We start from the raw sequence: 57671 nt of genomic DNA, 5'->3' as shown, positions 1-57671 counted from the left end.
GCAGGCCGGCGAATTCGGCTTCGTGCTGCTCAACCTCATTCTGGACAAGCATCTCGTCGATCCCACGCTGCTCCAGGCGATTCTCGCGGCGATGCTGCTCTCGATGCTCGCTGCGCCGTTCCTGATCCAGAACGCAGATCGCATCGTGCTGCGGCTGTCGTCGACGGAATGGATGCAGCAGTCGCTGATGATGACGCGCATCGCCACGCAAAGTCTCAAGCAGAGCGGCCACGTGATCATCTGCGGCTATGGCCGCGCCGGGCAGAATCTGGCGCGCATGCTGGAAAACGAAGGCCTCTCGTATGTCGCGCTCGACCTCGACCCGGACCGCGTGGCGGCGGCGGCGGCGGCGGGCGAGTCGGTGGTGTTCGGCGACGCGGCGCGGCGCGAGTCGCTGGTCGCGGCGGGCATCCATCGTGCGGCGGCCGTGGCCGTCACCTACGCGAACACGCAGTCGGCGTTTCGCGTGCTGCATCACATCCACGAACTGGAGCCCACGCTGCCCACGATCGTGCGCACGGTCGACGACGCCGATCTCGAACGCCTGCTCGCGGCGGGCGCGACCGAGGTGATCCCGGAGATCGTCGAAGGCAGTCTGATGCTGGCTTCGCACATGCTGGTGCTGATGGGCGTGCCGATGCGCCGCGTCGTGCGCCGCGTGGAAGAACTGCGCGACGAGCGCTACAGCCTGCTGCGCGGCTACTTCCACGGCACCGACGATGTGGGCGAGGACGGTCACGAGCAGGTGCGGCTACAATCCGTACCGGTCGACGCGCGCGCCGACGCCGTGGGCCGCACGCTCGCCGATCTGGGTCTGTTCGACCTCGGCGTGGAGGTGACCGCGATCCGCCGTCACGGCATTCGCGGCGTGGAACCCGATCCCTCGACGAAGCTGCGCGAAGCCGACATCGTCGTGCTGCGCGGCCTGCCCGAGCAACTCGCCCAGGCCGAGGAACGGCTGTCGCGGCATCGCAAGCCGGGCGCCGCCGGCGCGGGCGCGGCGGCGGCCTGAGCTGCGCGCGAGGTCACGCACCTCGCGCCCGGAATTGCGTCCGAAATCGCGCGGCCGCGTGACACGAAAATCCGCGAAACTTCGCTGCCAGCCGGCGAGTCACACCGCGCGGCCCGGCCGGATCGCGGTGAGGTCGCACGGGGTCGCGCCCCGTTTTAATCGCCTGTCTGTATTACCTGTTCTTTATTCTTGCTACTGCCCGGAGAAATCATGTCCAACGCACCTGCGAACTCGAACGCGAGCACTGAAGCCGCGCAGTTCGTCAACAGTCTGATCCGCACGGTGCCCGACTGGCCTCAGCCGGGAGTGCAATTCCGCGATATCACGCCGCTGATCGGCCATCCGAAGGGCCTGCGCGTGCTGATCGACCTGTTCGTGGAGCGTTACGTGGACGCGAAGCTCGACTACGTGGCGGGCCTCGACGCACGCGGCTTCATCATCGGCCCGATCGTCGCGTACGAACTGAACGTGGGCTTCATTCCGGTGCGCAAGATCGGCAAGCTGCCGTACAAGACCGTGTCGGAAACGTACAAGCTCGAATACGGCGAGTCGACCGTCGAGGTGCACGAAGACGCCTGCAAGCCGGGCGACCGCGTGGTGATCGTCGACGACCTGATCGCCACGGGCGGCACCATGCTCGCGGGCAAGCTGCTGCTTGAGCGTCTCGGCGCGAAGGTGGTGGAGGGCGCGGCGATCATCGATCTGCCCGATCTCGGCGGCTCGAAGCTGCTGACCGAATCCGGCCTGCCGCTGTTCACCGTGACGTCCTTCGGCGGCCACTGAGCGCGCAAGCGCGCCCGGCCTCGCACAAGCCCACTTAAACCGCCCGACACGCCCATGCCCAACTTCGCGCTGTTTCTCGCGACCTCGATCGCGATCACTTTCGCGCCCGGTCCCGACAACCTGCAAGTGCTCGCGCGCGGCATCTCGCAGGGCCGCATGGCCGGCTTCGTGTCCGCGCTCGGCTTCGCGGCGGGCGTGACGTTCCACACGACGCTCGCCGCGCTCGGCATCGCCGCGCTGCTGCGCTCGTCGCCGCTCGCGTTCCATATCCTCAAGCTCGCGGGCGCCGCGTACCTGATCTGGATCGGCGTGAAGGCGCTGCGCAGCCAGGGACTCGCGACGGCGGGCGAGCGTCCGCGCCAGCCGCTCGCGACGATCTTCCGCCAGAGCGTGCTCGGCAACATCATGAACCCGAAGGTCACGCTGTTCTTCGTGGTGTTCCTGCCGCAGTTCGTCGACGTGCACGGCGCGCAGAGCGTCACGCTGCAGATGCTCGAACTCGGCCTGCTGTTCATGGCGCAGACCGTGGTCGTGTTCTCGGTGTTCGGCGTGTGCGCGGGCGCGCTCGGCAGCTGGCTCAAGCGCCGTCCGCGCGCGGGCGTGTGGCTCGACCGCCTGGCCGGCCTGACCTTCATCGCGATCGGCATGCGCATCGCGCTGCGCGATTGATGTATTGCTCGATGCCTCGCTTGATGCCTCGCTTCACTGACGCCCGGAGCCTCCCGACATGACCCTGCCCTGCATCACCGACGCGCGCCGCTTCGACGTGAACGCGCATCTGCCGTTTCATTTCGGCGACGAACGCGTGGGCTGGATCCGCGCGGCCGATGTCGCGCTGCTCGCGCGCTGGCCCGACGTCTTCGAGATCGACGGCGACGCCGACACCGCGCGCGTGACGCTCGCCGCCGAATTCGACAGCGTGACGGCGCGCAGCGCGGCGCTCGGCGCGGTGATCGGCGCGCTGGCCGCCGAGGGCCGCATTCCGGGCTGGCGCGACGAAACCTACGCGGTCCGCAACGCCTTCGACGCGCCGCCGCTCGCCTATATCGAGCGCGCGGCCTCGCGCTTCTTCGGCACCATGACCTACGCGGTGCATCTGAACGGCGTCGTAGAATATGCGGGTTCCGCGGCGCCGCAGCTCTGGATCGCGCGCCGCAGCGACACCAAGGCGACCGATCCGGGCATGCTCGACAACGTGGTCGCGGGCGGCATCGGCTGGGGTCTCGGCGTCGAGGCCACGCTCGTGAAGGAGTGCTGGGAAGAGGCGGGCATCGCCGCCGAACTGGCCGCGCGCGCCACGCCGGGCCGCACCGTGCACGTGCTGCAGTCGCTGCCCGAAGGCACCCAGGCCGAGCAGATCTTCGTCTACGATCTGGCGCTGCCCGAGGATTTCGTGCCGCACAATCAGGACGGCGAAGTCGGCGAGCATCGTCTCGCGCGCATCGACGAAACCGCGCGCTGGATCGAGGAAGGCAAGATGACGGTGGACGCGAGTCTCGCGACGCTCGATCTGCTGCTGCGCCGCCAATGGATAGACGAGGACGCGTGCGAGGGCATCGCCGCGATCTTCGAGCCACCGACGCTGTGAAAGGGCGTGGGTTTTTGAGTAACTGAAGCCCTTTTGAAATACCAGGAATCGATGGGAGTCACCAAGGTCATGTCGACCGATCACAGCTTTATTCTCAAACTGTCCTGCGCCGACCGTCCGGGCATCGTGCATGCCGTGTCGGGTTTTCTGTTCGAGCGCGGCAGCAACATTCTCGACTCGGCCCAGTTCGGCGACAGCCACACGGGCGAGTTTTTCATGCGCGTGCATTTCCAGCAGGTGGGCGGCGACCCGGGCCTCGACGGTCTGCGCGACGCGTTCGCGCCGCTGGCGGACGAGTTCGGCATGCGCTGGGAGCTGCATGACGCGAACGTGAAGCCGCGCGTGGTGCTGATGGTGTCGAAGATCGGCCACTGCCTGAACGACCTGCTGTTCCGCTATCGCACCGGTCAGCTGCCCATCGAGATTCCCGCGATCATCTCGAACCACAAGGACTTCTACCAGCTGGCGGCGAGCTACAACATTCCGTTCCATCACTTCCCGCTGCTCGGCGGCACGGCTGAGGACAAGGCCGCGCAGGAAGCGCGCGTGCTCGAAGTGGTGAACCGCGAAGGCGCGGATCTGGTGGTGCTCGCGCGCTACATGCAGATTCTTTCGCCGGAGCTGTGCACGGCGCTCAAGGGCCGCGCGATCAACATCCACCATTCGTTCCTGCCGAGCTTCAAGGGCGCGAAGCCGTACTACCAGGCGTTCGACCGCGGCGTGAAGCTGATCGGCGCGACGGCGCACTATGTGACGTCCGATCTCGACGAAGGCCCGATCATCGAGCAGGAAGTCGAGCGCGTGGACCACAACATGACGCCGGAGCAGCTCACGGCAATTGGCCGCGACGTGGAGTGCGTGACGCTCGCGCGCGCGGTGAAGTGGCACGTCGAGCATCGCATTCTGCTGAACGGGCACAAGACGGTGGTGTTCCGTTAAGCGCGTGTTCAGTACGTGATCAGTACGTGATCAGTACGCAATCGTTTCGGCGATGAGGTGAAAAATGGCCCCGGAAGGGGCCATTGTCTTTTGTCAGGTCATCGCCTAATAATGACTTGTTGCTCTAGTCATTACGGACATAGCATGGCGGATCCCGACAAGCGCGCACGCGGCGCAACAAGCGCAGAGCGTGCAAAGAGGCGGCTCATGGAATCTCAGCAGGTGTCCAAAACCGAGTTCAAGGCGAAAGCGCTCGAATTTTTCCGCCAGGTCGAAGCGTCCGGCGAAAGCGTCGTGGTGACCGATCACGGCCGTCCGATGCTGGAGTTGCGGCCGTATCGCAGCCTGGAGCGCGATCCGCTCGACATGTTGCGCGGCTCGGTCGTGCGTTACGACGGACCGACCGATCCCCTCGAAGTCGACTGGGACGCCGCGCAGTGATCGTGCTCGACACGCATGCGCTCGTCTGGTGGGCCAGCGCGGACAAGGCACTGAGCCGCAAGGCCCACACCGCGATTCAACGCGAGTTGAACGGCGGGCAGATCGTGATTTCGGCCATCTCCGCCTGGGAGATCGCCATGCTGGTGCAGCGCGAGAAACTCGTGCTGACCATGGATGTGGACACGTGGCTCGCGACCGTGTCGCAAATCGAAGCGGTGCGCTTCCTGGCCATCGACGTGGAGATCGGCCTGAAATCGGTCGATTTACCGGGCGATTTTCACAAGGATCCGGCCGATCGCATGATTGTCGCCACGGCGCGCAGGCTGGCCGCGCCGCTCGTTACGCGCGACGAGAAGATCCGCGCCTATCCGCACGTCAAGACGATCTGGTAAGCGTGCGAGCCCGAAACCCGCCGCTCAAACCAGCCGCAGATAAATCAGCTCGCGCTTGATATACGCGTAAAAAATCGGCGCCGCGATCACGCCCTGGATGCCGAACGCGGCTTCCATCACGAGCATCGCCACGAGCAGTTCCCACGTGCGCGCCTCGATCTGGCCGCCCACGATGCGCGCGTTCAGGAAGTATTCGAGCTTGTGGATTACGATCAGGAACACAAGCGCCGTGACCGCCGCGGGCAGGCTCACGGTGAGCGCGATGGCGACGATCAGTGTGTTCGAAATGAGGTTGCCGATCACCGGCAGCAGGCCCACCACGAACGTCACCACCACGAGCATCTTCGCGAGCGGCAGCGGCGCGTGGAAAACCGGCAGCACGAGCAGCAGGAACAGGCCCGTGAACACCGTGTTGATCGCCGAGATCTTCACCTGCGCGAACACGATGCGGCGGAACGCGTCGGCGAAACGCGAGACGCGCGCGACGAACGCCGTCGAAAGCGGCAGCCGCGTGGCGTTCTTCTGCGCACCGATCGCGATGATCGCGCCGATGATCATGCCGATCACGATATGCCCGAAGATGCGCGCCGCGTTCTTGCCGCCCTGGCCGAGCTGCGTGGCGTGCTCGTGCATCAGCGCGAGCGCCTTGAGCTTCATCTGGGCGACGTCCACAGGCAGATAGGCCGCGATGGATTCGGGGATGCGGCTGCGCGCCTGGTCGACGAAAGTCATCATCTGCGCCATGACTTTCTGGACGCTCGGCACATCGTTTTCGAACTGCTCGATCACGCCCACCGTGAGGCCGGTGAGCACGCCCACGATCACGATGGAGACCAGCACGACCGAGAGCCAGCGCGCGCGGCTGCTCGACATGCGCCGCTCGATGAGCGGCGAAATCGTATGGACGAGCTGATACACGAGCATGCCGGCGAGCAGCGCCCCGAGCAGGTTCAGGTGCAGCACCGCGAACATGCCGAGGAGCGCGGCCAGATAGCTGCCGATCTCCACGGCCGAGAGTTTCGGCAGGCTCATGTCGCTCGTGAGCCTGACCGGCCGCGGCCGCAGATCGCGCACCTGCTGCTGCTTCTCACCGGACGAGCCGGTCGCGTCGGTCGCTTCGTTGCGCTTGGCCATATTGTTTCTTTTCCGTCTCCAGACCTCGGGAGCGCACGCGCTCCCAACCCGTTGTTACCGCAGCTATCGTGAGCGCCTGTTCTGGCGCTGCCTTTTTTATCGACCGCTCATTGTCCTGCTGCTTCGTCGAGTGCGACCGCGCTGCTGGCGCCGCGCTTGAGCAGCGGCGCGAGATAGCGGCCCGTGAAGCTCGCCTTCGACTTCGCGATCTGCTCGGGCGTCCCCTGCGCCACGATCATGCCGCCGCCCGCACCGCCTTCCGGTCCCATGTCGACGACCCAGTCGGCGGTTTTGATGACATCGAGATTATGCTCGATGATGACCACCGTATTGCCCTGATCGCGAAGCCGGTGAATCACTTCGAGCAGCAGGGCGATGTCGTGGAAGTGCAGGCCGGTGGTCGGTTCGTCGAGTATATACAGCGTGCGGCCCGTATCCCGCTTGGAAAGTTCCAGCGAAAGCTTCACGCGCTGCGCCTCGCCGCCCGACAGCGTGGTCGCCGACTGGCCCAGACGAATGTAGCCCAGGCCCACGTCCAGCAGCGTCTTGAGCTTGCGCGCCACGACCGGCACCGCCTTGAAGAACTCGTAGGCGGTTTCCACCGTCATGTCGAGCACTTCGCTGATGTTCCGGCCCTTGTATTGAATCTCCAGCGTCTCGCGGTTGTAGCGCTTGCCGTGACAGACGTCGCAGGGCACGTAGACGTCGGGCAGGAAGTGCATTTCCACCTTGAGCACGCCGTCGCCCTGGCAGCTTTCGCAGCGGCCGCCCTTCACGTTGAACGAGAAGCGGCCCGACTCGTAGCCGCGCTCCTTGGCCGCCGGCACGCCGGCGAACAGTTCGCGGATCGGCGTGAAGAGGCCGGTGTAGGTGGCCGGATTCGAACGCGGCGTGCGGCCGATCGGCGACTGATCGACGTTGATGACCTTGTCGAAATGCTCCAGCCCCTCGATCGACTCGAACGGCGCGGGTTCCGCCGACGAGCCGTACAGATGCTGCGCCACCGCGTGATAGAGCGTGTCGTTGATGAGCGTGGACTTGCCCGAACCCGACACGCCCGTCACGCAGGTGAGCAGGCCGACCGGCAGGTCGAGCGTCACGTGCTTGAGGTTGTTGCCGTAGGCCTCGACGATGCGCAGACGCCGCTCGTCGGGGTCCTGGCGCTCGTCGGGATAGTCGATGCGGCGCGCGCCCGACAGATACTGACCCGTCATCGACGCGGGATCGCGCTCCACCTGCTTGGGCGTGCCTTCGGCGATCACCATGCCGCCGTGCACACCCGCGCCCGGTCCCATGTCGACGACGTAATCGGCCATGCGGATCATGTCCTCGTCGTGCTCCACGACGATCACCGAATTGCCGAGATCGCGCAGATGCTTGAGCGTGGAGATGAGGCGGTCGTTGTCGCGCTGATGCAGGCCGATCGACGGTTCGTCGAGCACGTACATCACGCCCGTGAGGCCCGAGCCGATCTGCGAGGCGAGGCGGATGCGCTGCGCTTCGCCGCCCGAGAGCGTTTCGGCGCTGCGTTCGAGCGAGAGGTAATCGAGCCCGACGTTATTCAGGAACATCAGGCGCGCGACGATTTCCTTGACCACCTTGTCGGCGATCTCGCCCTTCGAGCCTTCGAGGCGCAGCGTCTGGAAGTAGCCGAGCGTGTCGCGCAGCGGCCAGCCGCTCACTTCGTAAATGGCGCGCGCGTCCTCGCCCGCGCCGATGCGCACGAAGCGCGCTTCGCGGCGCAGACGCGTGCCTTCGCAATGCGGGCAGGCCTGATTGTTCTGGTACTTGGCGAGTTCCTCGCGCACCGCGGCCGAATCGGTCTCGCGGTAGCGGCGCTCCAGGTTCGGGATGATGCCTTCGAACACGTGCTCGCGCACCGATGTGCGGCCGCGCTCGTTGATGTACGAGAACGGGATTTCCTGCTTGCCCGAGCCGTACAGCAGGATCTTGCGCACTTTCTCGGGCAGGTCCTCGAACGCGATGTCGATGTCGAAGTCGTAGTACGCCGCCAGGCTCTGCAGCATCTGGAAGTAGAACTGGTTGCGCCGGTCCCAGCCCTTCACGGCGCCCGCCGCGAGCGACAGCGACGGATGCGCGACCACGCGCTTCGGGTCGAAGAAGGTGATCTGGCCGAGGCCGTCGCACTCCGGGCACGCGCCCATCGGGTTGTTGAACGAGAAGAGGCGCGGCTCCAGCTCCGGCAGCGAGTACGAGCAGATCGGACAGGCGAACTTCGAGCTGTAGAGATGCTCCTTGTTCGTGTCCATTTCGAGCGCGATGGCGCGGCCTTCGGCGAGACGCAGCGCCGTTTCGAACGACTCCGCGAGCCGCTGCTTCATGTCGGGGCGCACCTTGAGGCGGTCCACCACCACGTCGATGGTGTGCCGCTCGCTCTTCTTGAGCTTGGGCAGCGACTCGACCTCGTAGATCTTCGCCTCGCCTTCGTTGGCCGTGCCGCCGCCCGAACGCACGCGAAAGCGCACGAAACCCTGCGCCTGCATGTCGTCGAAGAGTTCGGCGTGCTCGCCCTTGCGGTCCACGATCACGGGCGCGAGGATCATCAGCTTGGTCTCTTCGGGCAGCGCGAGCGCGGCGTCGACCATCTGCGAGACGCTTTGCGACTCCAGCGGGATCTCGTGGTCGGGGCAGTAGGGCGTGCCGACACGTGCGTAAAGAAGTCGCAGGTAGTCGTGGATTTCGGTGACGGTGCCGACCGTCGAGCGCGGGTTGTGCGACGTGGCCTTCTGCTCGATGGAAATTGCCGGCGACAGACCCTCGATCAGATCGACGTCGGGCTTTTCCATCAACTGAAGAAACTGTCGGGCGTACGCCGACAGGCTTTCCACGTAGCGGCGCTGGCCTTCTGCGTAGAGCGTGTCGAAGGCCAGCGAGGACTTGCCGGAACCGGACAGCCCGGTAATCACCACGAGCTTGTGGCGCGGCAGGTCCAGATTGACGTTCTTCAGGTTGTGGGTTCGGGCCCCACGGATACGGATCTGTTCCATGAACCTGCGGGAGAAAGGGAGGCTAAACCTGCTACTATAACGACTTTTCCAGACCGCCGTTACGGCTTGCCGACGGTCTTTGAAAGGACCTTGAAGCGTCCGCGCGAAGACTCTGCAAGCGAACCGACAGCTCTTGCTGGCGACCCCGGGCACGCGCTCCGCGGTCGCGGTACGTGCCGAATGCGCGCCCACTGAGTTCCCGCCGAGCGCCCACGCGGCGCTCGCATGGCTGGCGGGCAGCGGCGGCCAGTCACGGCGGCCAATCAGGCGGCCAGTCACGGCGGCCAATCACAACACGCTCCGATGTCCTCCAACTCACCCGCTACCTCTTCACGCATGAGCGCGCCCGAGCTGCGCGCGACCGTGTCGCTCGCCGCGATCTTCGCGCTGCGCATGCTGGGCCTCTTCATGATCATGCCGGTGTTTTCGGTTTACGCGAAAACGATTCCCGGCGGCGACAATGTGCTGCTCGTCGGCATCGCGCTGGGCGCGTACGGCGTCACGCAGTCGCTCCTGTACATTTTCTACGGCTGGGTCTCCGACCGCATCGGCCGCAAGCCGGTGATCGCCGCCGGCCTCGTGATCTTCGCGATCGGCAGCTTCGTGGCCGCGGGCGCGCACGACATGACGTGGATTATCGTCGGGCGCGTGATTCAGGGCATGGGCGCGGTGTCGTCGGCCGTGCTGGCCTTCATCGCCGACCTCACGAGCGAGCAGAACCGCACCAAAGCCATGGCGATGGTGGGCGGCTCGATCGGTATTTCGTTCGCGGTGGCGATCGTCGGCGCGCCCATCGTGGTGCACTGGCTCGGCATGAGCGGCCTGTTCACGCTGGTCGGCGTGTTCTCGATCATCGCGGTGGGCGTGGTGCTGTGGATCGTGCCCGACGCGCCCAAGCCCGTGCACGTGCGCGCGCCGTTCTCCGAAGTCCTGCACAACGTCGAGCTGCTGCGCCTGAATTTCGGCGTGCTGGTGCTGCACGCCACGCAGACCGCGCTGTTCCTCGTGGTGCCGCGCCTGCTCGTCGATGCGGGCCTGCCGGTCGCCTCGCACTGGATGATTTATCTGCCCGTGATGGGCCTGTCGTTCGTGCTGATGGTGCCGGCCATCATTGCGGCGGAGAAGAAGGGCAAGATGAAGGCCGTGGTGGTCTCGGCCATTGGGCTTATTCTGATCGGCCAGCTTCTGCTCGGCTCGCTTGCGCATACCATAGCAATCGTGGCCGCCGTGCTGTTCGTGTACTTCCTCGGCTTCAACATTCTGGAGGCCTCGCAGCCTTCGCTGGTGTCGAAACTCGCGCCGGGCACCCGCAAGGGCGCGGCCACGGGCGTCTATAACACCACGCAGTCGATCGGGCTCGCGCTCGGCGGCGTCGTGGGCGGCTGGCTGCTCAAGCACGACGGCGCGAGCACCGTTTTCTATACGTGCTCAGGCCTCGTGTTCTGCTGGCTTATAATCGCGGCCAACATGAAGGCGCCGCCCAAACGCGCTGAGCGCGCGTGAGCGTGCGTTTGAACGCGCTTCGGCGCGCCTGATCGGAATCAACTGGAGAAATACATGGCATCCGTGAACAAGGTGATCCTCGTCGGCAACCTCGGCGCCGAGCCGGAAGTGCGCTATCTGCCGAGCGGTGACGCCGTGGCGAACATCCGCCTCGCGACCACCGACCGCTACAAGGACAAGGCGTCCGGCGAGTTCAAGGAATTGACCGAATGGCACCGCGTGGCGTTCTTCGGCCGTCTGGCCGAGATCGTCTCGGAGTACCTGAAGAAGGGCTCGTCGGTGTATATCGAGGGCCGCATCCGCACCCGCAAGTGGCAGGCGCAGGACGGCACCGACCGTTATTCGACGGAAATCGTCGCCGACCAGATGCAGATGCTGGGCGGCCGCAGCGGCGGCGCGTCGGCAGGCAGCGACATGGGCGACGACGGCGGCTACAGCCGTGACAGCGCACCGCGCGGCGGTGGCCGTGCTTCGGGCGGCGGCGGCGGTGGCGCACCGCGTTCGAGCGGTGGCGGTGCGGGCGGCGGCGGTGGCCGTTCGAACGCGCCGGCTGGCGGCGGTTTCGACGAAATGGACGACGATATTCCGTTCTAAGCCGGTTCGAATCTCGTTCGCTTCCCGCTCGATACTTTCGAGCGCCAGTACGACGAAAAGCCCGCGACCTTTTGGGTCGCGGGCTTTTTTCATGGCGAGAGCGGTGTGGATGGTGCGGGTGCACCAGCACCGCCCGTTTTCGAACTGATCCGATGTCAGCGCGCGAATGCGCGGCCTACTCTGATTCCTGTTTGCAGCACGTCGCTGCGTCCTGTTTCGGAGTCCGCCATGAGCCCTGTTCAACTCGTCGACCTTAGCCGTCTGAGCGCCGTTCCCACGGCGCACGCGCCGGCTCGCAAGCCCGCGATCAGCTTCGCGATCGCGTTCGTGCTGCGCATCCTGCGCAAGTAAAAGACCGCGCTCGCGGCGGCGCGGGTCGTGCCGCCGCGAAGCGTCGCGCCGAACACCACGCCGAACACCACGCCGAACCTCACACCGCTCCCCTGCGGCGATTGCGCCCACGTCGACGCGGCCTGCATTGCCGCGCTCCTTCCTTTGATTTGCATCACGGCAAACCGGCCGCACCCAGGCGACGATAAAAAAGATGCATCAATTTTGCATCTTACAAACCGTCGATGCGGCGCGGCTTGCCGCCATCGGACAACGCCGCGCCCCGACAGGCGATCCACGATCGCCTGCCGAGTGGCGCGAGCCTTCCCCACAAGCAAGGAGAGCAGCGTGTTTTGCTACCAATGTGAACAGACCGACCGCACCCACGGCGCGCCCGGATGCGCCTCGGCGAAGGGCAACTGCGGCAAGGACGCCACGGCCGCCGATCTGCAGGATCTGCTGATCCACGCGGTCAAGGGCATCGCGCAGTACAACGCGCTCGCGCGCGGCCTCGGCAGCCCCGACCGCGAAGCCGACCGCTTCATCCTCTACGCGATGTTCACCACGCTCACCAACGTGAACTTCAACGCGGGCCGCTTCGTCGCGATGCTGCGCGAAGCTGCGCAACATCGCGACTGCGTGAAGACGGCCTACGAAACGATGGCGTTCGCGCAGGGCGTCGCGCTGCAGCAGCCCGACGGCCCCGCGCGCTGGCAGCCGGGCGAGGATCTGACGCAACTGCTCGCGCAGGCCGCGAAAGTGGGCGTCGACGCGGGCCTCGACACCGTCGGCGCCGACATTGTCGGGCTGCGTGCGCTGGTGCTCTACGGCCTCAAGGGCGTGTGCGCCTACGCGCATCACGCGCGCGTGCTCGGCTACGAAAGCGAGGAAGTCTACGCAGGCGTGGCGTCGGCGCTCGCGTTCCTCGCGCGCGATCCCGTGCAGGTCGACGAACTGCTCGAACAGGCGCTCGCGCTCGGCACGTTGAACCTCAAGGTGATGGAGCTGCTCGACGCCGCCAACACGGGCCGCTTCGGCCATCAGCAGCCCACGGCGGTGCGCATGACGCCGGTCGCGGGCAAGGCGATTCTCGTTTCCGGCCACGATCTCGGCGACCTCGAAGCGCTGCTGCAAGCGACCGAAGGCGCGGGCGTGCAGATCTACACGCACGGCGAGATGCTGCCCGCGCACGCCTATCCGAAGCTCAAGGCGTATGCGCATCTCGCGGGCAACTACGGCGGCGCGTGGCAGGACCAGCAGTCCGACTTCGCGAATTTCCCCGGCCCCATCCTGATGACCTCGAACTGCCTGATCGAGCCGCTGCCGCAATATCGTCAGCGTATCTTCACGACCGGACCGGTCGGCTGGGCGGGCGTGCGGCATCTGGAGCATCACACGTTCGCGCCGCTCGTGCAGGCCGCGCTCGCGCTGCCGGGTTTCCGCGAGACCGCGCCCGAGGAAACCGTGACGATCGGCTTCGCGCGCCACACCGTGCTCGGCGTCGCCGACAAGGTGATCGACGCCGTGAAGGCCGGCCAGATCCGCCACTTCTTCCTGATCGGCGGCTGCGACGGCGCTGCGCCCGGCCGCAACTACTACACCGAGTTCGCGCAGGCCGCGCCCGACGACACCGTCGTCATGACGCTCGGCTGCAACAAGTACCGCTTCAATCGCCATGCGTTCGGCGACATCGGCGGCATTCCGCGCCTGCTCGATCTCGGCCAGTGCAACGACAGCTATTCGGCGATCCAGATCGCGGTCGCGCTCGCGGAGGCGTTCGAGTGCGGCGTCAACGACCTGCCGCTGTCGCTGGTGATTTCGTGGTTCGAACAGAAGGCCGCCGCCGTGCTGCTGACGCTGCTCGCGCTCGGCGTCCGCAACATCCGTCTCGGACCGACGCTGCCCGCGTTCCTCACGCCGGGCGTGCTCCAGCTTCTCATCGAGCAGTTCGGCATTCAGCCGATCGGCGATGCGCACGCCGACCTCGCCGCCGCGCTCGCGCGCAAGGCTGCGTGACACGGAGAACGGGCAAGCCGATGAACCATCGAATCGAGATTCTCACGCGTGACGGCGCGGCCTTCGCGTTCGAGTGCGAACCGCAGCAGGACGTGCTGGCGGCCGCCGCGGCGGCGCAGTTGACGCTGCCGTCGCAGTGCAAGCGCGGCAGTTGCGGCGCTTGCCACGCGAGCGTCGCCGAGGGCGATTACACGCTGGGCGAGCACGCCGCCGAGGCGCTGCCCGCCGGCGATCCGCGCGCAGTGCTGCTGTGCCGCACGACGCCGCGCAGCGATCTGCGCATCGTCGCGCCGTACGAAAGCACGAAGGTGCTGCGTCAGCCGGTGGCGGTGAGGCGCGCGCGCATCGCGTCGCTGGAGACGATCGCCGACGACACGCGCCGCCTCGCACTGCAACTCGATCCCGACGATATCAACGGCAGCGCCGCCGAGTTCGAAGCGGGCCAGTTCGTCGAACTCGTGCTGCCAGAAGGCGAGGACGAGGACGGCGGTGAAGTGCGCCGTCCGTTCTCGCTCGCCAACACGAGCAACTGGGATGGCCAACTGGAGTTGCTGATCCGTCTGCGGCCCGGCGGCGCGTTTTCCGGCTGGCTGCGCGAACGCGCGCGCGTGGGCGACGCGCTGACCGTGCACGGCCCGCAAGGCGGTTTCGGCCTGTTCGCCGACAGCCTGCGGCCGCGCTGGTTCGTGGCGGGCGGCACCGGCCTCGCGCCTGTGCTCTCGATGCTGCGCCGCATGGCCGAGTACCAGGAGATGAACGAGGCGCGGCTGTTCTTCGGCGTGAACCGCGTCAGCGAGCTGTTCATGGTCGACGAACTCGCGCGCTTGCGCACGGAGTTGCCGCAGTTGAGCGTCGAATGCTGCGTGCGCGACGCCGACGACGCCTGGCGCGGCTTTCACGGCACGCCGGTCGAGGCGCTGGAAGGCGCGCTGGCGTTGACGAACGCCTCGCCCGATCTCTACGTGTGCGGCCCGCCCGCGATGGTGAGCGCGGCGCAGGCGGTCGCCGTGGCGGCGCGCGTGCCGCCGTCGCAATTCGCCAGCGAGCGCTTCGCTGTCTGAGCCGACGCCTCGCGTTGTTCCTGCGAACTCGCCTTCGGGCGAGTTTTTTTATGCGCGCGCGCACGCCGATGCCGGAATTGACATTTTGTCGTAAATCGTCAAAATGTCATGCATGGCCAAGCTCGACACTCCCACTCCGCGATCCGACCGCAGCGTCAGCGCGCGCGAAAACGCGCTGCTGCTGCGCGAAGGCCGCAAGATCGTCGAGGCGCTCGGCCAGACGCTCGCGCCGCTCGTCGAGGTCGTGCTACACGATCTGACCGCGCCCGAGCAGTCGGTCGTCGCGATCTCGAACAATTTGTCCGGCCGTCAGGTCGGCGACGCGGCCACCGAAATGGGCCTCGCGCGCCTGAGCGATCCCGGTTTCCCCGAAGTCGTCGCCAATTATCCGAACCGATTTCCCGATGGCCGGCCCGTCAAGAGCACGTCGATCGGGCTGAAGAACAGCGCGGGCGAGTACGTCGCGGCCGTCTGCCTGAACATGGACGTCTCGCTGCTCGGCGCGGTCACGGCGGGCCTCGGCCAGCTGATGCAGACGGGCGCCGCTGCGCCGCTGCCCGAATCGCTCGCGCCGCGCGCGGGCGACGGCGTGCGCGCCGCGCTCGAACGCTACGCGGCCGCGCGCAACACCACGCCCATCGGCATGACGCTCGCGCAACGCCGCGACGCCGTGCGCGAACTCGCCGAAAGCGGCCACCTGAACCTGCGCCACGCGTTGGCCGAAGTGGCGCGCACGCTCGGCGTGGCGCGCTCCACCGTCTACACCTACTTGCCCAGCGAGCACCGATCATGAGCACTCTGCCGATCACCTTCGACGACGTCGTCGCCGCCCACGAACGCATTCGCGGCGTCGCGCATCGCACGCCTGTGCTGACTTCGCGCACCGCGAACGAACTCGCGGGCGCGGAACTGTTCTTCAAGTGCGAGAACTTCCAGCGCATGGGCGCGTTCAAGTTTCGCGGCGCGTACAACGCCATCGCGCAGTTCACGCCGGAGCAGAAGAAGGGCGGCGTGATCACGTTCTCGTCGGGCAATCACGCGCAGGCCATCGCGCTCTCGGCGCAACTGCTCGGCGTGAAGGCCGTGATCGTGATGCCGCAGGACGCGCCCGCCGTGAAGGTCGCGGCCACGCGCGGCTACGGCGGCGAAGTGGTGTTCTACGACCGCTACACCGAGGACCGCGAAGCGCTCGGCCAGCGTCTCGCCGCCGAGCGTGGCCTCACGCTGATTCCGCCTTACGATCATCCGCATGTGATGGCCGGGCAGGGCACGGCGGCGAAGGAACTGTTCGAGGACGCGGGCGGTTTCGACGTGCTGCTGACGCCGCTCGGCGGCGGCGGCCTGCTCTCGGGCTGCGCGACGGCGGCGCATGCGCTCGCGCCCGATTGCACGGTGATCGGCGTGGAGCCGGAAGCGGGCAACGACGGTCAGCGCAGCCTGCAAGGCGGCACGATCGTCCATATCGACACGCCCAAGACCATCGCCGACGGCGCGCAGACGCAGCATCTGGGCAACTACACGTTCGCGGTGATCCGCGAGCGCGTGCGCGAGATCGTGACGGTCAGCGACGCGGAACTCGTCGAGACGATGAAGTTCTTCGCGAGCCGCATGAAGATCTACGTCGAGCCGACCGGCTGCCTCGCGGCGGCGGCGGTCCTGCAACGCAAGGTGGACGTGCAGGGCAAGCGCGTGGGCATTGTCATCTCGGGCGGCAACGTCGATCTGCTGCGTTTCGCCGAGCTGGTGAGCGCGCAGCCCTGAGCGGCGCGTAACGCGATCCGTATTTAATCAGGATCACGAATCAATAATGCGGCGCATGCGAGGCGTTAGCCGAACAATCCGGCCAGCGCCTCGCGCGCGTTCGTGATGTGCGCGCTTTCGCCGGGCCTGCCGGGCAGCAGATGGAATTCGGCGGACGGCAACGCGGGCAGGCCGAACGACGCGGGACAGGCCATCAGCCCGTCGCCGATCGCCGACTCGTTCAGGCAGGAAATGCCCAGCCCCGCCTTCAACGCGAGCTGAAGTCCCGCGACGCCCGATGCCGAATGCGAAATCAGATACGGCATGCGCGCGCGGTCGAGCAGCCTCACGACGTAGCGCTGCAACTGGCACGTCGCGGGCAGCAGCACGAGCGGCCAGGGCGGGGCGAGCGCGCCGCGTTCGCGCAGCGTCTCGCGCGCGCTGACCCAGACCAGCTTCTCGCGGCGGATCACCGTGCTTGCGGTCGCCGAGGCCGCCGCGCCGCGCTTTCCCGTTCCCTCCACCATGCGCAGCGACAGGCCGATGTCGAAGGCGTTGTCGTCGGCGCCGGCGTCGATCACGGCGCTCGGCAGCACGGTCACATGCAGACGCAGACGCGGATGCTGGCTCGCGAAACGGCGGAGGATCGCGGCCACGTCGTGCGGCCGGTAGTAATCGGTGATGGCGATGCGCACCTCGCCGTCGAGCGAGCGCCCGAGCATGTCGTCGAACGCGGCATCGCACATCGCGACGATGCGGCGCGCGTGATCGAGCAGCTTCGCGCCCGCGGGCGTCGGCGCGACGCCGTACTTGCCGCGCACGAACAGCGGCTGGCCGATGCGCTCCTCCAGTTTCTTCAACTGCTCGCTCACCGACGACTGCGAGAGGAACACGCGCTCGGCGCCCGCCGAGACGCTGCCCGCCTCCGTGACGGCGATGAAGGTGCGCAACTGCGCGAAATCGAGACCGCGTGCGTTCATGGTGTGCGTGGATCAGCCGGATCGGGCTGCGAAGGTGGGTGTCGAGATTTCGGAAATTCCGATGCAATCGTTTGGATATTCCCGCTTTTCCGATAGATGGTGCGCCTCTAGCATGAGCGCGGTCAACCTCTTTCTGGAGCGCAACATGGAGTACGCAGACGGGCGCGGCGCGCCGCATCGATGGAAGGTCTTGAGCGTGGGCGTGGCGGCCAACGCCAGTTTCGCGGCCGCGTTTTCGGGCATTCCGGCGACGGCGGTGCTGATCCGTTCGGGTTACCACATCGGCACCGGCGAACTCGGCTTTCTGCTCGGCATGCTCGGTCTCGGCATCGTGCTCAGCGAATTGCCGTGGGGCATGCTCACGGACCGCTGGGGCGACCGGCGCGTGCTGCTCACGGGACTCGTCTCGACGGCGGCGGCGCTGCTGGCGATGGCGATGTGGGGCGCGCCGACGGCGGCGCGCGTGCCGGGCCTGCCGCTGCTCGAAGCGGGCTTTCTCGCAATCGGCTTGCTGGGCGGCAGCGTCAACGGTTCGAGCGGACGCGCGGTGATGGCCTGGTTCGGTCCCGCCGAGCGCGGCCTCGCGATGAGCATCCGTCAGACTGCGGTGCCGACGGGCGCGGGCATCGGCGCGCTGATGCTGCCGCCGCTCGCGCAGCACGCGGGCTTCGTCTGGGTGTACGGCGCGCTGGCGGCGATGTGTCTCGCTTCCGCCATGCTGACGCTGCTATGGGTACGCGAGCCCGACACGTCGCCCGTCGCGCCGACAGGAAGCGCCGACGCCGCGTCGGAAGCGGCCATTTCGCCGTTGCGCAGTTCGCCGGTCTGGCGCGTGACGCTCGGCATCGCGGCGCTGTGCATGCCGCAAGTCGCGGTGATCTCGTTCGCGAGCGTCTTCCTGCACGACTTCGGCCACGTGCGCGGCGTGGCGATCGGCGCGGCGCTCGCGGCGGTGCAGGGCGGCGCGGCTGTCATGCGCGTCTGGAGCGGGCGTTGGACCGACCGGCACGGCAACCGCAACGCCTATCTGCGAGCCTGCGCGGCGCTCACTGTAGGATTATTCGTAGTGCTTGCCATATTGACGGCGTTCGTCGCGCGTACGGGGCAGGGCGTGCATTCGATGGCGGCGTTGACGGGACTCTTCACGCTGCTCGTGGCGGGCGGCATCGCGGCGTCGGCCTGGCACGGCGTGGCCTATACCGAACTCGCGACGCAGGCGGGCCACAGCCGCACCGGCACGGCGCTCGCCATGGGCAACAGCGGCGCCTTTCTCGCTTTCTGGCTCGTGCCTTCCGCGATTCCGATGTTGCTGTCGGCGTTCGGATGGCCTGCCGTGTGGCTCGCGGCGGCGGCGTGCGGCGCGCTTGCCTGGCCGGCCTTCGCGCGCGTGCCCTTGGTGCGTCGACAAAGCCATGCATCGCGGGGCGCGAGACAGCGGATTTCCGTTTGACTGCGGGTGCATCAGACTTATACCGACGGGATATTCTGAGTGTTTTTATTTAATTCGCATACCGAAGAAGTTAATTCGTTTAACCGACACATGATCGGCATTTAAAGTAGCTTTAACGTTGTTTCGGAAATCTCTGATACTGGCAATCGTTAATCGATGTTCAGATGGGAGACCCTGCTGCGTACCGCTATACGCAGACAAGGCACAGAGCGAGTCGGCGCGTCCGCCGCGTGCACATCGCCGCCCCTACCTGTCACATCGAGAGAGAGCCAACTTGAAGCTACGCGTCGTTCTCGCCGACGATCACCCATTCGTTCTATTAGGCGTTCGTTCCGCGCTCGAAACCGCTGGCGATGTCCATGTCGTTGGCGAGGCTGCCAGTCCGCGCGAGCTGATCGGCGTGCTCGAACGCGTTCCCTGCGATGTCGCGGTCACCGACCTCACCATGCCCAGCCAGCCGGGCGAGATCGAAGACGGCCTGCCGCTCGTGCGGCGTTTACGGCGCGACTGGCCGCAATGCCGCGTCGTCGTGCTCACGAGCATCACCAACGTGGCCATCCTGCGTACCGTGCTCGACACGGGCGTCACGGCGCTGCTCCGCAAGAGCGAGCCGATGGACGAGCTCACCGCGGCGGTGCGCGGCGCCGGCAATGGCTTGCGCTACGTTAGCCGGTCGATCCTCAGCGATCTCGCCATCGCCGGCGCGGAGGGCGCGGGTTCCCTGCGTGCGCCGCGTCTGTCGCCGCGCGAGTCGGAGGTGGTCCGTCAGTTCGTCTGCGGCCGCACCATCACCGAAATCGCCCGCGAACTCGACCGCGACGTGCGCACGGTGAGCCGTCAGAAGCGCGACGCCATGGCCAAGCTCGGCGTCAGCAACGACGCGGGGCTGTTCGCCTTCGTGCGCGCGCACGGACTGCTATGAGCGGCCACGCCGCACGCTGGAAAATGCCATGCCCGAGACTCCTGAATTGACGCGTCCGGCGCGCATCATCGTCGCGGACGATCATCCGCTGGTGCTGTTCGCGCTCGAGAATCTGCTTGCCTCGCTGTCCAATCTGCGCGTCGTGGCGCGCGCGCAATCGGTGCCGCAACTGTTCGAGGAAGCGCTGCTGCACGACTTCGACCTCGCCATGCTCGATCTCTATATGCCCGGCGAGTGCGGCGAGGACGGCCACGGCGCGGTGCAGCGCTTTCAGCGCACGTTTCCCGACAAGGCCGTCGTGGTGCTCACGATGGAAGACGAGGCCGAGGCGCTGCGCAACGCCATCAACCTGAACGTCGAAGCGGTGCTGAGCAAGCGCGACCGCATCGACCTGATTCCCGTCGCCATCGCGTCGGCCATGGCCCGCGAGCATTACATCGGGCCGGTGGTGCGCGACCTGCTGAAGAAGGCAGAGCGCGAGCAGCGGCGCGAGGAAGTGCTGCGTCTGCTGTCGCGGCGCGAGTTCGAGGTGCTCACGCATTACGCGTCCGGTCTGGGCGTGACCGAGATCGCGGGGCTGCTCGGGCGCAGCGTGAAAACCATTAGCGCGCAGAAGTGCGCGGCCATGAAAAAGCTCGCGCTCACAAGCGATATCGACCTGTACCGCTTCGCGCTGGAGTGCGGCGTCGTGCAGGGCGAGGGCCGCTGAATGACGGCGCTGGCGGAGCGCGTGCGCGTGATCGTCGCCGACGATCACGAGTGCGTGCGCATCGGCGTCATCGGGCTGCTGCGCGCATCGCCGCGCATGCAGGTCGTGGCCGAAGCGAGCGACACGCATTCGCTCGCCTGCCAGCTCGACGCGCACGCGTGCGACGTGGTGGTGTCCGACGTCTGCATGCCGGGCATGGATGGCGAATACGGTTCGCTCTCCATGCTGCGCCGTCTCGTGCGCGCGCCGCACGCGCCCGCCGTGGTGGTCCTGACGATGATCTCCAGCGCGCCCATGCTCAGCGGCCTGCTGCATCACGGCTTGCGAGCGATCGTCGACAAACGCGACATGCCGCACGCGCTGCTACCTGCGATCGACGCGGCGCGCGGCCGCATGCCGTTTCAGTCCGCCTGCACGCGCGCGGCGCTCGACCGCGCGGGTGCGGACTGCGAGCCGTGCATCGGCGTGCCGAGCGCGCGCGAGTGGGAGGTGCTCCGGCTCTACGTGCACGGCATGCCGATCGGCGCCATCGCGCGGCAGCTCGGGCGCAGCGTGAAGACAGTCAGTACGCAGAAGCGCAACGCGATGCGCAAGTTCGGCCTTGCCACCGAGCGCGAACTGATCGACTTCGCCACGCAGATCGGTCTGACCTGACGCGCACACGAACCGCGTGCCCCTCCGACGTTCTGTCAGATTTCGCGAGTGTCTGGGGCTGAATCCGCTTCGCATTTTTCGGAGTTGTCCTATCGGTCGATGGGACTTGCCTCTTCATAATTTAAAGCTCGACGCGCGATTTATCGCGAATGATTTCGTTCGATCGCGAATTGCTGCGATCTGTCGGATATCGCCGGCCGGGCTTTCCTCGTCGGCCATCGGCCCATCGGCATTGCCCCTTCCTGACATCGCTGGCCTGGCGTCCGGCGCCCTTGCTGGCCGTCGGCGTGACTGCGCGCGTTCTTTGCGATTCGTGCATTTCGAGCGTTTCGCGAACCCGCATCGCCCGGCGTCGTCAGGACAAGGAGACACAACCATGAAGCTCGTAGACCGTTTGGCGGTGGAGGGCGCGGGCACCGCCTGGCTCGTGTTCGTCGGCTGCGCGAGCGCCGCACTCAGCGCGGGCGTTCCCGCGCAGGGCTGGAATGTCTTCGAAACCGCGGCCGCATTCGGCCTCGCGCTTGCGGTCGTCGCTTACGCGTCGGCGCGGGTGTCGAGCGCGCACTTCAATCCTGCCGTCACGATCGGCTACGCGGTGTCGGGGCGCTTTCCGGTGCGCGATGTCGGGCCGTATATCGCCGCGCAAACCGTCGGCGCGCTCGCGGGCACGGCCTTGCTCGCGCTGGTCGCGAGCGGGCGTCCGGGCTTTTCCTTCGCGGTGTCCGATTTCGCCAGCAACGGCTACGACGAGCATTCGCCCAGCGAGTACGCGTTCGGCGCGGTGGCCGTCGTCGAGTGCGTGATGACCTTCGCGTTCGTTCTCGTCCATCTCGTGATGTCGCGCTCGCCGCAGCGCCGCAAGGGCGCGCCGGCGGCGCTCGGCGCGTGCTTCGCGGCGATCTATCTGATTGCGATTCCCGTGAGCAACGGCGGCATGAATCCGGCGCGATCGACCGGCCCGGCCTTGTTCGTCGGCGACTGGGCGCTCGATCAGCTCTGGCTGTTCTGGGCCGCGCCGATGCTGGGCGGCATCGCGGCGGGCATCGTGCACCGGCTGGCGCTGCATCTGCGCGCCCGCGCGCGCGCGCCGGTCGAGGCGCCGCGCGACGCCCACCGCGCCGACTGAGCGAGGCGCTGCGCTTGCCGATCTTCACGCTCTCGTCCACCCGCACCGCGCACGGTTGTGCGCGCGGGCGTGGCGCGCGCGTCGCGGCCATCGGCAAAACGATCACGCTCGCGCTCATCCTCTGCCTGGCCGTCTTGCTGACTGCGCTGCTGACTTCGTGGGTCACGCCCGCGCGCGCGCAGCCCGCCGCGACCACGACCGACGCCGTCATCGCGAGCGACGCGGCCACCTTGCCCTCGCGGCTCGTCGTGGGCGTGCTGGCGGGCGGCTGGCCGCCGCTCGAAGTGCTCGATGCGAACGCGCTGAGCGGCTTCAGCGCCGACTATCTGCGCCTGCTCGTGGGGCCGTCGGTGCAGCTCGTGCCGCGTATCTATCCCGATATGAGCGCCTTGCTCGCGGGCGCATGCGCGGGCGAGATCGACGTGGTCATGAGTCTCGCGCGCGTGCCGCAGCGCGAGCGCTGCCTCGCGTTCACGGTGCCGTATCTGGGCGGCGGCAGCGCCTTCGTCACGCGCTCGGGCAACGAGGCGGTTGCCACCACGGCGGCGCGGCTCGCGCACGCGCGCATCGCCGTCGAGAAGGGCTTCGTGTTCGATGCGCTGCTGCGCGAGCGCTTCCCGCGCGCCACCGTCCTGGCTTTCGCGAATACCGACGCCGCGCTGCACGCTGTCGTGCACGGTACGGCGGACGTCTACGCGGGTTTCGCGCCGGTCGTGCGCTATCAGCTTTCGTTCGACGACTACGCGGGCCTGCGCGTCGCGTTCGAGGAGCGCATCAAGGTGCGCGAGCTGCGCTTCGGCGTGCCGGTGTCGAAGGCCGCGCTGCGCGACCGGCTCAACGTGCTGGCGAGCGGCGTGCGCCCCGCGGCGGCGGCGGCCGTGCAGGCGCGCTGGCTCGACAGCCGCGCGGTGGCTGCCGACGGCGGGCCGCCGCTCAACGTGCAGCGCGTGCCGCCGTTCGCGCTCGACGCAAGCGAGCGCGCGTGGCTGCGCGCGCTGCCGCCGCTCAAGGTGGGCCTCGACCCGGACTGGCTGCCGTTCAGTTCCGTGAGTGCGCGCGGCAGCCCCACGGGCATGGCGAACGACTATCTCGATTATCTGAGCCGCACGCTCGGCGTGACGTTCGAACGCGTGCCGGTCACCCACTGGCTCGGTGTCGACGCACCGTTCCGGCGCGGTGATTTCGCACTGCTCGCCGCCGCGATCGACGAGGGCGTGCTGACCGAGGGCACGCGCTACACGCAGGCCTACGAGCGCTATCCGCTCGTGATCGTGGGCCGCCGCGACGAGCCGATGTCGCGCGGCCTCAAGGAGTACGCGCGACGCCGCGTGGTGCTCGCGCCGCACTCGCCGCCGCCGTCGCTGCTGTTCGGCAACGCGATGCCGGTGCAGATCGTGCGAGCGCCCACGCTCGACGCCGGGCTCGCGCTGGTCGAGCACAATCAGGCGGATGTGCTGATCGGCAATGCGGCGGCGCTCGATGGTCCGCTCAGCGCGCGTTATCTCGAAACGCTCAAGGTGCTCGGCGCGACCGGCATCGACGGATCCACGGCCTTTGCAGTGCGTGGCGACCTCGCGCCGCTCGCCACGCTGATCGACCGCGCGCTCGACGCCATGTCGCCGCTCGAACAGCAGCAGATCCGCAATCGCTGGACCGCCGCGGCCGCCGGGCGCGGCGGCGGCTGGAGCGTGAACGCGCTGCGTCTGCTGCCGCTCGTGATCGTGTTCGGCGTGGTGCTGCTGGTCACGCTGCGCGCCCATGCATTGCTGCAGCGCGAGATGCGCCGCCGCCGCCGCGCCGAGCAGGTGCTCGCCAAGCAGGTCGAGCTGCAGGACACGATGATGGAGATGATTCCGTATCCGCTCGGCGCGCGCGATCTCGACAATCGTTATCTCGCTGTCAACCGTGCCTACGAGGAAGTGACCGGGCTGAGGCGCGGCGAGGTGCTCGGCCGCACTGGCGCGGCGGTGGCGGCGTGGGGGCTGGAGAACAGCCAGTGCGTCGACGAGCTGTATCGCAAGACGCTGGAGACGGGGGAGAGCCAGCGCGTCGAACTGGGCTTCGAGGGCGCGGGCGGCACGGCGAACGCGCAGAACGCGACGAGCGCGACGGGCGCAAGCGTCGCGGTGGAACGCGAAAAACGTCACGGCATTTTCTGGACGCGTCTGTGCCGCGATGTGCATGGCGCGCCGTTCTGCGTGCTCGGCACGATGATCGACATCACCGACATCCGCCGCGCCGAACTGCGCGCGCGCGAGTCCGAGCGCCTGCTGTCGGACGTCACCGGCTCGCTGCCCGTGATCGTGTTCCAGCTGCGCCGCCACGCCGACGGACGCTACGCGTTTCCTTATCTCGCGGGCGACACGGAAGGTCCGCTCGGCGACTCCGCCGCCGAACTCATGCGCGCGAACGCGCTCGATCTGTCGCGCGTCGATCCACGCGACCGCGCGCGGCTGGCCGCGAAGCTCGAACGCTCGGCGCTGCGGCTCGCGCCTGTGAATACCGAGTTCCGCTTTCAGGGCGCGACCGGGCTGCTCTGGGTGCGCGCGGAGTTCGTGCCGCGCCGCGTCGAGAACGGCGCGGTGGTCTGGAGCGGCTATGCGGTGGACGCGAGCGTGGAGCACGCGCGCGCCGACGAACTGGCCCGCGCGCGCGACCTCGCCGAGGCGGCGTCGCGCGCCAAGGACGATTTCCTCGCGATGATGAGCCACGAGATCCGCACGCCCATGAACGGCGTGCTCGGCCTCATGGAAGTGCTCGAACGTACGCCGCTCAATCCCGATCAGCATCAGATGGTCGGCATGGTGCACGAATCGGCGGGCGCGCTGCTGCAAATCCTCGACGATCTGCTCGACTATTCGAAGATCCAGGCGGGGCGGCTGGTGATCGACTAGGAGCCGTTCGACGTGCGCGAGCTGGTCGACAACGCCGTCGGGCTGCTCGCCGGTCGCGCGCACGAGAAGGGGCTCAGGATGCGCGTGGACGTCGAGCCCGGCGTGGCGGCGCAGTTGCGCGGCGACAGCGGGCGGCTGCGGCAGATTCTCTTCAACCTGCTCAGCAACGCGATCAAGTTCACGCCGCACGGCGAGGTGAGCGTGGGCGTGGCGGCGTGCAACCTTGCGCCTGCCGCCGATGCGCCCGCGCGCCAGCGCGTGACGCTGTCGGTGACCGACACCGGCATCGGTATCGCGCCGAAGGCCCAGGCGCAACTCTTCGAGCCTTTCGTGCAGGCCGAAACGTCCACGACGCGGCGCTTCGGCGGCACGGGCCTCGGCCTCACGATCTGCCGCAAGCTCGCGGCGCTGATGGACGGCACGCTCGAATTGCAGAGCGAGCTGGGCCGCGGCACGCGCCTCGCGCTGCATATCGATCTGCCGGTCGAAACGCTCGCGGTGCAGGCCAACGGTCTACGTGGCAAGCGCGCGGCGGTGGTCTGCGACGACACCGGCGTGGCGGAGGCGTTGATGCACTTCGGCGCGTCGCTCGGCATGGAGATGACGCGCCTCGAAGCCGGCGACCGGCCGCGGCGGGCGCTGCGCGCGATGGTGAAGCAGGGCGGCGTGGATCTGGTGTTCGCGTCGGAGGCGCTCGCGGGCGAGTTCGACGGGCAGGGCGCGCCGCTCTTGCGGCTGACCGAAAATCCCAAGCCGAGCGGCTATCGCGTGGCGGAGAACGGCGTGCGCGTGAGTATCAATCCGCTTTCCTGGCGCGGCTTGAGCGCGGCATGCGCGATGGCGCTGTCGGGGCTGCCGAACATCGCGGTGCGGCCCGCCGCCGCCGCCGAGGGCGTGCTCGCCGCGCCCGATCGCGAGAAGGAGCGGGCGGCGGGCCGCCTGATCCTCGTGGCCGAAGATCATCCGGTCAACCAGGAATTGATCCGCCATCAGCTTGCCTTGCTCGGCTTCGCGTGCGACGTGGTCGACGACGGCGCGCAGGCGCTCGAGGCGCTTGAGCACGAGCGCTACGGCTGCCTCATCACCGACTGTCATATGCCGAACGTCTCGGGCTACGATCTCGCGCGCCGCGTGCGCGAGATCGAGGCCACGCGCGAGCGTGGCGCAACGGCCGACGCCAGCGACGCCGCGCGCCTGCCGATTCTCGGCATCACCGCGAACACCGCGCCCGAAAACGTGCGCCTGTGCTACGAGGCGGGCATGGACGACTGCCTGATCAAGCCGACGCGCGTCGCGACGCTGCGCGAGCACCTCGCACGCTGGTTCGGCGCGGAGGGCGTGCATCGCGCGGCGCCGGAGAACACGGCGACGTGTGCGAAAAAGGCGGCGCAGCCAGCGCCGCATGCATCGTCGGAAGACGCGGATTGCACGGGCTGCACGGACGCTGCCGCCATCCACTGCAAGACGGCACCCGGCCAGCCGGGCTCAACGGCGTCCGCGACATCGGCAACACGCGCGCTCGAACCGCTCGATCTCGCGCACATGATTCAGGTGTGGGGCAGCGAGGCCACCGTGAAGACGCTGCTCGGTTCGTTCGTGAGCGCCGTGCGCGAGGATCTGGATGCGCTGCCGCCGCTGCTCGTTGACGTGGATATCGCGCGTCTGCGCGACTGGCATCACCGGCTCGCGGGCGCGGTCGGCGTGCTGCAATATCCGGCGCTGCTCGCGGTCCTCGAAACCTATCGCCGTCACATGAACAGTCACACAGCGGAGCAGTTGCGCGAAGAGGGATTCGATTTGATCCGCGCCTGTCATGCGATGCTCGACGGCATCGAGCAACAGGCGGCGTTGTTGGCGTGAGTGAGATTGAGCGAGCTTGATCGGGCTTAATCGGGCTTAATCGAGCTTGAGCGCCCTTATCTGTAAGTGCTTGCTGTCAGTGAAATGACGTGAAACTGACAGGACTGCCAGATTAAAAACGCAGTTCAACGCACGCGCCGACGCAGCAAAAAAAAACGCGGCCGAAGCCGCGTTCAAGCTTGGAGACCCTTCGATGAAGAGTCACTTCTCGCACTCCGAAGCTTAGTCTGCGAGCCGACAAAAATCGAGATAAAAACGGTCAATTAACTATTACATGAATTGTCGATAATCGTCTGACGCGGCGACTCGTGCCGCCGGAACCACTCGACGGTGAAATCCACGAACGAGCGTGTTTTTGCGGGCACGTGACGGCGGCCCGGATAGACGAGCGAGAGCTCCTTGTCGGCGTCGCGGATCTCGTAGCCGTCGAGCACGCGCACGAGCGCGCCTTGCGCGAGATCGGCGGCGACCTGGCTGGCGGGCAGGAACGTGATGCCCATGCCCGCGAGCGCCGCCTGGCGCAGCATCGCCGCATTGTTGACCGCGTACGCGGGTTCGATCAGCACGGCCTCGCGCGCGCCGCCCGACGCCGCGAAGTGCCACTCGTTGCCGTGGATATCAGCCGATGGCGCGAGCAGCGTGTGGCGCGCGAGATCGGCGGGACGCACGGGCGCGCGATGGCCGTCGAGATAGGCCGGCGACGCCACCGCAACGGGCGCGATGGTGACGAGCGGCCGGCGGATCAGCGTGCCGCCGCTGACCTGACGCGGCGCGACGATGCCGGCGTCGAAACCTTCCTCGATCAGATCGACGGGCCGGTGCAGCAGCGTGAGCGCGAGCCGCACTTGCGGAAACGCGGCGAGATACTGCTTGAGCAGCGGCGTGAGGCCATGCAGCGAAAACGACGCGTGCGCGACCACGCGCAAGGTGCCCGACGGCACCGACACGCCGTGCGCGATCTGCGTCTCGACCCGCTCGAGATCTTCGAGCAGATGACGGCACGCCTGCGAATAGGCGCTGCCTGCTTCGGTCAGCGACACGCTGCGCGTGTTGCGGTTGATGAGACGTGTATCGAGATGGGCTTCGAGCAGCGCCACGTAGCGCGTGACGACCGCGTTCGAGAGATTGAGGCTCGCGGCCGCGCGGCCGAACGAGCCGTGTTCGGCAACGCTGACGAATACGCGCATTGCCTGCAATTGATTCATGTTCTTCGGTCGCATCGACGTGGGCGCCGCGTCGGCGCGTAGTGAGCGCGGAGCGGCGCCTGGGAGAGGGGGTGAATTTAAATGAATGCGCGGTAAAAGCTTTAAAACACGTTTTACATTCGATGAATAAAAATCGTGGAATAAAGCGAAATCGAGCGCGGGACTTTACGCCGCCGTTGCCGGATAGTACCGATCGAGTTGCCCCCTTGAAAATGAGACTGATCCGAATCTTCGAGCGTCGCCGTCGATATCGTGTTGTCTCCCGACAACGCTATATCGGGATAGCCGGATGCTTGATGCGCACGCCTGAAAAATAGAGATAAAGCGAGCGCATTGATACTCAAGCGCTTGCAGGGTTAACCAGGGGAATCATTCGACATTTTCAAAAATGCTTTTGCTCGATGACGGGATGGCTGCCGTAAAACTGACGCCCATAAACTTCGGGTTGCATATCAATGCGGCGCCCCACTCGCGGCGCGAGGGATCTGGCGAGGCCGGCACCTTGCCCGGCGGCGACATCCACTTTTGCCGAAAGGCTTTGCATCGAAGGAAGCATATGAAAAAGAATCTGGTTATCGCAGCGGCAGTCGCTGCGACGTTCGCATCGGCGTCGTACGCGCAGAGCAGCGTCACGCTCTACGGTATCGTCGATGCAGGGTTCACGTACACGACGAACATCGGCAACGAACGTGATTTCGCGCTGACGAGCGGCAACGTCCAGGCAAGCCGTTGGGGCCTGCGTGGCGTTGAAGATCTCGGCGGCGGCCTGAAGACGGTCTTCAACCTCGAAAGCGGTTTCGACGTGATGAACGGCACCAACGCCGTCGGCGGCAAGATGTTCAATCGCCAGGCATTTGTCGGCCTGACGCACGCCCAGTTCGGCACGGTCACGCTCGGCCGTCAGTTCGACTCGGTGATCGACTACGTCGGCCCGCTGATGGCGGTCGGCACGTGGGGCGGCACCTACATGGCGCACGTCATGGACAACGACAACGGCAACGGCTCGTTCTCGATCAACAACTCGATCAAGTACCGCAGCGCGAATTACTCGGGCTTCGAGTTCGGCGGCATGTACGGCTTCTCGAATCAGGCCGGCGGCTTCGCGAACAACCGCACGTACAGCGCGGGTGCGAGCTACCAGAACGCCGGTCTGCGCGTGGGCGCGGCTTACCTGCAGGCGCAGGGCATGGACCGCAACGGCAACGGCTCGGTCGACAGCTCGCCGCTGACCGTGTTCGACATGAATCACCGTCAGCGCACGTGGGGCGCCGGTGCCAGCTACACGTTCGGCCCGGTCGTCGCGGGCGCCGTATTTACGCAAACGCGCCTGAATGGCGCTGTCGGCGGGTCGGTGCGCTTCAACAACGCGGAAGGCAACGTGCGCTACAACCTGACGCCGGCGCTCGGCATCGGCGCGATGTACACGTACACCAACGTGAACGGCGATGGCGTTGACAACGGCACCGGCAGCAAGTCGGCGCACTGGCATCAGTTCGGCCTGCAAGCCGACTACGCACTCTCGAAGCGCACCGACGTGTACCTCGAAGGCGTTGGTCTGTGGGGCTCGGGCCAGAACGCCGTGGGCCTGACGCAAGTCGGCGCTTCGTCGGACGGCGGTGTTTCGTCGTCGAAGAACCAAGGTGTCATCACGACGGGTATCCGTCACCGCTTCTAAAAAGGGCGAACCGCGCGATCCGGTTCCCGGCCGGATCGCGCGGCTTGTTGCAAACAAGTTGGGTAGGTAGTCGAGTCGTACTTGGGTTGAAGAGCGTCGTCCGCGGCGCTCTTTTTTTTCGCCTGTCACTTTCAGTGCGCTTTCCACGGACTTTCCGCTTTGCGCGTTGCGGCATGGGCATCCGACGCCGTTGTCGGATTTGCACTAGCATGTGGCTACACGTGCGCAGCCGTTGTCGAACGATCTGGTGCGCCGCGTCAAAACAAACGGAGAACTCCCATGAAAGCGCTTCGTCCGCTGCAGTTTGCTCTCGCACTGTGTGTCCTCGCCTCCAGCGCCGCCTTTGCCGATACCGTCGCGCTCAAGGCCAATCTCGAACCTTCCAGCGAAGTGCCGCCGCGCGTGAGCAAGGGGCATGGCGTGCTCAACGCGACATTCGATACGTCCACGAAATCGCTGAACTGGACCATTACCTACGAAGGGCTGTCGACGCCGGTGACGGCCGCGCATTTCCACGGCCCGGCGCCGGTTGGGCAGAACGCCAACGTGCAGGTGCCGATTGCGAAGGGTGAACTCGCGAGCCCGATCAAGGGTTCGGCGACGCTCAACGACAAGCAGGTCACCGAGCTGATGGCCGGCCAGTGGTACTTCAACGTTCACACGCAGCAGAATCCGTCCGGCGAGATCCGCGGCCAGGTGCTGCCGGCGAACTGAGCGACGCCACCGATGGCGTCGCGCGATTCGATGCGCGATCTGATGTGCGATTTGATGTGCGATTTGATGTGCGACAGCGTCCGCATGATTCAACCAGGCCACCCCACAAGGAGCCGATGACCCCATCGACAAGCCGCACGCGCGGCGCACGGAATCCCGCCTGATGAGCCTGCAAAGCAAGCTGATCTGCTGGGCGCTGCGCTGCCGCTTCTTGCCCGAGACGCGCAAGCCCGTCGACGTGGCGCGCACCCGCGCGCTCACCGAGAAGCGCGTGTGGCTGCCGCCGGTGCCGAAGGGCTGGCAGCTTTACGCGCAGCCCAGTCAACGTGAAGAGGGCGAACAGCGCGCAACCGACGCCCCGACCGTGCGCGGCGAATGGCTCGTGCGTGAGGGCGGGGCGCCGCGCACGATTCTCTATCTGCATGGTGGCGGCTACTACTTCTGCTCGCCGAGGACGCATCGCGCGATCACGTTTGGCCTCGCCACCCGCGCGGACGCCGATGTGTTCTCGCTCGATTACCGCCTCGCGCCCGAACATCCGTTTCCCGCTGCGCTCGACGATGCGCTGGCCGCCTATCGGCGCTTGCTCGACGAGGGCGCGCCGGCTGCGTCGCTCGTGATCGCGGGCGATTCGGCGGGCGGCGGGCTCGCGCTCGCGACGCTGATCGCCTTGCGCGATGCCGGCGATCCGCTGCCGGCCGGCGCGCTGCTCTATTCGCCGTGGACCGATCTCGCCTGCACGGGCGCGTCGATCCGCGAGAACGACGGCCGCGATCCGATGTTCTGCGGCGACGTGTTCGCGCGCATCGCGCCGATGTATCTGGGCGCGGCGAGTACGACGAACACGGCAAACGAGACAAGCGCGACGCATCCCTACGTCTCGCCCCTTTACGCCGATTTCCACGGCTTGCCGCCGCTCTTTCTGCTGGCGGGCAGCACCGAAACCCTGCTCGACGACACTTTGCGCGTGGCCGGGCGCGCCCGCGCGGCGGGCGTGAGCGTCGAGTGCGAGATCGGGCGCGATCTGCCGCATATCTGGCCGATCTATGCGCCGTTCATGCCGGAGGCGCGGCGCGCGCTCGACGCATCGGCGCGTTTCGTGCAGCGCGTGAGTGCCGCCGATGCCACCGCGCGGGCACGCAAGGCCGCCTCGCTGCCGACGCAAACCGTCGCGTGACGCGGCGCGCGCACGCCGCGTTCAACTTACGTCGTCAAACGCGCGCGCTCATTCCAGCGTGAGGTCGATCGCGTCATAGGCCGCGTGGATGGCGGCTTCGCCGTATTTGCGCTCCAGCCGCCGCACGGTGAAGTGCCCGTGCGCGACGTTCTGGAAGTGATCGATGAAGACCGTGTTGACCATCGCGCCGAGCACCGCGCCGATGGCCGGAATCGATTTCGCGGCCACCTGTTCGCTGACCTGCACGGAAAAGCGCGCGGCCACCGTCTGCATGAGCTTGAGGAGCGCCGTCGAGCCGTGCGTGGCGAAGCCCTTCGTCGCCATTTCCGACGACGCTTTCGAGACCGCCTGTGCGAGCGCGCCGCGCACGATGAAGTAGCCGAAGTCGGCTTCGTCGTCGGCGGCGGAGCGTCCGCCCATGCCGAACACGGTGAGGCACTGGAGCTGCGCGTCGGCGCCTGCGAGATCCTCGCCTTCGCTGCGCGCGATATCGCAGATCGAGCGGAACATCAGCGTGGTCGTCACGGGCAACTCGACGGGCAGCGCGAACAGGCCGAACGCGCCGCCCGCCGCGCCCGTGGTGGCGACGGCGAATTTGTGCAGCAGGTTGCTGGGCTTCGACGCGGATGGTTTCTCGGCGACGGCCGGTCCTTTCGATCCATTCGTTCCGCTTTTCAAGCCGACGTTCGCCAGCAAGCCTTCACCCTGCTTGCCGAGCGTTTTGAGCGCGATCTGCAGACACTTGCGGAGCGCGGCCTGGGTGGCGTCGTTGACCTTGTCGTTGGCCATCGCGGGCAGTTTCGCGATCAGCTTTTCGACCGGCGCGCCGACGATGGCGGCCAGCTTCATGCCCAGCGGCGGCGTTTCGAGTTCGTGCTTCGCGCGCTTGAGGGCGGCGAGATCGGCGTCGCTCAGAGCGGAAAAATCAGCGGATAAATCGACATTCGTCCCCATAAATCTCCCGAGGAAAACGAGCCGGAAACGACCCGAAAACGGCGCGGCGGCGGGTGGCCAGCGCGTACTCGTGTGCAAAAGCGGCGTGCAAAAACCGTGCGCCGCGTCGAATCCAGTCGCAGGCAAAACCAGGGCAAACGCCGGTTCGATGCCCAGTGTAGAGGATCGTCCCCATGCTATGATGCGAAATCTTTGACGCGTCAAACGTTGCGGGATCAAAAAATGGCCGTTCATACCGCCGCCCACCATTCCAGCGGGCAGGTACTGCCGTTCCGCGAGTCGCTGCTCGCCATGCTCGGCGTCTCGTTCGTGACCATGCTGGTCGCGCTCGACCAGACCGTGGTCGGCACCGCGTTGCCCACCATCGTCGCCGACCTGCGCGGTTTCGAGCTCTACGCGTGGGTCGCCACGTCCTACCTGCTCACCTCGGTCGTCACCGTCCCCATTTTCGGGCGGCTAGGCGATTACTACGGGCGCAAACCCTTCGTGATCGCGTCGATCGTCGTCTTCACGGCGGCCTCGGTGCTCTGCGGCGCGGCCAACAGCATGTTGTTCCTCGTGATCGCGCGCGGTCTGCAAGGCATCGGCGGCGGCATGCTCGTGGGCACCGCGTTCGCCTGCATCCCCGATCTCTTTCCCGATTCGGTCGTGCGCCTGCGCTGGCAGGTGCTGATGAGTTCGGCGTTCGGCATCGCCAACGCGGTCGGGCCGTCGCTCGGCGGCTTTCTCACGCAGTACTACGGCTGGCGCTCGGTGTTCTACGTGAACCTGCCGGTCGGCCTGCTTTCGCTGTACTTCGTCTGGCGCTTCCTGCCGCATCTGCGCCAGGTCGCACACACCGGACGCATGCGGCTCGACTGGCCCGGCGCACTGCTGATCGCCGTGACGCTCGGCTGTCTGCAACTGTTCGTCGAACGTCTGCCCGAACATGGCGTGACGTTCGGCGCGCTCGGCCTGCTCGCGCTCGCCGTGGCGTCGGCGTGGGCGCTGTGGCAATGGGAGCGGCGCTGCCCGCAGGCGATCCTGCCCGTCGACATGTTCCGCAACGCGAGTCTCAACGCGCTCTTCACGCTCGCCGTGCTCGGCGGCTTCACGATGTTTTCGCTGCTGTTCTACGCGCCGCTGCTGTTTCAGGGCGGTTTCGGCATGTCGCCGAACGAGGCGGGCGTGGTCATCACGCCGCTGGTGGTGTTCATCACGATCGGCAGCATCGCGAACGGGCGCATCGTGTCGCGCATCCGCAATCCGAACCTGATGCTCTACATCGGTTTCGCGATGCTCGCGATCGCCTGCTTCGCGGTCGCAGTCGCGACGCGCTCGATGCCGCGCGGGCTGCTAATGACGTTCATGATCGTCGGCGGCCTCGGGCTCGGTTTCGTGATGCCGAATCTCACGGTGTTCGCGCAGCAGACGGCAGGCCGTGAGCATCTGGGCATCGCCACGGCGCTGCTGCAGTCGCTGCGCATGATCGGCGGGATGATCGGCACGGCGCTGACCGGCACGATGGTCACGCAGCTCTACGCGAGCGGCGTGCAGAAGTCGCTCGCGGCCGACAATGCGACGCACTGGCTGCCCCAGCTCGCCGATCCGCAGATTCTCGTCAATCGCGACGCGCAGACCGCGCTGATTGGCGAACTCGCCAAGGCCGGGCACAATGGCGCGCCGCTGCTTGAAGCCGCGCGCGAGGCGCTGGTGGGCGCGATCCATCTGGGTATCGCGCTGGCGGCGCTGATCGCGCTCGTGTCGCTGTGGCAGACGCGGCGCGTGCCGCTCATCAAGCTTCAGCGCAAGGTCGAGCCCGTGATACACGCGGATTGACGGCGGGTTTTCGCCGCGCACTTCCGACACCGCAAACACCGTCAATACCGCTTTTACCGCCAGGCAGGATTTTTCAGCATGGAAACTCAGGACCGCATCGCCATCGTCCAGCAGTTCGGACGCACCTATCGCGCTTTCATGTCGGCGTTCGAGGCGCAGGTGGGGCATCCGCTGCCGCGCTGGCGCATCCTGCTCGCGCTGCACGACCAGAATGGCGAGTCGTCGCAGAAGCGGCTCGTCGAGCGCCTGCGCGTGGACCCGGGCGCGCTCACGCGCCAGTTGAAGCCGCTCGAAGCGCTCGGCTGGATCGCGCGTAGCGCCGATGAGCGCGATAACCGCATCACCAACGTGAAGCTCACGGCCGCCGGGCGCGAGGTGATCGAAGCGGGTTTGCCGCGCCGCAATGCGTTCCTGAACCAGACGATGTCGCTGCCCGACGACGCGCTCACGGCGCTCTCGGGCGCGTTGCGGATGATGGAGGAGCGTATCGGCGTGGTGGCGCAGGCGGCTGCGCAGGAAGGGGCGTGAATATCGCGTAGCGGCGTGGCGTGGCATGGCGCGGCGTGGCGTGGCGTAAGGCACGCGCAAAAAATTCAGGCGGCGGCGCACCCAGTGCGACCGCCGCCTTTTTCATCGAGACGCGGAAAAAATCAGAAGAACGTTTCGATCACTTCGGTCACGCGATACTGGCCGTCGACCATCAGCAACTGATGCCACTTGTCGAACGTGAGGCAGGGGTGCGAGATGTCGAAGCCGATCATGTCGCCGACCTGAATATCGGCGCCCGCCGGGATCTGCAGATACGCGTGCTGATCCATCATCTGGAACACTGCCCAGCCTTCGCTCGCGGCGATCTCGCGCGGCGCGCCCGTTACCTGGCCGTCGCGTGACGGACGATAGTGGCGCGTGGCTTCGGGGAAGCCTGCGTCGAAGGCCGCGTCGCGCTTGCCGAAGCCGATGATCGCGCGGCCCGGCTCGGGAATCGACTGCACATAGGCCCAGAGTTGCAGCGCGGGCAGCAGCGCCACGCCCATTTCGCGCGCGACCGGATTGCGCGTGAGGATCTGCGACTGCGCCTGCTTGTAGACGCCCACGTCGTGCGTGAGATAGCAGCCGGGGCGCAGCACCACGTCGATCTTGCCCGCCTGGCTGGCCTTCGCGAACTCTTCGGCGACCACGTCGTACCAGGCCGAACCCGCGCCCGAGAGCAGCGCGGGCGAGCGCGCGAAGCGGCCCGCGGCGGTCAGTTCCTCGGTCACGTTGAGCGCGTCGCGCAGGAAGGTGCGCACTTCGCTTTCTTCCTTGAGGATGCCTTCGTAGATCTCCACGCCCGCGAGCTGCAGCGAGTCGGGATAACGCGCGATGGCGTCGAGCACGGCGCGGCGCGTGTCGGCGTCGCGCACGCCGGTGCGCCCGCGCGGCACGCCGAGTTCGAGCAGCAGGTTCAGCGTGCGGTGCGAGGCGCGGAAGAACTCGCCGAGTTGTTCGACGCCCGCCACCGAATCGACGAGACAGAAGAACTCGAATTCGGGGTCGCTGAGCAGTTCGGCGATGATCGCCATGTTGCGGCGGCCCACGAGCTGGTTCGCCATCAGCACGCGGTTGACGCCGCCGCGATAGGCGGCGCGCGTCTGATGCGCGGTCGCGAGCGTGATGCCCCACGCGCCCGTTTCGAGCTGGCGGCGGAACAGCTGCGGCGCCATCGTGGTCTTGCCGTGCGGCGCGAGCTTCACGCCGTAGCGCGTGACGAAATCCTGCATCCACTTCAGATTGTGTTCGACGCGGTCCGCATAGAGAACGGCCGCGGGCAGGCTCACGTCTTCGGCCAGCAGATTCCATTCGAGACGCGCCGCGTCGTGCAGCGGCACGCTCGGGCCGGGCACGTTGCCGAGGCCCTTGCTGCTCGGGTCGATCGTCGCACTCTGATAGTTTGTAACTTTCATCTCGGTTCGCTCCATATTCTCCATTACGCCTGATATTACGGTACAGACAGGTTCGGCGTTGACTCGGTGATAGTACACAAAGTACCATCGCTTCGTGAATTGTTATTTACTAACACGAATTTTGTTACGGCTTACGTCTTGCCTTCCATGAACTCCGCCGCTGAACCGGGCCGTTTCGACATCGTCGCCCGCATCGCGCAATGCGTGCCGGATCTGCGTCCGGCCGAGCGCGATGTCGCCGCCCTGATTCTCGACGATCTCGCCGGCGCCGCGCGCGCGAGCATCGGCGAACTGGCCCGGCGCGCGGGCGTGAGCGTCGCCACGGTCACGCGCTTCGCCAAGGCCGTCGGCTGCCACGACGTGCGCGAACTCAAGCTGCGTCTCGCTCAAGCGGCCGCCGTCGGCGAACGCTTCCTGCGCGGCGCGGCCGGGCAGGGCGAAGCGGCCGAAGCCCAAGGCGGCAGAGGTGGCAAAGGCGGCAAGCGCGGCAACGCCGCGAAGCGCGCCGGACGCCACGCCGCCGATGCCCCCGACGCCGCCGAACCGCTCGCTACCCGGGTTTACGGCGAGATCCACGCCGCGCTCGAGCAGAATCACGAATTACTGCGCCAGGCGCCGTTCGCCGAGGCCGCCGCCGCGCTCGCGCAGGCCCGCATGATCTATGTGTTCGGCATGGGCGGCGGCTCCAGCGCGCTCGCCGACGAGATGCGCTTTCGCCTCGTACGCCTTGGACGCCCCGTCGCTTCATACCAGGATAGCCTGTTGCAACGGATGGTGGCGAGCACGCTCGCGCCCGACTGCGTGGTCGTCGCGCTGTCGCTGACTGGACGCGTGCCCGAACTGCTCGACGCGTGCCGCATCGCCCGCGACTACGGCGCGAAGCTGATCGCCGTGACCGCGCCCGCGTCGCCGCTGGCCGCGCTCGCCGACTGGCTCGTGCCGATCGTCGCGAGCGAGACCGACTTTATCTACAAGCCGTCGTCGTCGCGTTACGCGATGCTGATGGCGCTCGACGTGCTCGTGACCGAACTCGCGCTCGCGCAGCCCGAGGCCAGCCGCGAATTGCTGCGCCGCATGAAGCACACGCTCGACGCGCATCGCGGCACCGCCGGGCGCGGCGGCGAGCGCCAGCCACTGGGAGACTGACATGCATTCGCACCCCGAAGCCGCCGATACGCTGATCGTCGGCGCCATGCTTTACGACGGCACGGGCGCGCCGCCCGTCGAACGCGACGTGGCGCTGCGCGACGGACGCATCGTCGCCATCGGCAATCTGTCGAACTGGCTCGCCGAGGACGTGATCGAGGCGAACGGGCGCGCGCTCGCGCCGGGCTTTATCGATGTGCACACGCACGACGACACGCACGTGATCCGCTCGCCGCAGATGCTGCCCAAGATCAGCCAGGGCGTGACGACGGTGGTGGTCGGCAATTGCGGGATCAGCGCCGCGCCGGTCACGCTCAAGGGCGATCCGCCCGACCCGATGAACCTGCTCGGCGCGCGCGACGCGTTCGCTTATCCGACTTTCGCCGCGTATGTCGAGGCCGTGAACGCCGCGAAGCCCGCCGTGAACGTCGGCGCGCTGATCGGCCATACGGCGCTGCGCAACAATCATCTCGACGATCTCAAGCGCGCGGCCACCCGTGACGAAGTCGCGGCCATGCGCGCGCAACTCGAAGAGGCGCTCGCGAACGGCGCGCTCGGTTTGTCGACGGGACTCGCTTATGGCTCCGCCTACGAGGCCTCGACCGAGGAAGTCGCGACGCTCGCCGAGCCGCTCGCCGCCGCGGGCGCGCTCTACACCACGCATATGCGCACGGAATTCGACGCGATTCTCGACGCGATGGACGAGGCGTATCACATCGGCAAGCACGCGCGCGTGCCCGTGGTGATCTCGCATCTGAAGTGCGCGGGGCCGTCGAACTGGGGGCGCAGCACCGAAGTGCTCGCGTCGCTCGACGGCGCGCGCAAGTATCAGCCGGTGGGCTGCGACTGCTATCCGTACAGCCGCAGTTCGTCGACGCTCGACCTCAAGCAGGTGACGGGCGATATCGACATCACGATCACCTGGTCGACGCCGCATCCCGAGCAGGCGGGCAAGCTGATCAAGGACATCGCCGCCGAGTGGGGCGTCTCGCAGCAGGAGGCGGGCAAGCGGCTGCAACCTGCGGGCGCGGTCTATCACAACATGTCCGAGGACGACGTGCGCCGCATCCTCTCGCATCCGGCGACGATGGTGGGCTCGGACGGCTTGCCGAACGATCCGCTGCCGCATCCGCGTTTGTGGGGCGCGTTTCCGCGCGTGCTCGGCCATTACGCGCGCGACGAGCAATTGCTGCCGCTCGAAGAGGCGGTGCGCAAGATGACGGGTTTGTCGGCGCGGCGCTATGGGCTTGCGCAGCGCGGCGAGGTACATGTGGGCTGGCACGCCGACCTCGTGCTGTTCGACCCGGCGAAGGTGCGCGACGCCGCGACGTTCGACCAGCCGCAGCAGGTGGCCGAGGGCATCGACGCGGTGTGGGTGAACGGCGTGCTGTCGTATCGCGACGGCCAGCCGACCGGCGAGCGCGCCGGGCATTTCGTGGCGCGCGGTCCGCGCGAGGCGAACGCGAACGCTGGCGCGACTGCCCACGCGGACTTTTAAGCGGATTCAATTTCGACACGCGGCGCAGCGCAGGACGGCGCGCGCCGCACGATCTCAAAGGAGCAAACGATGAAACGATATGGAGTGGAAGGCGGCAAGGGCCAGGGCGGTCAACATCTGCCGTTCGCGCGCGCCGTGGAAGCCGACGGCTGGCTTTACGTCTCGGGCCAGACGCCGATGGAAAACGGCGAGGTGATCAACGGCGGCATCGTCGAGCAGTCGCACAAGACGATCCAGAACGTGTTCGCCATCCTCAAGGAAGCGGGTTATGGCCCGGAACACGTGGTGCGCTGCGGTGTATGGCTCGACGACGCGCGCGACTTCCAGTCGTTCAACAAGGTGTTCCGCGAGTACTTCGGCGATCATCCGCCCGCGCGCGCCTGCGTGCAGTCGAGCATGGTGATCGATTGCAAGGTGGAAGTGGATTGCGTGGCGTATAAGGCGCCGGCGGGGAAATAAGGCCGGAGTCTGGTTGATGCCAGGCGAAGGCGAAAAACGGCTGTCCGTTAGCGGGCGGCCGTTTTTTTATTGTCGTGGCCATCGCGCGGCGTGCGCCGCGAGATGCGCAGTTCGACTTTCATGCCCGCGGCCACGGCCATGTTGATGAGCGAATCGAGCGAGAACAGGTCGATCTTGCCGCGCACGAGATCGGACACGCGCGGCTGGGTCACGCCGAAGATCTTCGCGGCTTGCGCCTGGCTCAGTGCGTTCTCCTTGATGTATTCCTCGAGCGCGATCATGAGGTCGCAGCGCAGCGTCATGTTTTGGGCGGCTTCGGGCGTGGCTTCGAGCGCATCCCAGACGCTGTCGAACGTTTCGGTTTTCATGCTTCGGGCTCCGGGTTTGAGGGCGGCGCGGTAACGCTGCCGGGCAAGCGAAAGATCGCTGAAGGACGTCTTTTCCGTTTTCTTCATGAAGCAGTGCAGCACGTGAACGGTGTTGCGGATGTTCGCCACGTAAAGCACGCGAAACGCGCCGCGCAGGTCGCGCAGGCGAATCTCGCGCGCGCCGGGCGCGACCGGATTCATGGGCTTCCAGTCGTGCGGATCGAGGCCGTGCTGCACGCGGCGCAGCTGGCGCCCGGCTTCGGTACGCACTTTTTCAGGGAAGCGCTTCAGGTCGGCTAGCGCGGCGCCGCAGAATTCGAGCGGTTTGACATCGGTAACTTTATACAAGATTTTATATCTCCTCCAGAGGACTGAGGCCCGATTCCAGTCCGATAACCATCGGGCCTGACACACCTCAAGTCTCTGGAGAGCCGGTCGATCGCGCCCCCGATTCCATCAAGCGCGCCGGCAACGTTGGCCGTCCGGCCAGGCGCGTATATCCCAATATTTGAACGCCCCCATCACATATTGGAGATCGCGGAAAAACCGCCCTACAATCCAACCCATCCGACAGGGCGCGCGCAGCAATGGCAACAAGTTCGCGCCCGACGCAGTCGGCACCACTCAAGACAAAGCCCGGCGGCGGCGCACAGCGTCAGTCCAGCCAGGCGAAAACCGGAGACGTTTGCCATGTTCCAGCCAGCGGAAAACGCGGCCACTCGCCGTGCGTCCACGCACCGGGCGCCGCCTCGCGCCCGCGCGCACCTCCCTTCACCGAAACATGGCTCGCGCGCCGTCGTCTGACGCCGCGCGCTCTCCCAACGTCCTTCCGATCGGCCTCGCCATGAACAAAGCGATGTCCCCGACGCTCGCCGAACGCCTCGCCGCCGCCTCAAACGGCCAGGCCGCGCCCGAAGCCGCCGTGCACGCCGCGCGTGCCATGCACGCCGCTCCGCGCGCGCCCGCGTCCGCAGCGTCCACCGCGACGCCCGCCGCAGCGGCCTCCGCGACGTCCTCCAAAGCCCGCCCCGGCGGCGACGAAATCCTCGGTCTGCCGGGCGCGCTGCTCGACGGCTCGACGCAAGCCGGCACGCAGACGCTGTTGCGCGGCCTCGCGATCCTCGAAGCGGCCGCCGCCGGCGTGCGCGATCTGCGTTCGTTCGGCGCGGTGCTCGGCACCACGCGCAGCACCACGCATCGCCTCGTGTCGAGCCTCGTGCAGGCGCGCTATCTGCGTCAGGTGCAGGGCGGCTATCTGCTCGGCCCGAAGCTGATCGAACTCGGCACCATCGCGCTCGAACAGATGCCGCTCACGGCGGTCGCGCGCACGCACCTCGAAGCGCTCGCCGACGCCACGCTCGACACGATCCACATGGGCGTGCGCGACGGCGACGACGTGCTCTACATCGACAAGATTCCCGGCCAGCGTGGCCTCGAAATGCGCTCGCGCGTCGGGCATCGGATGCCGCTCGCGTCGACGGGCATCGGCAAGGCGATGATGCTCGACCTGCCGCCGCAGTCGTGGCGCGATTTGTTCGAAGCGTCGCGCCGCACGCTCGCGGGCGTGAGCTTCCGCCCCGATCACAGCCTCGACCCGGACACCTTCATCAAGCGCATGGCCACCTACGCGGCGGGCGGCTACACGTTCGATCTGGAGGAGAACGAAGTGTCGATCCGCTGCGTGGCCGCGCCTGTGCGCGACGCGTCGGGCGCGATCGTCGCGGCGCTCTCGGTGGCGAGCACGATTCCCTATATGCCGCTCGAACGCATGGACGAGCTGATCCCGGTCGTGCAGCGCGAAGCGCGCGCGATCTCGCAGGAACTCGGCTGGCGCGCGCCGCAACCCGCTACGCGCAGGATCCGCCGATGACAGGCCGCACGACACAAGAACACATGGAACAGGGCAAGGACACCCACGCCACGGCGCAGCCGGGCGCGCGCAAGGCAGCGCTGATCGCGCTCGACTGGGGCACGACTTCGCTGCGCGCGTATCTGTTCGACGCGGCGGGCGAGGTAATCGATACGCGCGTCTCGACGGCGGGCATCATGAATCTGCCGGTGCCGGCCGAAGAGGGCGGCTTCGACGCCGCGTTCGACGAAGCGTGCGGCGTCTGGCTCGCGCAATCGCCGACGCTGCCCGTGCTGGCGGCCGGCATGGTCGGCAGCGCGCAGGGCTGGTTGCAGGCGCCTTATGTGGAAACGCCCGCGGGCGAGGACGCGCTGGTCGGCGGCATCGTCAAGGTGCGCGCGGCGTGTGGCGTCGACGTGGCCGTGGTGCCCGGCGTGCTCGAACCGGGCGCGCTGCCCAACGTGATGCGCGGCGAGGAAACTCAGATCTTCGGCGCATTGAGCGCGATGAATGCAACGAGCGCAACGGGCGATTCAGCCGCGGCGCAAGCCACGCTGATCGGCCTGCCCGGCACGCACGCGAAATGGGCCGTGGTGGAAGGCGCGCGCATCGCGCGTTTCTACACCTTCATGACGGGCGAGGTCTACGCGGCGCTCTCGGCGCACACGATTCTCGGCCGCACGATGAAGCGTCCCGCCGCGCCCGATACGGCCGCGTTCCTGCGCGGCGTGAGCGTGGCGCGCGAACACGGCAGCGCGGGCCTGCTCGCCACGGCGTTCAGCACGCGCACGCTCGGCCTCACCGAACAACTCGCGCCCGACGAGCAGCCCGATTACCTCTCGGGACTCGTGATCGGCCATGAACTCGCCGGGCTCGAAGCGGTGCTGGCGCGCCGCGACGTCGCGCTGGCCGCGTGCGCGCCGCAACTGATCGGCGCCGATGCGCTGTGCGAGCGCTACAAGCTCGCGCTCGCGCAATTCGGCTGCACCGGCGCGCATCTCGTGCGCCATGCCACCGAGCGCGGATTGTGGCGCATCGCGGTGCGCGCGGGACTCGTGGCGGCAAGCTGAACGCCGCGACGCACGACGCCTCCGCGCCATCGAGCGCAAGCACGCACGCACGTACATAGCAGCAAGCAACGTAAAGCAACGTAAAGCACCGAACACACGAACAGGACTCTCGCCATGCAACCCGAACTGAACCTGCCCGCTCCCTACACGCCGCACGCGGGCTTCGTCGCCGCGTTCGCCGCGTGCCGGATGGTCGCGATCGTGCGCGGCATCAAGCCCGCCGAAGCCGCCGAACATGGCCGCGCGATCTACGAAGCGGGTTTTCGGATCATCGAGGTGCCGCTGAATTCGCCGTCGCCGCTGGAGAGCATCGCGGCGCTGCGCGCCACGCTGCCCGCCGACGCGCTGATCGGCGCGGGCACCGTGCTCACGACCGAGCGCGTGCGCGACGTGAAGGCCGCGGGCGGCGAACTGATCGTGATGCCGCACGCCGACACCGACGTGATCCTCGCCGCGAAGCTGCAAGGTCTCGCCTGCGTGCCGGGCGTCGCCACGCCGACCGAGGCGTTCGCCGCGCTCAAGCATGGCGCCGACGGCCTCAAGATGTTCCCCGCCGAACAGCTTGGCCCCGAAGTCACGAAGGCCTGGCGCGCGGTGATTCCGGCCATCGTGCCGCTCTTGCCCGTGGGCGGCGTGAAGCCCGACAACATGGGGCCGCAACTGGCGGCGGGCGCGAGCGGCTTCGGCCTCGGCTCGGCGCTCTACAAGCCGGGTCAGGACGTGGCGGCCACGCGCGCGAACGCGCTCGCGTTCATCGCGGGCTGGCGCGAGACCGCAAGAACGCAGGGTCAAATGCAAGGGGCGAAGGCATGAACCGACTCGCGGGCAAGGTCGCGCTCGTGACCGGCGCCGGACGCGGCATCGGCGCGGCGATCGCGCGCGCGTTCGCGGCGCAGGGCGCATCCGTCGTGCTCGCGGAGCTGGATCTGGAGACGGCGCAGGCCACGGCTCGCGATATCGCCGCAGCGAGCGGCAACGCGAACGTGCTCGCCGTCAAAACCGACGTCACGCAATCGGCCTCGGTTCAATCGGCGGTGAGCGAGGCGGAGCGCGCGTTCGGTCCCGTCGACGTGCTCGTGAACAACGCGGGCATCAACGTGTTCGCCGATCCGCTGACGATGACCGACGACGACTGGCGCCGCTGTTTCGCCGTCGATCTCGACGGCGTCTGGCACGGCTGCCGCGCCGTGCTGCCGGGCATGGTCGAGCGCCGCGCGGGCAGCATCATCAACATCGCCTCGACACACGCGTTTCAGATCATTCCAGGCTGCTTCCCGTATCCGGTCGCCAAGCACGGCGTGATTGGCCTCACGCGCGCGCTCGGCATCGAATACGCGCCGAAGAACGTGCGCGTGAACGCGATCGCGCCCGGTTACATCGAGACGCAACTGACGCACGACTGGTGGAACGCGCAGCCCGATCCCGAAGCGGCGCGCCGCGCGACGCTCGAATTGCCGCCGATGAAGCGCATCGGCAAGCCCGAGGAAGTGGCGATGACCGCCGTATTTCTCGCCTCGGACGAAGCGCCGTTCATCAACGCGAGCTGCATCACGATCGACGGCGGTCGCACGGCGCTGCATCACGAATGAATACGCCGTCACCCCGAACAAAAAAAGCAATAACGAAGAAGAGCAGACAGCAGTAAAAAAACGCAGCACGAAGGCAAAAGAAAAAAGCAGGACATTCGCTCAGCGCTGGCCGCGCGCGCGGGCGGACGGACGAAAACAAGCGGCCGCTACCCTTCCCGTGACTGAAGAAGACAGGAGACTGACACCATGCAACGCAGGATTTTCCTCACGCTGATCGCCGCCGCGACCACGGCCGTGCTCGCTCATATGCCCGTCGCGCAAGCGGCCGATCCGGTCAAGATCGGCTTTCTCGTGAAGCAGCCCGAAGAACCCTGGTTCCAGGACGAATGGAAGTTCGCGGAAGCGGCCGCGAAAGAAAAGGGCTTCACGCTCGTGAAGATCGGCGCGCCTTCGGGCGAGAAGGTGATGAGCGCGATCGACAATCTGGCGGCGCAAAAGGCTCAGGGCTTCATCATCTGCACGCCTGACGTGAAGCTCGGACCGGGCATCGTCGCCAAGGCCAAGGCCGACAAGCTCAAGATGATGACGGTCGACGACCGTCTCGTCGACGGCGCAGGCAAGCCGATCGAGTCGGTGCCGCACATGGGCATTTCGGCCTACAACATCGGCAAGCAGGTCGGTGACGGCCTGGCCGCCGAGATCAAGAAGCGCGGCTGGGACATGAAGGACGTCGGTGCGATCGACGTGACCTACGAGCAGCTGCCGACGGCGCACGACCGCACCAGCGGCGCGACCGACGCGCTCGTGGCCGCGGGCTTCCCGAAGGCGAACATCATCGCCGCGCCGCAAGCCAAGACCGACACGGAAAACGCCTTCAACGCCGCCAACATCGCGCTGACGAAGAACCCGCAGTTCAAGCACTGGATCGCCTACGGCCTGAACGACGAAGCCGTGCTCGGCGCCGTGCGCGCGGCGGAAGGCCGTGGCTTCAAGGCCGACAACATGATCGGCATCGGCATCGGCGGTTCGGACTCGGCGCTCAACGAGTTCAAGAAGCCGCAGCCGACGGGCTTCTACGGCACCGTCATCATCAGCCCGAAGCGCCACGGCGAGGAAACCTCGGAACTGATGTACGCATGGATCACGCAAGGCAAGGAACCGCCGATGCTCACGCTGACGACGGGCATGCTGGCCACGCGCGACAACGTGGAAAGCGTGCGTCAGCAGATGGGTCTCGCGTCGAAGTAAGCGCCTGATCGAAGGGCTTTGAGGTGTTTCCCGCTGCGGGGCGGCGGGGCAATCCGATGAGGGATTCGCCCGCCGTGCCCGCAGCGTATCGAATGAGAGGAAACCGAAGTGTCAGCGACACTGCGTTTTGACAATATCGGCAAGGTATTCCCTGGCGTGCGCGCGCTCGACGGCGTGTCGTTCGAGGTGAACGCCGGCGAAGTGCACGGCCTGATGGGCGAAAACGGAGCGGGCAAGTCCACGCTCCTCAAGATTCTCGGCGGCGAATATCAGCCCGACTCGGGTCGCATTCTCGTGGACGGCAACGAGGTGAAGTTCGCCGACGCGGCGGCCTCGATCGGCTCCGGCATCGCCGTGATTCACCAGGAACTGCAATACGTGCCCGACCTCACGGTCGCGGAGAATCTGCTGCTGGGCTCGCTGCCCAATGCGCTCGGCTGGGTGAAGCGCGGCGAAGCGCGCAAGTTCGTGCGCGAGCGTCTCGCGGCGATGGGCGTCGATCTCGATCCGGCCGCGAAGCTGCGCAAGCTGTCCATCGCGCAGCGCCAGATGGTGGAAATCTGCAAGGCGCTGCTGCGCAACGCGCGCGTGATCGCGCTCGACGAGCCGACGAGTTCGCTCTCGCATCGCGAGACCGAAGTGCTGTTCAAGCTCGTGCGCGAACTGCGTGCGGATAACCGCGCGCTGATCTACATCTCGCACCGCATGGACGAGATCTACGAGCTGTGCAACGCCTGCACGATCTTCCGCGACGGCCGCAAGGTCGCTTCGCACGAGAAGCTCGAAGAGGTGAAGCGCGAAACGCTCGTGGCGGAAATGGTGGGCCGCGAGATCAGCGACATCTACAACTACACGCCGCGCGAGCATGGCGGCGTGCGCCTCGCGGTGCGCGGCATCGAAGGGCATCCGCTCAACGAGGCGGCCAGCTTCGAGGTGAAGTCGGGCGAGATTCTCGGCTTTTTCGGGCTGGTGGGCGCGGGCCGCAGCGAACTGATGCAGCTCGTCTACGGCACGCACAAGCGCCGCGCGGGCGAGATCGAACTCGACGGCAAGCGCATCAGCGTGAAGAGTGCGAGCGACGCGATCCGCAACGGCATCGTGCTGTGCCCGGAGGATCGCAAGGAGCAGGGCATCGTCGCGATGGCCACGGTCTCGGAGAACATCAACATCAGTTGCCGCCGCCATTTTCTGCGCGCGGGCATGTTCCTCGACCGCAAGAAAGAGGCCGAAACGGCGGACCGTTTCATCAAGCTCCTGAAGATCAAGACGCCGAGCCGCCGCCAGAAGATCCGTTTTCTCTCGGGCGGCAATCAGCAGAAAGCGATTCTGTCGCGCTGGCTCGCGGAGCCGGATCTGAAGGTCGTGATTCTCGACGAACCCACGCGCGGCATCGACGTGGGCGCGAAGCACGAAATCTACAACGTGATCTATCAGCTCGCCCAGCGCGGCTGCGCGATCGTGATGGTGTCATCGGAATTGCCCGAGGTGCTCGGCGTGTCGGACCGCATCGTGGTGATGCGCGAAGGCCGGATTTCGGGCGAGTTGCCGCGCAGCGCGGCGAGCGAACACGCGGTGCTGGACCTCGCGCTGCCGCAAGGCGCGCAGCGTCGCGCCGCATGATGGGGAAGGAGTGATGCAAATGCAACGAGACAACCTTGCGGCCGAAGCCGCCGACGCAGCGAAGAGCGTGGCGCACAGCGCCGCCGACGCGCTGATTCCGAAAACCAGCGACAAGCAGAAGTGGTGGCAGCAGATCACCGAGTACAGCCTGATCGTGATTTTCGCGGTCATGTTCATCACGATGTCGCTGACCGTCGATCACTTCTTCTCGATCGAGAACATGCTGGGCCTCGCGCTGTCGATCTCGCAGATCGGCATGGTGGCCTGCACGATGATGTTCTGCCTCGCCTCGCGCGACTTCGACCTCTCCGTGGGCTCGACCGTGGCGTTCGCGGGCGTGCTCTGCGCGATGGTGCTCAACGCGACCAACAACACCTTCATCGCGATCGTCGCGGCGGTGGCGGCGGGCGCGGCGATCGGCTTCGTGAACGGCGCGGTGATCGCGTATCTGCGCATCAATGCGCTGATCACCACGCTCGCGACGATGGAAATCGTGCGCGGCCTGGGCTTCATCGTTTCGCACGGCCAGGCTGTGGGCGTGTCGTCGGATACCTTCATCGCGATGGGCACGATGGCCTTCTTCGGCGTGCAGCTGCCGATCTGGGTCACGCTGTTCTGCTTCATCGTGTTCGGCGTGATGCTCAATCAGACCGTGTACGGGCGCAACACGCTCGCCATCGGCGGCAACCCGGAAGCGTCGCGGCTCGCGGGTATCAAGGTCGAGCGCACGCGCGTGTGGATCTTCCTGATTCAGGGCGCGGTGACGGCGCTGGCGGGCGTGATTCTGGCGGCGCGTATCACCTCGGGCCAGCCGAACGCGGCCGAAGGCTTCGAGCTGAACGTGATCTCGGCGTGCGTGCTGGGCGGCGTGTCGCTGCTCGGCGGGCGCGCGACGATCTCGGGCGTGGTGATCGGCGTGCTGATCATGGGCACGGTCGAGAACGTGATGAACCTGCTCAACATCGACGCGTTCTACCAGTACCTCGTGCGCGGTGCGATCCTGCTCGCGGCGGTGTTGCTCGACCAGCTGAAGAACCGCGGCGCGCGCGATTAAACCTACCAGGAAGCTCAACGTATGTCTTCACCGGCCAATGCCGTCGCGCGCCACGCGCATGAAAACTTCGCGCGCTACCCGAGCCTCGCGGACCGCGTCGTGCTGATTACGGGCGGCGCGACCGGCATCGGCGCGTCGTTCGTCGAGCACTTCGCGGCCCAGGGCGCGCGCGTGGCGTTCTTCGATATCGACGCAACGGCGGGCGAAGCGCTCGCCGACGAACTCGGCGACTCCCGTCACAAGCCGCTGTTCGCGCGCGTCGATCTCACCGATATCGCCGCGTTGCGCGCCGCCATCGCCGACGTGAAAGCGGCGCTCGGCCCGATCGAAGCGCTCGTGAACAACGCCGCGAACGACAAGCGCCACACGCTTGCGGAGGTCACGCCCGAGTTCTTCGACGCGGGCATCGCCGTGAACGTGCGCCATCAGCTGTTCGCGGCGCAGGCCGTGGCGGAAGACATGAAGGCGGCGGGGCGCGGCTCGATCATCAATCTGGGCTCGATCAGCTGGATGCTCAAGAACGCCGACTATCCGGTCTACGTGATGAGCAAGTCGGCGGTGCAGGGCCTCACGCGCGGGCTCGCGAAGGATCTCGGCCAATACGGCATTCGCGTGAATTCGCTGGTGCCGGGCTGGGTGATGACGGACAAGCAGCGCCGCCTGTGGCTCACCGACGAAGGCCGCGAGGCGATCAAGCGCGGCCAGTGCATCGACGCCGAACTGCTGCCGGACGATCTCGCGCGCATGGCGCTCTTTCTCGCCGCCGACGACAGCCGCATGATCACCTCGCAGGACATCGTGGTGGACGGAGGCTGGGCATGAGCGATCCGCAATCGAAGCCACAAGCCGCGCAGGACGACGTCGCCGAATTGCTGGTGCACGCGAAGAACGCGCTAGGCGAGGGCGTGACGTGGTGCTCGCGCAGCGCGCGGCTCTACTGGAACGATATCGAAGGCGCGAGCCTCGCGCGCTACGACACGGCCGACGGCTCGCATCGCACGTGGCCGATGCCCGAGCGCCTTGCGTGCTTCGCGCTCTGCGAAGACCCGGACGTGCTGCTGATCGGCCTTGCTTCGCGGCTCGCGTTCTTCGATCTGCGCACGGGCGAGATCACGCCGATCGTCGACGTCGAACCCGATCTGCCGACGCGTCTGAACGACGGACGCTGCGACCGCCAGGGCCGCTTCGTGTTCGGCACGAAGTACGAGCGCAAGCCGTTCGAGAAAATCGGCGGTTTTTATCGGCTCAATCACGACCTCACGCTGGAGAAGCTGCCGCTGCCGGTCGCGGCGATCTCGAACAGCATCGGCTTCAGTCCCGACGGCGGCACGATGTATTACGCCGATTCGTTCACGCGTGAGATTCGCGCCTGTGATTACGGCGCGGATGGAACGATTGCAAACGATCGCCTGTTCGTGCAGGTGCCGAACCACGAAGGCGAGCCGGACGGCTCGACCGTCGACAGCGAAGGCGGCCTCTGGAACGCGCAATGGGCGGGCGAATGCGTCGTGCGCTACGGCCCGGACGGCGTGGAAACCGAGCGCATCCGCGTTCCCACGGTGCAGCCGACTTGCGTGACGCTCGGCGGCGAAGGCTACTCGACGCTCTACGTGACGAGCGCGCGTGACGGACTCGACAGCGAAACGCTGGCGCGCGAACCGCATGCGGGCGGTGTGTTCGTCGCGCGTACGCGCTACACGGGGCTGGCCGAGCCGCGCTTCCTCGGTAAGCGATAAGGAAAACGCCAAGGAAAACGCCAAGGAAAACGCTAAGGAAAGCAAACGAGCGTTCGACGCGAGACGAAACAAGACGAGGCTTGCGCGTAAGCGCGATGCAAGCGCTGTGCAGGCGCTCTGTAATCGTTTTCGTGCCGGGCTTCGTTGTAGCGAGACAACAAAAAGGCCCAAAAGAAGGCGGCGGATGCGCGCCGGTGTGGCGTCAAACCGCTGCCGTCTCTAAGGTGCTAGCTGTACCCGGCAGCACGAATCCGCCGGGCTTTAACAAGAAGCGGCCGTCACACGACGCAGGCAGCGCGCAGCGATTCAGTCGATTGAAGCGATTCAATCGATTGAAGCGAACGCTGAAGGGACGTCGTGGCGATGCGACCGGCAGGCCGCCTATGCGCCGCCATCCAGGGCGGCGATCCATCATGCCTCTCGAGGAGCCGCTCATGAGCGTCGCGAATTCCGCTTTGCGTCCAACAGCTCGTTCCCGTCATGCTTCCCGGTCGCCGCTTGCCAGCGACCCCGCCACAACGACACCCGCCGCGGGTTCGCCCGCCGCCGCCCGCCGCGCGCGGCTGGAGGCGACCACGCATCCGGTCATGCCGGGGCCGAGCACCTCGGCCGTGGCGATCGGCGCCGCCGGCACTGGCGACGTGGCCTGCGTCACGCTCACCAACGCTTACCTTCGTCTCGATGTCGCCCCGCAACTGGGCGGCGGCATCACGCGCTTCGACTGGCGCAGCGAAGGCGCGCTCGAACCGGTGTTCCGCCGCTGCGAGCAGGTGAGCGCGCGCATGGACCCGAACGAACTCGCCTGTTATCCGCTGCTGCCGTATTCCAACCGGATCGCCGACGGCCGCTTTCAGTTCGGCGGCCGCGACGTCGAGATTCCGCGCAATCGCGCGAGCGAGCCGCTGCCGATTCACGGTGACGGCTGGCTCGCGAACTGGACCGTCGAGAGCGCCGAACGCGAGCACGTGCGTCTCGTGCTCGACCGCAGCCAGGGCGAGCCCTACGCGTACCGCGCCGTGCTGACCTATGCGCTCGACGGCGCGACGCTGTCCATGACGCTCGAAGTCGAGAACGTGGGCCGCGAGGCGCTGCCGTTCGGGCTCGGCGTGCATCCGTTCCTCGCGCGCGACGCGAGCACCGAACTCTCCGCGCCCGCGAGCGGCCTGTGGCTCTCGGGCGCCGACTGGCTGCCGGTGCGCCACGTGCCCGCGCCGCCCGCCTGGCAGTTCGGCGTGGCGTATCCGCTGCCCGAGCAGATGGTCAATCACGCGTTCAGCGGCTGGAGCGGGCGCGCGGCCGTGGTCTGGGAGCGCCGCCGCCTGTCGCTCGCGATCTGCGCGAACACCGACTATTACGTGCTCTACACGCCGCCGGGCGAGAACTTCTTCTGCTTCGAACCCGTGGATCACCCGATCAACGCGGTCAATCTGGCCGGTGGCGGCGACGCCCACGGCATGACCGTGCTCGGACGCGGCGAGCGCCTCGTGCGCAAGTTCAGCTTTACGGTCGAGCGCATGGACATGCGCGCGGCGGCGAGCCCGCATCGCGCGGGCGCACGCGGCCGGGCCGGCGCGCGCGGGCCGAAGGGCGGACGCACGCGGGCGCAGACGCAGGCGGCCTGAGCGGGGCCGACGTGGCGGCGGCGCTCCCGCCGCGCCACGTTTTCCTCCGACGATTGGCCCGCCCGCTCACGCGGCCATCCGCCAGGCCTGACACCGCGCTCGCGGAAGCCGGCGAGCAAGCCGGTTAAAATACGCGCCGTTTCCCTTTTCCCTGCACCGGGCTCGCCGCCCGATCCATCATGACCTCGTTCACCCAAGACCTCGCCGCCGCGTGGCAGCGCACCGGCTCGCTGCTGTGCGTCGGCCTCGATCCCGAGCCCGCGAAGTTCCCCGCCGCCCTCGCTGGCCGCAGCGATGCGATCTTCGAGTTTTGCCGCGATATCGTGGACGCGACCGCGCCCTACGCGTGCTCGTTCAAGCCCCAGATCGCCTATTTCGCCTCGAATCGCGCCGAAGACCAGCTCGAAGCGCTGATCGCGCACATCCACGAGAAGCATCCGGGCCTGCCCGTGATTCTCGACGCCAAGCGCGGCGACATCGGCAGCACGGCGGAGCAGTACGCCCGTGAAGCCTTCGAGCGCTTCAAGGCCGACGCCGTGACGGTCAACCCGTACATGGGCTTCGACTCGATCGAGCCGTATCTCGCGCACGCGGGCAAGGGCGTGATCGTGCTGTGCCGCACGTCGAACCCCGGCGGCTCCGATCTGCAATTCCTCACCGTCGACGGCAAGCCGGTCTATCAGGTCGTCGCCGACCTCGCCGCGAACAAGTGGAACGCGAGCGGCGAACTCAGCCTCGTTGTGGGCGCAACGTTCCCAAAGGAAATCGAAATCGTGCGCGGGATCGTCGGCGACATGCCGCTGCTGATTCCCGGCATCGGCGCACAAGGCGGCGACGTGGAAGCGACCGTAAAGGCGGGCCGTACCGCCAACGGCACGGGCATGCTCATCAACTCGTCGCGCGCGATCATCTTCGCGAGCAAGGGCGAGGACTACGCGCAGGCGGCTGCAACGGCCGCCATGAAGACGCGCGATACGATCAACGCCTACCGTTGATTCGTAAGGTGAGCGGCGCGTTTTCCGCGCTGCTCACCTATTTTAAATCTGACCCCCATAAAACTTCAGAAAAGGTCAGATTTCTCCGTCGGGTTTTAAGAACCGTCTGATTCGAACACGTCCCGCCTGTTCTTAACATGGCATTGTCGATGTGGAATTCGCGATGCCCTTATAAGACCTGCCGCGAATTTCCCACTGCCTGATCGCCAGACAGCGTGCCGAGCAGCTCACTGCATCGCGCCTCGATTCGCATGGCGTCGTAACGGCAAGCATCGTTCCGAGGCCGGGGAGGGCCGCCATGGCGTTCCGCTGCACGGGGCGCTCGCGCGCTCCTGGGCAAGCCGGTGGGCAGAAACTCTGGATGAGTTCTCATCATGAAAATCTCAACATTTCACGCCGCGACGATCCTGGTTCGCGGGCGCATTGGCACGTCTTGCACGTCTGCGTTCGCGCGGGTGCGGGACTGCGCGTCCTTGCCCAAAGCAATCGGCGATAGCCGCTGCAACAGCGCATCGTCCCGATCGGTTGGCAGGCCATTCAGCGGGGGCATGAACTGACAGATGAGTTGAGTTAAGGCGGACCGGCTGCTACGCCCTTCACCGGGTGGTGCAGGAGGCACCAAGGGTTAGCAGCCGCAGAGATTCGAATCAACGCTGGGGTATCGGCATCACGGGCTCCAGAGACCAGGGTATTTGTTAAGGATTGCAAAATGAATAAGGCGTATCGATCAGTATGGAACGAGTCCACGGGAACGTGGATGGCGGTGCAGGAGAACGCGAAGGGGCGTGGCAAAGCATCTTCTAAAAAACTGAGCCCGGTCGTCAGTGTTGCTGGCGTGTTGAGTAGCGCGGCGATGCTGGCTACTCCCGCTGCTTTTGCGCAGGTGACCGTCGGTTCCGGCGGCCTTACGCTCTGCAACGCGACGAACACCAGCGGCAGCGGGATGAGCTATGGCAGCACCACTACGAGCGGGTCGGGAAACACGGGCTGTAACGGGCTGCCGAACGGCAACCTTTCGTTCGCGTTGATGAATGCCTCCAATACCCTTGGTGCGGGCGGCTGGGCTCAGTCCACGGCGAAGATTTCGGGCTATACGAACGGACTGCTCGAATTGGCGGGCTCGGCCGGCATCAGCATGTTGAATACCGTCAACATGAACAGCAACAAGATCGTGGGCCTTCAGGCTGGCACGATTTCGTCGGCGAGCATGGATGCGGTGAACGGTTCGCAGCTCTACGCGACGAATACCACTGTCAACAACATCGTGAACGGCGGCGGTATCAAGTACTTCCACACGAACTCGTCGCTGGGCGATTCGGTGGCGAGCGGCACGAACGCGACGGCGATTGGTCCGGTGGCGACGGCGAGCGGCACGAATGCTATCGCGATCGGCAATTCCGCGACGGCGTTGGCGGGAAGCGCCGTGGCGATCGGTACCGCAGCCACGGGCACGGGGACCAACTCGGTCGCGATTGGCGTTGTTGCCAACAGCGTCGCATACGGCGTCGCGATGGGTAACGGTGCCACGGTTGCATCGACCGATGGCAACACCTCTGGCGTAGCGTTGGGTACCGGATCGTATGCTAATGGCGGTGCGGCTTCGACCGGCTATCAGGCGACCGCGAGCGGTTCGTGGAGTACCGCGCTCGGCCCCCAAGCGACGGCATCTGCGACGAATGCCGTCGCGCTCGGCTACGGCACGACGGCTTCCACGGCGAACTCGGTTGCACTGGGCAACGGCGCGATCACGGCAGCGGCTGTGGCGACGACCAATGGCGTGATCGGCGGCACGACGTACACCTATGCAGGCACGTCGCCGACTGGCGTGGTGAGCATGGGCAAGGCAGGCGCAGAACGTCAGGTGACGAACGTCGCGGCAGGCCGTGTGACGTCGACGAGCACCGATGCGGTGAACGGTTCGCAGCTTTATGCGACGAACAGCAGCGTCACGAGCGTCACGAACACGGTGAACAACATCGTGAACGGTGGCGGCATCAAGTATTTCCACACGAACTCGTCGCTGGACGATTCGGTGGCGGCTGGCTTGGACTCGACGGCGATTGGCCCGGCTTCGACGGCGGGCGGTGCGAATTCCGTCGCGATCGGCAATGCGTCGACGACGATGGCACAAAACGCCGTGGCGATCGGTACCGGCGCCACGTCCCTGGGGAACGACGCGATCGTGATCGGCTCTGCCGCGAACAGCGTCTCAAACGGCGTCGCGCTGGGTAAAGGTGCCACGGTTGCATCGACTGATAGCAACAACTCTGGCGTGGCGTTGGGCAGCGGATCGTATGCCAATGGGGTAGCGGTTTCGACCGGCTATAAGGCGACTGCGAGCGGTTCGTGGAGTACCGCGATCGGTCCCCGAGCGGCGGCTTCCGGGGCGAATGCCACCGCGCTCGGCTACGGCGCGACGGCTTCCACGGATAATTCGGTTGCACTGGGTAACGGCGCGACCACGGCAGCGGCTGTGGCGACCACCAATGGCGTGATCGGCGGCACGACGTTCAGCTATGCAGGCACGTCGCCGACCGGCGTGGTGAGCGTGGGCAAGGCCGGTGCAGAACGTCAGGTGCAGAACGTCGCGGCGGGTCAAGTGACGTCCAGCAGCACGGATGCGGTGAACGGCTCGCAACTCTATGCGACCAACACGCAGGTGACGGCGAACACGACGAGCATCAGCAACCTGCAAGGCTCGGTGACGACGCTGCAAGGCAACGTCACGACGCTGCAAGGCCAGATTACCAACATCAACGGCAAGCTGGCCGATGCGGTGATGTACGACTCGTCGGCGCATACGTCGGTGACGTTGGGCGGCACGGGCGCGAGCACGAACGTGAAGCTGAGCAACGTGGCGGCAGGCACGCTGTCGTCGACGAGCACGGATGCGGTGAACGGTTCGCAGCTGTACGCGACGAACAACAGCGTCACGAGCGTCACGAACACGGTGAACAACATCGTGAACGGCGGCGGCATCAAGTACTTCCACACGAACTCGTCGCTGGCGGATTCGGTGGCGAACGGTGCGAACTCGACGGCGATCGGGCCGGCCGCCGTTGCCAATTACGCGGATGACATCGCGATTGGTGATGGAGCGGCGGCAAGCCGAGCGGGCTTTAGCTCGCAGGGCGGCAATGTCGCGCTGGGTGCAAGCGCGTCGGCGCAGGGCTATCGTTCGATTGCCATCGGCAATGGGGCTCAAACGAACACCGGGTCGCTCTACAACAATTCCTCCGATATCGCGATCGGTCAGTCCGCGTTCTCTGAAGGCTACGATTCGGTCGCGCTGGGCAACAACGCGAATGCAGGCTCGGCAGGATGGAACGGCAACAACGTAGCAGTGGGCAGCAGTTCCTATGCCAAGGCATCGGGCGCCGTTGCGTTTGGCGGCGCGGCCAGCGCGGCGGCGGCCAACTCGACGGCCATCGGCGCACTCGCTTCGACCAGCGCAGCCGGCGCGGTTGCGATCGGTACCGGTGCGAATGCTTCCACGGTGAACTCCGTGGCGCTGGGTAACGGCGCGACCACGGCGGCGGCTGTGGCGACGACCAATGGTGTGATCGGTGGCACGACGTACACCTATGCAGGCACGTCGCCGACCGGCGTGGTGAGCGTGGGCAAGGCCGGTGCAGAACGTCAGGTGCAGAACGTCGCGGCGGGTCAAGTGACGTCCAGCAGCACGGATGCGGTGAACGGCTCGCAGCTGTACGCGACCAACACGCAGGTGACTGCGAACACGACGAGCATCAGCAACCTGCAAGGCTCGGTGACGACGCTGCAAGGCAACGTCACGACGATGCAAGGCCAGATCACCAACATCAACGGCAAGCTGGCCGATGCGGTGATGTACGACTCGTCGGCGCATACGTCGGTGACGTTGGGCGGCACGGGTGCGAGCACGAACGTGAAGCTGAGCAACGTCGCGGCAGGCACGCTGTCGTCGACGAGCACGGATGCGGTGAATGGCTCGCAGCTGTATGCGACGAACACGAACGTGTCGAACCTCACGGGTACGGTGACGAACATCGCCGGTAACGTGACGACGATGCAAGGCCAGATCACCAACATCAACGGCAAGCTTGCTGATGCGGTGCTGTACGACTCGTCGGCGCATACGTCGGTGACGCTGGGCGGCACGGGCGCAAGCACGAACGTGAAGCTGAGCAACGTGGCGGCAGGCACGCTGTCGTCGACGAGCACGGATGCGGTGAATGGCTCGCAGCTGTACGCGACGAACAACACCGTCAACAACATCGTGAACGGCGGCGGCATCAAGTACTTCCACACGAACTCGTCGCTGGGCGATTCGGTGGCGACGGGTGCGAACTCGACGGCGATTGGTCCGGTGGCGACGGCCAGCGCAGCGAACGCGATCGCGATCGGCAACGGTGCGAATGCGTCGACGGCGAACTCGGTGGCACTGGGTAACGGCGCAACCACGGCTGCGGCTGTGGCGACGACCAATGGCGTGATCGGTGGCACGACGTACACCTATGCAGGCACGACGCCGACCGGCGTGGTGAGCATGGGCGCAGCGGGCACCGAGCGTGAAGTGACGAACGTCGCGGCAGGCCGCGTGACGTCGACGAGCACGGATGCGGTGAACGGCTCGCAACTCTATGCGACCAACACGCAGGTGACGGCGAACACGACGAGCATCAGCAACCTGCAAGGCTCGGTGACGACGCTGCAAGGCGACGTGAGCAACCTCGCGGGCAATGTCACGAACATCAACGGCAAGCTGGCGGATGCAGTGCTGTACGACTCGTCGGCGCATACGTCGGTGACGTTGGGCGGCACGGGCGCGAGCACGAACGTGAAGCTGAGCAACGTGGCGGCAGGCACGCTGTCC

At 66.5% G+C, this 57671-nt stretch carries 49 protein-coding genes and 2 pseudogenes (1 of these 51 running past the window's edge); 42 read left to right on the top strand and 9 right to left on the bottom strand.

The genetic code is table 11. The annotated features are described in order from the left end of the window. The 7 genes from U4Y88_RS18210 to U4Y88_RS18180 all read left to right on the top strand — a co-directional run. Nucleotides 1–1012, top strand: the 3' portion of a protein-coding gene (locus U4Y88_RS18210; protein WP_310631072.1) for a cation:proton antiporter. The gene continues 1004 nt to the left of window position 1, outside the view; 1012 of the gene's 2016 nt are visible here — the last part of the coding sequence; its start codon lies off the left edge, out of view; the stop codon is at nt 1010–1012. A 210-nt stretch (nt 1013–1222) separates the two neighbouring features. Further along, entirely contained in the window at nt 1223–1795 is a 573-nt protein-coding gene (locus U4Y88_RS18205) for an adenine phosphoribosyltransferase (RefSeq protein WP_224010396.1), read from the top strand. A 54-nt stretch (nt 1796–1849) separates the two neighbouring features. Beyond that, the gene (locus U4Y88_RS18200; protein WP_321785549.1) at nt 1850–2464 is read left to right on the top strand and encodes a LysE family translocator; all 615 of its coding nucleotides are present in this window, start codon (nt 1850–1852) and stop codon (nt 2462–2464) included. Between the two features lie 58 nt (nt 2465–2522). Then, the gene (locus tag U4Y88_RS18195) at nt 2523–3383 is read left to right on the top strand and encodes an NUDIX hydrolase (protein ID WP_310634505.1); all 861 of its coding nucleotides are present in this window, start codon (nt 2523–2525) and stop codon (nt 3381–3383) included. A gap of 69 nt (nt 3384–3452) precedes the next feature. After that, complete coding sequence (purU, locus tag U4Y88_RS18190) at nt 3453–4322, top strand: formyltetrahydrofolate deformylase (protein WP_321785834.1); 870 nt, start codon at nt 3453–3455, stop codon at nt 4320–4322. A 207-nt stretch (nt 4323–4529) separates the two neighbouring features. Next, a complete protein-coding gene (locus U4Y88_RS18185; RefSeq protein ID WP_321785547.1) occupies nt 4530–4763 on the top strand; it encodes a type II toxin-antitoxin system Phd/YefM family antitoxin in 234 nt (77 codons plus the stop codon). Beyond that, complete coding sequence (locus U4Y88_RS18180; RefSeq protein WP_224010403.1) at nt 4760–5155, top strand: type II toxin-antitoxin system VapC family toxin; 396 nt, start codon at nt 4760–4762, stop codon at nt 5153–5155. The genes U4Y88_RS18185 and U4Y88_RS18180 overlap by 4 nt, the downstream gene beginning before the upstream one ends. 24 nt (nt 5156–5179) lie before the next feature. Here U4Y88_RS18180 and U4Y88_RS18175 read toward each other — a convergent pair whose 3' ends face one another. Both U4Y88_RS18175 and uvrA read right to left on the bottom strand, forming a co-directional pair. After that, nucleotides 5180–6289 carry an AI-2E family transporter gene (locus tag U4Y88_RS18175; protein WP_224010404.1) on the bottom strand — a complete coding sequence of 370 codons (1110 nt, stop codon included), beginning with the start codon at nt 6287–6289 and terminating at the stop codon, nt 5180–5182. A gap of 107 nt (nt 6290–6396) precedes the next feature. After that, nucleotides 6397–9297 carry an excinuclease ABC subunit UvrA gene (gene uvrA, locus U4Y88_RS18170; RefSeq protein ID WP_310634507.1) on the bottom strand — a complete coding sequence of 967 codons (2901 nt, stop codon included), beginning with the start codon at nt 9295–9297 and terminating at the stop codon, nt 6397–6399. A gap of 303 nt (nt 9298–9600) precedes the next feature. Here uvrA and U4Y88_RS18165 point away from each other — a divergent pair, with 303 nt between their 5' ends. From U4Y88_RS18165 to U4Y88_RS18135, 7 genes are all read left to right on the top strand, one after another. Beyond that, the gene (locus tag U4Y88_RS18165; protein ID WP_356789691.1) at nt 9601–10800 is read left to right on the top strand and encodes an MFS transporter; all 1200 of its coding nucleotides are present in this window, start codon (nt 9601–9603) and stop codon (nt 10798–10800) included. A 54-nt stretch (nt 10801–10854) separates the two neighbouring features. Next, nucleotides 10855–11394 (top strand): single-stranded DNA-binding protein, encoded by a 540-nt coding sequence (locus U4Y88_RS18160; RefSeq protein WP_224010408.1) that lies wholly within the window; start codon nt 10855–10857, stop codon nt 11392–11394. Between the two features lie 228 nt (nt 11395–11622). Continuing rightward, nucleotides 11623–11745, top strand: a complete 123-nt coding sequence (locus tag U4Y88_RS18155; protein ID WP_321785545.1) for a hypothetical protein — start codon at nt 11623–11625, stop codon at nt 11743–11745. A gap of 327 nt (nt 11746–12072) precedes the next feature. Further along, a complete protein-coding gene (hcp, locus tag U4Y88_RS18150; protein ID WP_321785543.1) occupies nt 12073–13740 on the top strand; it encodes a hydroxylamine reductase in 1668 nt (555 codons plus the stop codon). Between the two features lie 20 nt (nt 13741–13760). Continuing rightward, nucleotides 13761–14801, top strand: coding sequence for a 2Fe-2S iron-sulfur cluster binding domain-containing protein (locus U4Y88_RS18145; protein ID WP_321785541.1), 1041 nt, complete (start codon nt 13761–13763; stop codon nt 14799–14801). Between the two features lie 112 nt (nt 14802–14913). Next, entirely contained in the window at nt 14914–15594 is a 681-nt protein-coding gene (locus U4Y88_RS18140; RefSeq protein WP_310634510.1) for a transcriptional regulator, read from the top strand. Further along, the gene (locus tag U4Y88_RS18135) at nt 15591–16562 is read left to right on the top strand and encodes a threo-3-hydroxy-L-aspartate ammonia-lyase (protein ID WP_321785539.1); all 972 of its coding nucleotides are present in this window, start codon (nt 15591–15593) and stop codon (nt 16560–16562) included. Before U4Y88_RS18140 ends, U4Y88_RS18135 begins: the two co-directional genes overlap by 4 nt. 65 nt (nt 16563–16627) lie before the next feature. Here U4Y88_RS18135 and U4Y88_RS18130 read toward each other — a convergent pair whose 3' ends face one another. Beyond that, nucleotides 16628–17521, bottom strand: a complete 894-nt coding sequence (locus tag U4Y88_RS18130; protein WP_321785537.1) for a LysR family transcriptional regulator — start codon at nt 17519–17521, stop codon at nt 16628–16630. 112 nt (nt 17522–17633) lie between these two features. Between U4Y88_RS18130 and U4Y88_RS18125 the strand changes: the two genes are divergently transcribed. The 7 genes from U4Y88_RS18125 to U4Y88_RS18095 all read left to right on the top strand — a co-directional run bounded on the left by U4Y88_RS18125 (nt 17634) and on the right by U4Y88_RS18095 (nt 27136). Beyond that, a complete protein-coding gene (locus U4Y88_RS18125) occupies nt 17634–18971 on the top strand; it encodes an MFS transporter (RefSeq protein ID WP_321785535.1) in 1338 nt (445 codons plus the stop codon). 274 nt (nt 18972–19245) lie between these two features. Further along, nucleotides 19246–19893, top strand: a complete 648-nt coding sequence (locus U4Y88_RS18120) for a response regulator transcription factor (protein ID WP_224010421.1) — start codon at nt 19246–19248, stop codon at nt 19891–19893. Between the two features lie 28 nt (nt 19894–19921). Then, nucleotides 19922–20602 carry a response regulator transcription factor gene (locus tag U4Y88_RS18115; protein WP_224010423.1) on the top strand — a complete coding sequence of 227 codons (681 nt, stop codon included), beginning with the start codon at nt 19922–19924 and terminating at the stop codon, nt 20600–20602. After that, entirely contained in the window at nt 20603–21256 is a 654-nt protein-coding gene (locus tag U4Y88_RS18110) for a response regulator transcription factor (protein ID WP_310632581.1), read from the top strand. Between the two features lie 376 nt (nt 21257–21632). Then, nucleotides 21633–22382: an aquaporin gene (locus tag U4Y88_RS18105; protein ID WP_321785534.1), complete on the top strand. Its 750-nt coding sequence runs from the start codon at nt 21633–21635 to the stop codon at nt 22380–22382. Nucleotides 22383–22396: 14 nt separating this feature from the next. Next, the gene (locus tag U4Y88_RS18100; protein ID WP_321785530.1) at nt 22397–25276 is read left to right on the top strand and encodes a histidine kinase dimerization/phospho-acceptor domain-containing protein; all 2880 of its coding nucleotides are present in this window, start codon (nt 22397–22399) and stop codon (nt 25274–25276) included. Nucleotides 25277–25288: 12 nt separating this feature from the next. Continuing rightward, a complete protein-coding gene (locus U4Y88_RS18095) occupies nt 25289–27136 on the top strand; it encodes an ATP-binding protein (protein WP_321785526.1) in 1848 nt (615 codons plus the stop codon). Between the two features lie 263 nt (nt 27137–27399). Here U4Y88_RS18095 and U4Y88_RS18090 read toward each other — a convergent pair whose 3' ends face one another. Together U4Y88_RS18090 and U4Y88_RS18085 are read right to left on the bottom strand one after the other, a co-directional pair. Further along, nucleotides 27400–28341, bottom strand: a complete 942-nt coding sequence (locus U4Y88_RS18090; protein WP_321785524.1) for a LysR family transcriptional regulator — start codon at nt 28339–28341, stop codon at nt 27400–27402. A 382-nt stretch (nt 28342–28723) separates the two neighbouring features. Then, on the bottom strand, nt 28724–28885 hold the full coding sequence (locus U4Y88_RS18085) for a hypothetical protein (protein WP_224010431.1): 162 nt from the start codon (nt 28883–28885) through the stop codon (nt 28724–28726). 12 nt (nt 28886–28897) lie between these two features. Here U4Y88_RS18085 and U4Y88_RS18080 point away from each other — a divergent pair, with 12 nt between their 5' ends. The 3 genes from U4Y88_RS18080 (at nt 28898) to U4Y88_RS18070 (ending at nt 31907) form a co-directional block, all read left to right on the top strand. Next, complete coding sequence (locus tag U4Y88_RS18080) at nt 28898–30016, top strand: porin (protein ID WP_310634105.1); 1119 nt, start codon at nt 28898–28900, stop codon at nt 30014–30016. 279 nt (nt 30017–30295) lie between these two features. After that, a complete protein-coding gene (locus U4Y88_RS18075) occupies nt 30296–30730 on the top strand; it encodes a CHRD domain-containing protein (protein ID WP_224010436.1) in 435 nt (144 codons plus the stop codon). Between the two features lie 163 nt (nt 30731–30893). Further along, a complete protein-coding gene (locus U4Y88_RS18070) occupies nt 30894–31907 on the top strand; it encodes an alpha/beta hydrolase (protein ID WP_321785522.1) in 1014 nt (337 codons plus the stop codon). A gap of 48 nt (nt 31908–31955) precedes the next feature. On the opposite strand, the gene U4Y88_RS18065 is transcribed toward U4Y88_RS18070, so the two are convergent. Then, a complete protein-coding gene (locus U4Y88_RS18065) occupies nt 31956–32861 on the bottom strand; it encodes an EcsC family protein (RefSeq protein WP_321785520.1) in 906 nt (301 codons plus the stop codon). Between the two features lie 222 nt (nt 32862–33083). Between U4Y88_RS18065 and U4Y88_RS18060 the strand changes: the two genes are divergently transcribed. After that, complete coding sequence (locus tag U4Y88_RS18060; RefSeq protein WP_321785518.1) at nt 33084–34679, top strand: MDR family MFS transporter; 1596 nt, start codon at nt 33084–33086, stop codon at nt 34677–34679. Nucleotides 34680–34757: 78 nt separating this feature from the next. Further along, nucleotides 34758–35207 (top strand): MarR family winged helix-turn-helix transcriptional regulator, encoded by a 450-nt coding sequence (locus U4Y88_RS18055; protein WP_224010446.1) that lies wholly within the window; start codon nt 34758–34760, stop codon nt 35205–35207. Nucleotides 35208–35329: 122 nt separating this feature from the next. Here U4Y88_RS18055 and U4Y88_RS18050 read toward each other — a convergent pair whose 3' ends face one another. Next, a complete protein-coding gene (locus U4Y88_RS18050; protein WP_310634108.1) occupies nt 35330–36622 on the bottom strand; it encodes an amino acid deaminase in 1293 nt (430 codons plus the stop codon). A 147-nt stretch (nt 36623–36769) separates the two neighbouring features. On the opposite strand from U4Y88_RS18050, the gene U4Y88_RS18045 reads away from it, so the two are divergent. The 3 genes from U4Y88_RS18045 (at nt 36770) to U4Y88_RS18035 (ending at nt 39725) form a co-directional block, all read left to right on the top strand. Then, the gene (locus U4Y88_RS18045; RefSeq protein ID WP_321785516.1) at nt 36770–37768 is read left to right on the top strand and encodes a MurR/RpiR family transcriptional regulator; all 999 of its coding nucleotides are present in this window, start codon (nt 36770–36772) and stop codon (nt 37766–37768) included. Nucleotide 37769: 1 nt separating this feature from the next. Next, a complete protein-coding gene (locus U4Y88_RS18040; protein ID WP_321785514.1) occupies nt 37770–39266 on the top strand; it encodes a D-aminoacylase in 1497 nt (498 codons plus the stop codon). A gap of 69 nt (nt 39267–39335) precedes the next feature. Further along, a complete protein-coding gene (locus U4Y88_RS18035; protein WP_065063098.1) occupies nt 39336–39725 on the top strand; it encodes a RidA family protein in 390 nt (129 codons plus the stop codon). A 47-nt stretch (nt 39726–39772) separates the two neighbouring features. On the opposite strand, the gene U4Y88_RS18030 is transcribed toward U4Y88_RS18035, so the two are convergent. Both U4Y88_RS18030 and U4Y88_RS18025 read right to left on the bottom strand, forming a co-directional pair. Next, nucleotides 39773–40093 (bottom strand): helix-turn-helix domain-containing protein, encoded by a 321-nt coding sequence (locus tag U4Y88_RS18030; protein WP_224010453.1) that lies wholly within the window; start codon nt 40091–40093, stop codon nt 39773–39775. A gap of 42 nt (nt 40094–40135) precedes the next feature. After that, nucleotides 40136–40507, bottom strand: a pseudogene (locus U4Y88_RS18025) (type II toxin-antitoxin system RelE/ParE family toxin); the annotation flags it as partial. A gap of 430 nt (nt 40508–40937) precedes the next feature. On the opposite strand from U4Y88_RS18025, the gene U4Y88_RS18020 reads away from it, so the two are divergent. From U4Y88_RS18020 to U4Y88_RS17965, 13 genes and pseudogenes are all read left to right on the top strand, one after another. Then, nucleotides 40938–41963: an IclR family transcriptional regulator gene (locus U4Y88_RS18020; protein ID WP_321785512.1), complete on the top strand. Its 1026-nt coding sequence runs from the start codon at nt 40938–40940 to the stop codon at nt 41961–41963. A gap of 23 nt (nt 41964–41986) precedes the next feature. Beyond that, nucleotides 41987–43012: a 2-dehydro-3-deoxygalactonokinase gene (locus U4Y88_RS18015; RefSeq protein ID WP_321785832.1), complete on the top strand. Its 1026-nt coding sequence runs from the start codon at nt 41987–41989 to the stop codon at nt 43010–43012. Between the two features lie 114 nt (nt 43013–43126). Beyond that, entirely contained in the window at nt 43127–43825 is a 699-nt protein-coding gene (locus U4Y88_RS18010) for a 2-dehydro-3-deoxy-6-phosphogalactonate aldolase (protein WP_224010457.1), read from the top strand. Beyond that, complete coding sequence (locus U4Y88_RS18005) at nt 43822–44601, top strand: SDR family oxidoreductase (RefSeq protein ID WP_321785510.1); 780 nt, start codon at nt 43822–43824, stop codon at nt 44599–44601. The genes U4Y88_RS18010 and U4Y88_RS18005 overlap by 4 nt, the downstream gene beginning before the upstream one ends. Before the next feature lie 186 nt (nt 44602–44787). Beyond that, nucleotides 44788–45789 carry an arabinose ABC transporter substrate-binding protein gene (locus tag U4Y88_RS18000; protein WP_224010461.1) on the top strand — a complete coding sequence of 334 codons (1002 nt, stop codon included), beginning with the start codon at nt 44788–44790 and terminating at the stop codon, nt 45787–45789. Nucleotides 45790–45897: 108 nt separating this feature from the next. Beyond that, on the top strand, nt 45898–47409 hold the full coding sequence (araG, locus tag U4Y88_RS17995) for an L-arabinose ABC transporter ATP-binding protein AraG (protein WP_310634114.1): 1512 nt from the start codon (nt 45898–45900) through the stop codon (nt 47407–47409). Between the two features lie 13 nt (nt 47410–47422). Further along, on the top strand, nt 47423–48463 hold the full coding sequence (araH, locus tag U4Y88_RS17990; RefSeq protein ID WP_074981509.1) for an L-arabinose ABC transporter permease AraH: 1041 nt from the start codon (nt 47423–47425) through the stop codon (nt 48461–48463). 21 nt (nt 48464–48484) lie between these two features. Further along, nucleotides 48485–49285 (top strand): SDR family NAD(P)-dependent oxidoreductase, encoded by an 801-nt coding sequence (locus tag U4Y88_RS17985; RefSeq protein WP_321785508.1) that lies wholly within the window; start codon nt 48485–48487, stop codon nt 49283–49285. Continuing rightward, nucleotides 49282–50199 carry an SMP-30/gluconolactonase/LRE family protein gene (locus tag U4Y88_RS17980; protein ID WP_321785507.1) on the top strand — a complete coding sequence of 306 codons (918 nt, stop codon included), beginning with the start codon at nt 49282–49284 and terminating at the stop codon, nt 50197–50199. The genes U4Y88_RS17985 and U4Y88_RS17980 overlap by 4 nt, the downstream gene beginning before the upstream one ends. 434 nt (nt 50200–50633) lie before the next feature. Then, nucleotides 50634–51821 carry an aldose 1-epimerase gene (locus U4Y88_RS17975; RefSeq protein WP_224010472.1) on the top strand — a complete coding sequence of 396 codons (1188 nt, stop codon included), beginning with the start codon at nt 50634–50636 and terminating at the stop codon, nt 51819–51821. 179 nt (nt 51822–52000) lie between these two features. After that, on the top strand, nt 52001–52816 hold the full coding sequence (gene pyrF / locus U4Y88_RS17970) for an orotidine-5'-phosphate decarboxylase (RefSeq protein ID WP_224010473.1): 816 nt from the start codon (nt 52001–52003) through the stop codon (nt 52814–52816). 709 nt (nt 52817–53525) lie between these two features. Then, nucleotides 53526–53657 (top strand): annotated as a pseudogene (locus U4Y88_RS37765) (ESPR domain-containing protein); the annotation flags it as partial. 12 nt (nt 53658–53669) lie between these two features. After that, nucleotides 53670–57671, top strand: a 4002-nt coding sequence (locus U4Y88_RS17965) for a beta strand repeat-containing protein (protein WP_415774469.1), incomplete at its 3' end; no start/stop codon positions are given.

The organism is Paraburkholderia sp. J94 (genome assembly GCF_905220285.1).
GTDB lineage: Bacteria > Pseudomonadota > Gammaproteobacteria > Burkholderiales > Burkholderiaceae > Paraburkholderia > Paraburkholderia tropica_A.
This window is presented reverse-complemented; position numbering and strand designations above follow the sequence as displayed.

Excerpts from the sequence above, each read along its gene's own strand:
- U4Y88_RS18205 (WP_224010396.1), top strand. The coding sequence starts at position 1,223 with ATGTCCAACGCACCTGCGAACTCGAACGCGAGCACTGAAGCCGCGCAG.
- U4Y88_RS18200 (WP_321785549.1), top strand. The coding sequence starts at position 1,850 with ATGCCCAACTTCGCGCTGTTTCTCGCGACCTCGATCGCGATCACTTTC.
- U4Y88_RS18195 (WP_310634505.1), top strand. The coding sequence starts at position 2,523 with ATGACCCTGCCCTGCATCACCGACGCGCGCCGCTTCGACGTGAACGCG.
- purU (WP_321785834.1), top strand. The coding sequence starts at position 3,453 with ATGTCGACCGATCACAGCTTTATTCTCAAACTGTCCTGCGCCGACCGT.
- U4Y88_RS18185 (WP_321785547.1), top strand. The coding sequence starts at position 4,530 with ATGGAATCTCAGCAGGTGTCCAAAACCGAGTTCAAGGCGAAAGCGCTC.
- U4Y88_RS18175 (WP_224010404.1), bottom strand. The coding sequence starts at position 6,289 with ATGGCCAAGCGCAACGAAGCGACCGACGCGACCGGCTCGTCCGGTGAG.
- uvrA (WP_310634507.1), bottom strand. The coding sequence starts at position 9,297 with ATGGAACAGATCCGTATCCGTGGGGCCCGAACCCACAACCTGAAGAAC.
- U4Y88_RS18165 (WP_356789691.1), top strand. The coding sequence starts at position 9,601 with ATGTCCTCCAACTCACCCGCTACCTCTTCACGCATGAGCGCGCCCGAG.
- U4Y88_RS18160 (WP_224010408.1), top strand. The coding sequence starts at position 10,855 with ATGGCATCCGTGAACAAGGTGATCCTCGTCGGCAACCTCGGCGCCGAG.
- U4Y88_RS18155 (WP_321785545.1), top strand. The coding sequence starts at position 11,623 with ATGAGCCCTGTTCAACTCGTCGACCTTAGCCGTCTGAGCGCCGTTCCC.
- U4Y88_RS18145 (WP_321785541.1), top strand. The coding sequence starts at position 13,761 with ATGAACCATCGAATCGAGATTCTCACGCGTGACGGCGCGGCCTTCGCG.
- U4Y88_RS18140 (WP_310634510.1), top strand. The coding sequence starts at position 14,914 with ATGGCCAAGCTCGACACTCCCACTCCGCGATCCGACCGCAGCGTCAGC.
- U4Y88_RS18135 (WP_321785539.1), top strand. The coding sequence starts at position 15,591 with ATGAGCACTCTGCCGATCACCTTCGACGACGTCGTCGCCGCCCACGAA.
- U4Y88_RS18130 (WP_321785537.1), bottom strand. The coding sequence starts at position 17,521 with ATGAACGCACGCGGTCTCGATTTCGCGCAGTTGCGCACCTTCATCGCC.
- U4Y88_RS18125 (WP_321785535.1), top strand. The coding sequence starts at position 17,634 with ATGAGCGCGGTCAACCTCTTTCTGGAGCGCAACATGGAGTACGCAGAC.
- U4Y88_RS18115 (WP_224010423.1), top strand. The coding sequence starts at position 19,922 with ATGCCCGAGACTCCTGAATTGACGCGTCCGGCGCGCATCATCGTCGCG.
- U4Y88_RS18110 (WP_310632581.1), top strand. The coding sequence starts at position 20,603 with ATGACGGCGCTGGCGGAGCGCGTGCGCGTGATCGTCGCCGACGATCAC.
- U4Y88_RS18105 (WP_321785534.1), top strand. The coding sequence starts at position 21,633 with ATGAAGCTCGTAGACCGTTTGGCGGTGGAGGGCGCGGGCACCGCCTGG.
- U4Y88_RS18090 (WP_321785524.1), bottom strand. The coding sequence starts at position 28,341 with ATGAATCAATTGCAGGCAATGCGCGTATTCGTCAGCGTTGCCGAACAC.
- U4Y88_RS18085 (WP_224010431.1), bottom strand. The coding sequence starts at position 28,885 with ATGCAAAGCCTTTCGGCAAAAGTGGATGTCGCCGCCGGGCAAGGTGCC.
- U4Y88_RS18080 (WP_310634105.1), top strand. The coding sequence starts at position 28,898 with ATGAAAAAGAATCTGGTTATCGCAGCGGCAGTCGCTGCGACGTTCGCA.
- U4Y88_RS18075 (WP_224010436.1), top strand. The coding sequence starts at position 30,296 with ATGAAAGCGCTTCGTCCGCTGCAGTTTGCTCTCGCACTGTGTGTCCTC.
- U4Y88_RS18070 (WP_321785522.1), top strand. The coding sequence starts at position 30,894 with ATGAGCCTGCAAAGCAAGCTGATCTGCTGGGCGCTGCGCTGCCGCTTC.
- U4Y88_RS18065 (WP_321785520.1), bottom strand. The coding sequence starts at position 32,861 with ATGGGGACGAATGTCGATTTATCCGCTGATTTTTCCGCTCTGAGCGAC.
- U4Y88_RS18060 (WP_321785518.1), top strand. The coding sequence starts at position 33,084 with ATGGCCGTTCATACCGCCGCCCACCATTCCAGCGGGCAGGTACTGCCG.
- U4Y88_RS18055 (WP_224010446.1), top strand. The coding sequence starts at position 34,758 with ATGGAAACTCAGGACCGCATCGCCATCGTCCAGCAGTTCGGACGCACC.
- U4Y88_RS18050 (WP_310634108.1), bottom strand. The coding sequence starts at position 36,622 with ATGAAAGTTACAAACTATCAGAGTGCGACGATCGACCCGAGCAGCAAG.
- U4Y88_RS18045 (WP_321785516.1), top strand. The coding sequence starts at position 36,770 with ATGAACTCCGCCGCTGAACCGGGCCGTTTCGACATCGTCGCCCGCATC.
- U4Y88_RS18040 (WP_321785514.1), top strand. The coding sequence starts at position 37,770 with ATGCATTCGCACCCCGAAGCCGCCGATACGCTGATCGTCGGCGCCATG.
- U4Y88_RS18035 (WP_065063098.1), top strand. The coding sequence starts at position 39,336 with ATGAAACGATATGGAGTGGAAGGCGGCAAGGGCCAGGGCGGTCAACAT.
- U4Y88_RS18030 (WP_224010453.1), bottom strand. The coding sequence starts at position 40,093 with ATGAAAACCGAAACGTTCGACAGCGTCTGGGATGCGCTCGAAGCCACG.
- U4Y88_RS18020 (WP_321785512.1), top strand. The coding sequence starts at position 40,938 with ATGAACAAAGCGATGTCCCCGACGCTCGCCGAACGCCTCGCCGCCGCC.
- U4Y88_RS18015 (WP_321785832.1), top strand. The coding sequence starts at position 41,987 with ATGGAACAGGGCAAGGACACCCACGCCACGGCGCAGCCGGGCGCGCGC.
- U4Y88_RS18010 (WP_224010457.1), top strand. The coding sequence starts at position 43,127 with ATGCAACCCGAACTGAACCTGCCCGCTCCCTACACGCCGCACGCGGGC.
- U4Y88_RS18005 (WP_321785510.1), top strand. The coding sequence starts at position 43,822 with ATGAACCGACTCGCGGGCAAGGTCGCGCTCGTGACCGGCGCCGGACGC.
- U4Y88_RS18000 (WP_224010461.1), top strand. The coding sequence starts at position 44,788 with ATGCAACGCAGGATTTTCCTCACGCTGATCGCCGCCGCGACCACGGCC.
- araH (WP_074981509.1), top strand. The coding sequence starts at position 47,423 with ATGCAAATGCAACGAGACAACCTTGCGGCCGAAGCCGCCGACGCAGCG.
- U4Y88_RS17985 (WP_321785508.1), top strand. The coding sequence starts at position 48,485 with ATGTCTTCACCGGCCAATGCCGTCGCGCGCCACGCGCATGAAAACTTC.
- U4Y88_RS17980 (WP_321785507.1), top strand. The coding sequence starts at position 49,282 with ATGAGCGATCCGCAATCGAAGCCACAAGCCGCGCAGGACGACGTCGCC.
- U4Y88_RS17975 (WP_224010472.1), top strand. The coding sequence starts at position 50,634 with ATGAGCGTCGCGAATTCCGCTTTGCGTCCAACAGCTCGTTCCCGTCAT.
- pyrF (WP_224010473.1), top strand. The coding sequence starts at position 52,001 with ATGACCTCGTTCACCCAAGACCTCGCCGCCGCGTGGCAGCGCACCGGC.